This window comes from Bacillus sp. (in: firmicutes), from assembly GCA_012842745.1.
Classification (GTDB): domain Bacteria; phylum Bacillota; class Bacilli; order Bacillales; family Bacillaceae_J; genus Schinkia.
Genome location: DUSF01000049.1, coordinates 110,638 through 168,308, shown reverse-complemented (window position 1 = coordinate 168,308; position 57,671 = coordinate 110,638). Strand labels below are relative to the sequence as shown.

General features: G+C 36.2%; 50 protein-coding genes and 1 pseudogene (2 of these 51 only partly in view). 49 read left to right on the top strand and 2 right to left on the bottom strand.

What is annotated here, in order from left to right; all coding sequences use genetic code 11:
- From GX497_13535 to GX497_13515, 5 genes are all read left to right on the top strand, one after another.
- On the top strand, window positions 1–1,229 hold the 3' portion of the coding sequence (locus GX497_13535) for a polysaccharide biosynthesis protein (GenBank protein ID HHY74216.1). The gene continues 346 nt to the left of window position 1, outside the view; only the last 1,229 of its 1,575 coding nucleotides appear in the window; its start codon lies beyond the left edge, outside the window; its stop codon occupies window positions 1,227–1,229.
- A gap of 188 nt (window positions 1,230–1,417) precedes the next feature.
- Entirely contained in the window at window positions 1,418–2,482 is a 1,065-nt protein-coding gene (locus GX497_13530; GenBank protein ID HHY74215.1) for an undecaprenyl/decaprenyl-phosphate alpha-N-acetylglucosaminyl 1-phosphate transferase, read from the top strand.
- A 125-nt stretch (window positions 2,483–2,607) separates the two neighbouring features.
- Window positions 2,608–4,572 carry a hypothetical protein gene (locus GX497_13525; GenBank protein HHY74214.1) on the top strand — a complete coding sequence of 655 codons (1,965 nt, stop codon included), beginning with the start codon at window positions 2,608–2,610 and terminating at the stop codon, window positions 4,570–4,572.
- Between the two features lie 74 nt (window positions 4,573–4,646).
- The gene (gene csaB / locus GX497_13520) at window positions 4,647–5,738 is read left to right on the top strand and encodes a polysaccharide pyruvyl transferase CsaB (protein HHY74213.1); all 1,092 of its coding nucleotides are present in this window, start codon (window positions 4,647–4,649) and stop codon (window positions 5,736–5,738) included.
- 168 nt (window positions 5,739–5,906) lie between these two features.
- Entirely contained in the window at window positions 5,907–7,970 is a 2,064-nt protein-coding gene (locus GX497_13515) for an SH3 domain-containing protein (protein ID HHY74212.1), read from the top strand.
- A 71-nt stretch (window positions 7,971–8,041) separates the two neighbouring features.
- Here the strand turns inward: GX497_13515 and GX497_13510 are convergent, their stop codons facing one another.
- Both GX497_13510 and GX497_13505 read right to left on the bottom strand, forming a co-directional pair.
- Window positions 8,042–9,055 (bottom strand): LytR family transcriptional regulator, encoded by a 1,014-nt coding sequence (locus GX497_13510; protein HHY74211.1) that lies wholly within the window; start codon window positions 9,053–9,055, stop codon window positions 8,042–8,044.
- A gap of 88 nt (window positions 9,056–9,143) precedes the next feature.
- Window positions 9,144–9,779 carry a YigZ family protein gene (locus GX497_13505; GenBank protein ID HHY74210.1) on the bottom strand — a complete coding sequence of 212 codons (636 nt, stop codon included), beginning with the start codon at window positions 9,777–9,779 and terminating at the stop codon, window positions 9,144–9,146.
- A gap of 190 nt (window positions 9,780–9,969) precedes the next feature.
- On the opposite strand from GX497_13505, the gene GX497_13500 reads away from it, so the two are divergent.
- The 44 genes and pseudogenes from GX497_13500 to GX497_13285 form a co-directional block, all read left to right on the top strand.
- Entirely contained in the window at window positions 9,970–11,121 is a 1,152-nt protein-coding gene (locus GX497_13500; GenBank protein ID HHY74209.1) for a histidine kinase, read from the top strand.
- A 173-nt stretch (window positions 11,122–11,294) separates the two neighbouring features.
- The gene (locus tag GX497_13495; protein ID HHY74208.1) at window positions 11,295–11,987 is read left to right on the top strand and encodes a response regulator transcription factor; all 693 of its coding nucleotides are present in this window, start codon (window positions 11,295–11,297) and stop codon (window positions 11,985–11,987) included.
- A 363-nt stretch (window positions 11,988–12,350) separates the two neighbouring features.
- Window positions 12,351–13,334, top strand: a complete 984-nt coding sequence (locus GX497_13490; protein ID HHY74207.1) for an NERD domain-containing protein — start codon at window positions 12,351–12,353, stop codon at window positions 13,332–13,334.
- Window positions 13,335–13,454: 120 nt separating this feature from the next.
- On the top strand, window positions 13,455–19,316 hold the full coding sequence (locus GX497_13485) for a hypothetical protein (protein ID HHY74206.1): 5,862 nt from the start codon (window positions 13,455–13,457) through the stop codon (window positions 19,314–19,316).
- Window positions 19,313–19,624, top strand: a complete 312-nt coding sequence (locus GX497_13480) for an EscU/YscU/HrcU family type III secretion system export apparatus switch protein (GenBank protein HHY74205.1) — start codon at window positions 19,313–19,315, stop codon at window positions 19,622–19,624. Before GX497_13485 ends, GX497_13480 begins: the two co-directional genes overlap by 4 nt.
- A gap of 58 nt (window positions 19,625–19,682) precedes the next feature.
- Entirely contained in the window at window positions 19,683–20,111 is a 429-nt protein-coding gene (gene fliS / locus GX497_13475; protein HHY74204.1) for a flagellar export chaperone FliS, read from the top strand.
- A 35-nt stretch (window positions 20,112–20,146) separates the two neighbouring features.
- On the top strand, window positions 20,147–21,664 hold the full coding sequence (locus tag GX497_13470) for a flagellin (GenBank protein HHY74203.1): 1,518 nt from the start codon (window positions 20,147–20,149) through the stop codon (window positions 21,662–21,664).
- A 161-nt stretch (window positions 21,665–21,825) separates the two neighbouring features.
- A complete protein-coding gene (locus tag GX497_13465; GenBank protein HHY74202.1) occupies window positions 21,826–22,185 on the top strand; it encodes a hypothetical protein in 360 nt (119 codons plus the stop codon).
- Between the two features lie 184 nt (window positions 22,186–22,369).
- Complete coding sequence (locus GX497_13460; GenBank protein HHY74201.1) at window positions 22,370–22,807, top strand: YaaR family protein; 438 nt, start codon at window positions 22,370–22,372, stop codon at window positions 22,805–22,807.
- A gap of 32 nt (window positions 22,808–22,839) precedes the next feature.
- Window positions 22,840–23,694: a DegV family protein gene (locus tag GX497_13455; GenBank protein ID HHY74200.1), complete on the top strand. Its 855-nt coding sequence runs from the start codon at window positions 22,840–22,842 to the stop codon at window positions 23,692–23,694.
- 87 nt (window positions 23,695–23,781) lie between these two features.
- Entirely contained in the window at window positions 23,782–25,284 is a 1,503-nt protein-coding gene (locus tag GX497_13450) for a DEAD/DEAH box helicase (protein HHY74199.1), read from the top strand.
- A 61-nt stretch (window positions 25,285–25,345) separates the two neighbouring features.
- On the top strand, window positions 25,346–25,672 hold the full coding sequence (locus tag GX497_13445; GenBank protein ID HHY74198.1) for a nucleotidyltransferase domain-containing protein: 327 nt from the start codon (window positions 25,346–25,348) through the stop codon (window positions 25,670–25,672).
- Entirely contained in the window at window positions 25,632–26,039 is a 408-nt protein-coding gene (locus tag GX497_13440) for a nucleotidyltransferase (protein ID HHY74197.1), read from the top strand. Before GX497_13445 ends, GX497_13440 begins: the two co-directional genes overlap by 41 nt.
- 2 nt (window positions 26,040–26,041) lie before the next feature.
- On the top strand, window positions 26,042–26,773 hold the full coding sequence (locus GX497_13435; protein HHY74196.1) for a ComF family protein: 732 nt from the start codon (window positions 26,042–26,044) through the stop codon (window positions 26,771–26,773).
- A 154-nt stretch (window positions 26,774–26,927) separates the two neighbouring features.
- Entirely contained in the window at window positions 26,928–27,338 is a 411-nt protein-coding gene (locus tag GX497_13430; GenBank protein HHY74195.1) for a hypothetical protein, read from the top strand.
- Between the two features lie 117 nt (window positions 27,339–27,455).
- Window positions 27,456–27,713, top strand: coding sequence for a flagellar biosynthesis anti-sigma factor FlgM (gene flgM, locus GX497_13425; protein HHY74194.1), 258 nt, complete (start codon window positions 27,456–27,458; stop codon window positions 27,711–27,713).
- Between the two features lie 14 nt (window positions 27,714–27,727).
- Entirely contained in the window at window positions 27,728–28,231 is a 504-nt protein-coding gene (locus GX497_13420) for a flagellar protein FlgN (protein ID HHY74193.1), read from the top strand.
- Window positions 28,232–28,247: 16 nt separating this feature from the next.
- Window positions 28,248–28,934: pseudogene (gene flgK / locus GX497_13415) on the top strand (flagellar hook-associated protein FlgK).
- Window positions 28,935–29,702: 768 nt separating this feature from the next.
- Window positions 29,703–30,347 carry a hypothetical protein gene (locus GX497_13410; protein HHY74192.1) on the top strand — a complete coding sequence of 215 codons (645 nt, stop codon included), beginning with the start codon at window positions 29,703–29,705 and terminating at the stop codon, window positions 30,345–30,347.
- Window positions 30,348–30,362: 15 nt separating this feature from the next.
- Entirely contained in the window at window positions 30,363–31,610 is a 1,248-nt protein-coding gene (gene flgL, locus GX497_13405) for a flagellar hook-associated protein FlgL (GenBank protein ID HHY74191.1), read from the top strand.
- Window positions 31,611–31,720: 110 nt separating this feature from the next.
- The gene (locus tag GX497_13400; GenBank protein HHY74190.1) at window positions 31,721–32,302 is read left to right on the top strand and encodes a hypothetical protein; all 582 of its coding nucleotides are present in this window, start codon (window positions 31,721–31,723) and stop codon (window positions 32,300–32,302) included.
- Between the two features lie 264 nt (window positions 32,303–32,566).
- Window positions 32,567–33,019: a flagellar assembly protein FliW gene (gene fliW / locus GX497_13395; GenBank protein HHY74189.1), complete on the top strand. Its 453-nt coding sequence runs from the start codon at window positions 32,567–32,569 to the stop codon at window positions 33,017–33,019.
- A complete protein-coding gene (gene csrA, locus GX497_13390; protein ID HHY74188.1) occupies window positions 33,020–33,247 on the top strand; it encodes a carbon storage regulator CsrA in 228 nt (75 codons plus the stop codon).
- A gap of 123 nt (window positions 33,248–33,370) precedes the next feature.
- Window positions 33,371–33,715, top strand: coding sequence for an AbrB/MazE/SpoVT family DNA-binding domain-containing protein (locus GX497_13385; protein ID HHY74187.1), 345 nt, complete (start codon window positions 33,371–33,373; stop codon window positions 33,713–33,715).
- The gene (locus GX497_13380; GenBank protein HHY74186.1) at window positions 33,715–33,984 is read left to right on the top strand and encodes a cytotoxin; all 270 of its coding nucleotides are present in this window, start codon (window positions 33,715–33,717) and stop codon (window positions 33,982–33,984) included. Before GX497_13385 ends, GX497_13380 begins: the two co-directional genes overlap by 1 nt.
- A 172-nt stretch (window positions 33,985–34,156) precedes the next feature.
- Window positions 34,157–35,278, top strand: a complete 1,122-nt coding sequence (locus GX497_13375; protein HHY74185.1) for a flagellin — start codon at window positions 34,157–34,159, stop codon at window positions 35,276–35,278.
- Between the two features lie 126 nt (window positions 35,279–35,404).
- Window positions 35,405–37,591: a glycosyltransferase gene (locus GX497_13370; protein HHY74184.1), complete on the top strand. Its 2,187-nt coding sequence runs from the start codon at window positions 35,405–35,407 to the stop codon at window positions 37,589–37,591.
- A gap of 194 nt (window positions 37,592–37,785) precedes the next feature.
- Window positions 37,786–38,394 carry a hypothetical protein gene (locus tag GX497_13365; GenBank protein ID HHY74183.1) on the top strand — a complete coding sequence of 203 codons (609 nt, stop codon included), beginning with the start codon at window positions 37,786–37,788 and terminating at the stop codon, window positions 38,392–38,394.
- Window positions 38,395–38,442: 48 nt separating this feature from the next.
- On the top strand, window positions 38,443–39,444 hold the full coding sequence (locus GX497_13360; GenBank protein HHY74182.1) for a polysaccharide biosynthesis protein: 1,002 nt from the start codon (window positions 38,443–38,445) through the stop codon (window positions 39,442–39,444).
- Between the two features lie 14 nt (window positions 39,445–39,458).
- A complete protein-coding gene (gene galE / locus GX497_13355) occupies window positions 39,459–40,442 on the top strand; it encodes a UDP-glucose 4-epimerase GalE (GenBank protein ID HHY74181.1) in 984 nt (327 codons plus the stop codon).
- A 3-nt stretch (window positions 40,443–40,445) separates the two neighbouring features.
- Window positions 40,446–41,402 (top strand): SDR family oxidoreductase, encoded by a 957-nt coding sequence (locus GX497_13350; protein HHY74180.1) that lies wholly within the window; start codon window positions 40,446–40,448, stop codon window positions 41,400–41,402.
- Window positions 41,389–42,285, top strand: coding sequence for a UTP--glucose-1-phosphate uridylyltransferase GalU (gene galU / locus GX497_13345; GenBank protein ID HHY74179.1), 897 nt, complete (start codon window positions 41,389–41,391; stop codon window positions 42,283–42,285). The genes GX497_13350 and galU overlap by 14 nt, the downstream gene beginning before the upstream one ends.
- 3 nt (window positions 42,286–42,288) lie before the next feature.
- On the top strand, window positions 42,289–43,587 hold the full coding sequence (locus tag GX497_13340; protein ID HHY74178.1) for a UDP-glucose/GDP-mannose dehydrogenase family protein: 1,299 nt from the start codon (window positions 42,289–42,291) through the stop codon (window positions 43,585–43,587).
- A 36-nt stretch (window positions 43,588–43,623) separates the two neighbouring features.
- A complete protein-coding gene (locus GX497_13335) occupies window positions 43,624–46,458 on the top strand; it encodes a motility associated factor glycosyltransferase family protein (GenBank protein ID HHY74177.1) in 2,835 nt (944 codons plus the stop codon).
- A gap of 13 nt (window positions 46,459–46,471) precedes the next feature.
- On the top strand, window positions 46,472–46,921 hold the full coding sequence (locus GX497_13330) for an adenylyltransferase/cytidyltransferase family protein (GenBank protein ID HHY74176.1): 450 nt from the start codon (window positions 46,472–46,474) through the stop codon (window positions 46,919–46,921).
- Entirely contained in the window at window positions 46,903–48,399 is a 1,497-nt protein-coding gene (locus tag GX497_13325) for a hypothetical protein (GenBank protein HHY74175.1), read from the top strand. Before GX497_13330 ends, GX497_13325 begins: the two co-directional genes overlap by 19 nt.
- Window positions 48,400–48,412: 13 nt before the next feature.
- On the top strand, window positions 48,413–49,348 hold the full coding sequence (locus GX497_13320) for a class I SAM-dependent methyltransferase (protein ID HHY74174.1): 936 nt from the start codon (window positions 48,413–48,415) through the stop codon (window positions 49,346–49,348).
- A 77-nt stretch (window positions 49,349–49,425) separates the two neighbouring features.
- Window positions 49,426–49,890 (top strand): hypothetical protein, encoded by a 465-nt coding sequence (locus tag GX497_13315; GenBank protein HHY74173.1) that lies wholly within the window; start codon window positions 49,426–49,428, stop codon window positions 49,888–49,890.
- Between the two features lies 1 nt (window position 49,891).
- Complete coding sequence (locus GX497_13310; GenBank protein ID HHY74172.1) at window positions 49,892–51,034, top strand: DegT/DnrJ/EryC1/StrS family aminotransferase; 1,143 nt, start codon at window positions 49,892–49,894, stop codon at window positions 51,032–51,034.
- A complete protein-coding gene (locus tag GX497_13305; GenBank protein ID HHY74171.1) occupies window positions 51,021–51,782 on the top strand; it encodes a class I SAM-dependent methyltransferase in 762 nt (253 codons plus the stop codon). The genes GX497_13310 and GX497_13305 overlap by 14 nt, the downstream gene beginning before the upstream one ends.
- A 14-nt stretch (window positions 51,783–51,796) precedes the next feature.
- Complete coding sequence (locus GX497_13300; protein ID HHY74170.1) at window positions 51,797–53,257, top strand: glycosyltransferase family 4 protein; 1,461 nt, start codon at window positions 51,797–51,799, stop codon at window positions 53,255–53,257.
- 174 nt (window positions 53,258–53,431) lie between these two features.
- The gene (locus tag GX497_13295; GenBank protein HHY74169.1) at window positions 53,432–54,670 is read left to right on the top strand and encodes an FkbM family methyltransferase; all 1,239 of its coding nucleotides are present in this window, start codon (window positions 53,432–53,434) and stop codon (window positions 54,668–54,670) included.
- Window positions 54,671–54,689: 19 nt separating this feature from the next.
- On the top strand, window positions 54,690–56,669 hold the full coding sequence (locus GX497_13290) for a glycosyltransferase (GenBank protein HHY74168.1): 1,980 nt from the start codon (window positions 54,690–54,692) through the stop codon (window positions 56,667–56,669).
- A 302-nt stretch (window positions 56,670–56,971) separates the two neighbouring features.
- On the top strand, window positions 56,972–57,671 hold the 5' portion of the coding sequence (locus GX497_13285) for an ATP-binding domain-containing protein (protein HHY74167.1). It continues 1,412 nt past the right edge of the window; the window shows 700 of its 2,112 coding nt (coding positions 1–700); it begins with the start codon at window positions 56,972–56,974; its stop codon lies beyond the right edge, outside the window.

The following is a 57,671-nucleotide window of genomic DNA, read 5'->3' as shown; positions in this document are numbered from 1 at the left end:
GGGAATTCACGCGTCCTTCCGTTTTGATTGTTTCATTTACACTCTTGGTAGCACCTTATATGGCTGTTTACCGCGGCTTTTTCCAGGGCTTTGAAGATATGAAGCCAACAGCGGTTTCTCAGGTTATTGAACAATTTGTAAGAGTGGCTCTTATCCTTGGTGTTGCTTATTTCTTAGTAAAACAAGGAAAATCGAATGAAACGATTGCCGGTGGTGTTATGGTCGGGTCGTCAATCGGGGCGCTGTTTTCGCTCTTATATTTACGCGTCTTGTTCATGAGGTTCAAAGCCCGTCCCGCTGGAATGAAATCTTTTTCAGTGAATATATTTAGGCAGTGGGCAAGGAGAATTTTGGCGCTTTCAATCCCGATTGCGATTGGGTCATTAACAATGGCGCTTTTAAACCTTGTCGATTCAGTGACAATTCCGCATGGTCTTGCGTGGGTGGGGGCTGATACTGCCGATGTTCAACAACAATTAGGAATATACCGCCGTGGTTTATCGCTAGTAGGGATTGCCTCGGTTTTTTCGAGTGCGGTTATTTTACCTTTAATACCTATGATTACGAAAACGATGGCGCAAAATGACATAGAGCTTGCTAATTCATATATTGTAAGGTCGTTAAAATACGCCCATTTAGTTTCATGGCCAGCGGCGCTTGGTCTACTCGCTTTAACGATGCCAATTAATAGGGCGCTGTTCATGGATTTTCAAGGCAGCGATGTTGTCGCAATCATCAACCTGAGTTCAGTTTTTTCATCGCTTACCATTTTAACAACAGGAATTTTGCAAGGTTTAAATCGCTCTAAGCTGGCTGCTTGGATTATTGTTGGCGGTGCGGTCTTAAAAGGTATATTCAACTTCCTATTTGTGTCGCAATCAGGAATTATGGGAGCAGCTTATGCAACTTTGCTAATTTATGTTCTACTAACTCTCTTGAATATTTGGTTTATTTTTCAAACGACAAATTACAACATTTGGCGAAAAGAAACGCTTGTATTTGTTGGAGCAAGTATTATAATGGGTCTGGTAGTTTTTGCGCCGATGTTTTATTTTACAGTTCAGGACTGGTCAAGGCTTGAAGCATTGCTTTATTTAATCGTTATCATTCCAATTGGCGCGGTCGTTTATGCAGTGCTTGTAATCGTTGGAAAAGGCTTTAGTAGAGAGGAATTGCAGTCACTTCCAATAATTGGCCGCTATCTTCACAAATTACAACGGCAAAAATGAGATAATCTATAATAACGAAAAACGTAAAATTGTAATATTTGTTACAAAAAAACTTACCCACCCTATTGACTTGTGGTATAATTTGTTTTGTATGCTAGAAGAAGAACTATAAATAGGGAATAAAGAATGATTTTGTAAAAATAGAGAGAATGTAGTAGAGATAAAATAATCTGGGGAGTGCAAATATGATGTTATTGATTACGGCAATGATATGCTTTCTAGCTTCAATTGCTTTAACACCTCTAGTGAAAAAATTAGCAATATATATCGGTGCTGTTGATAAGCCGAATCACCGCAAGGTTCATCAAAAAATTATGCCGCGCTTAGGCGGTTTGGCGATTTACATTAGTATGTTAATAGGGTTTGCAATTGCAAAGCCCGTCGATGATGATATCGCAATGTGGCCCATCATTCTTGGTGCAACAATCATTGTGATTACTGGGATTTTTGATGACCGCTTTGAAATTTCACCAAAAGTAAAATTGTTTGGACAAATTTTGGCGGCTGGAGTAGTGATTTATGCCGGAGTTCAGGTTTCAAGTATTAATTTACCATTCGATGTATCGATTAATTTAGGCTATTTCAGCATTCCGTTTACATTGCTTTGGATTGTGGGAATTACAAATGCGATTAATTTAATTGATGGATTGGATGGACTTGCTGCAGGTGTTTCTTCGATTGTCTTAATTACAATTTCAGCAATGGCGATGTTCATGGGGGATGCATTTGCTGCTACTCTAGGCTTAATTTTATTGGGAAGCACGTTAGGATTTTTGATATATAATTTTCACCCTGCGAAGATTTTTATGGGTGATACAGGTGCACTTTTACTAGGATTCATGATTTCTGTCATTTCGATTCTCGGCTTTAAGAGCATTGCGGTATACTCATTAATTTTGCCAATCATCATTCTTGGTGTACCAATTTCTGACACATTGTTTGCGATTATTCGCCGTATTGTTAATAAAAAACCGCTATCTGCACCTGATAAGTCACATTTGCATCATTGTTTATTGAGATTAGGGTTTTCGCACCGAAAAACGGTATTAATAATCTATGCCATGAGTGCTTTTTTCGGAATCGCTGCAGTGATGCTTTCCCATTCAACGTTATGGGTAGCGACATTGATTATTGCGGTCGTATTGTTAACGGTTCAGCTTGTGGCTGAGCGGGTCGGGCTTGTTTCGGAGAATTACAAGCCGATGCTTAACTTTTTTAGAAAGATTGTAGCAAATGGAAAAAGGTCTGCATAACTGCACTAGAATAGAAAGGGGGAGAGCTGCTTAGCTTTCCCTTTTCGTTGTACTAATATGAAAGTGGGACGAGGGGACTGCTAGACCGATTTTAATTAAAATTAGACCGAAGGGATGTAGAACTTTTGAAAAAAGTATTAATGGCTATCGTCGTACTTTCGATATTGTTAACAGCACCACTCATTTATAATCGTGCCAAAGTTGAATGGAAAAATGATACATATGAAATGATAGTTCCAGTTGAGGAAATCCGTGAGCTTGCTGATCGTGGTCTTGATACAAAGGAAATTCTTACCTCTTTGTATGAAAATGGGGTGCGCGGGATTTCGATTCAACCTACAGGCATTCAAGACCTTGAGAAAAAAGGACAAGTTATGACGCTAACAAGAAATGACTTGTTAGCAATGGTCCAAAATAAAGATGAGGCTACACGTGAAGAGCTCTTGTACGCAAGAGATAACGGTCTCTATATTTTACTTCGTAATGATTTAGAAAATCGTTGGGAAGATGCGATTGTAAAATCATTTGGTAATCGGATTGAAAAAGTGACTGATTTACCAGTGCTTAAAGGGGAATCTGTCTATTTTATAAAAGGACTAAGTAAAGAGGAACTTGCACGCGGCATGGGCTCTGTACCGAATCCGATATTAACAAGACCGATAGGATTTGATGAAGACCTCGTTGCTGAATATGTATCCTATGGCTTTGATCCTGTTTTTCGAATTGGCAATAATATAAATGAAGATAATGAATTTGTTTTAGACCAAATGAAGGAGCTCCAAGACAAATTCGGCGGACATAAAATTATTTTTACGGGCAACGAAATGCTTGGTTTCTCACCACACCCAGATTTAGATTTAGAAGATGATAAAAACTATGCATTAAGGCTGAAAAATGAAGGTTTTGTCCTGATGACCATTGAGTTTGCTAAGCAGAAGGGCGAGGAAACGTACGCAAGGGAGTTCGTAAATAAAATTGTCCGCTTGCATAGCATCGACTTTTTTGATGGAAGAGCAGATTATACAGATCGCGCCACTCGTGCAGTTAAAGAACGGAATATTCGCGGTCTATATATTCATATTGCGGATATTAAAAAATTAGAAGAAGAAACGATTACAGCCCAGCAATCGTTTGATGTAGCTATTCAAGGCATTGAAGCGATACAGAAGCAAATGGCAGACAAGTATAAGATAGGTGTTGCTCAATCGTTCGATATTTTAAGTCCAGCTAAATGGATGACGATTGCAGCGTTTATTGGTGTGGCTGCTTTTATTGGACTTGCGGCTTTGATGGTTTCAGAGAAAATTGCATTACTAACGGTTGCGGGAATGTTAGTCGTTGCTGCAGGTTATATTGTTACTGGTGCCACATTATTTTTACAGGCTGCAGCACTAGCTATTTCAATTGTGGCGGCAACATGGGCGGCCATTTGCGGAGAATTTATTAATAGTAAAAAAGAAATTGTGCTCAAGTTTTTAAAAGGAGCATTCATAGCGATGATAGGTGCCTGGTTTGTAATGGCATTATTGTATGGCAACTTATTCCTTGTAAAAGTAGATGAATTTAAAGGTGTTAAGCTGTTATTTATGTTGCCGATTGCATTGACGTTCCTGCATGTTATTCGTAATCATGTAAAAGAACTGGCAATGACGGTCGTTCGTAACTACTATTTCGTTATCGTTGCTGTAATCGGTGTTGGATTAGCCATTTTAGTTATGCGCTCTGGAAACGATGCTGGAGAAATAGTATCTGGCACTGAGTTGATGTTACGCCAAAAACTAGAGGACATATTATTCGTTCGTCCGCGCACGAAAGAATTTTTAATTGGTTATCCAATCCTTGTTTTAGCAATGTATATCATTTATAAAGGCAAGGGCTGGGAACAGCGAATTGGCAGATATTTATTAGCCGGCGGTGCGATTGGTTTTTTATCAACGGTTAATACGTTTACACATTTGCATATTCCGATTTACATTTCATTATTGCGAACTGTTTATGGTTTCGTATTCGGTGCGTTGCTTGGTCTACTATTCATTTTCGTATATAGGCTTGGAAAAAAATATTGGTCGAAGATTCAAGAAAGATTGTAACGGAATTAGCACCAAAATATGTGAAATAAACTGAAATGTCGAGGAAAAATTGTAAAGTCAAGCGAGGTTATAATATGAGAGTGGTATTGTCAGGCTATTATGGATTTCATAATGTCGGTGATGAGGCGATTTTGCAGGCCATCATCGAGGCACTTCGGACGGAAAAACGTGATATAGAGATAACGGTTTTATCGAATAATCCCGAATATACGAAAAAAACGTATGGGGTCGACGCGGTCAACCGCTGGAAGCTTGGTCAAGTAATTAAAGCTATTGCCGCTGCCGATGGCGTAATAAGCGGCGGTGGTAGCCTGCTCCAAGACAAAACAGGGTTGAAAAGCGTTCCGTATTATACAGGCATTATGATGATTGCCCGTTACTTGCGAAAACCATTTTTTGTATATGCCCAAGGCATTGGGCCACTTGAAAAATCAATCTCGCGAAAACTGGTGAAATTTGCTGTTACAAAAGCCAACTTCCTGTCTGTAAGAGATCAGGAATCATTTGATTTGCTAAGGACAGTTGGTGTTGGCGGCCAAATTGAGCTAGTTCCCGATCCAGTTATGGGGATGGAATATAAGAAAGGCTTGAATCACGCTTGGTTGGAAAAAGAAGGTCTTGTAGGTGAAAGTGAAGAATCGTTTATCACTGTTGCTATTCGTGATTGGCCTTCACCAAGCTTTCCTGATTTTAAAAAAAAAATAGTGGAAGTGCTAGATCGTTGCAGTACGGTTGGCTATAAGGTTGTGTTTTTGCCAATGCATGGTGAGCATGATGATGCTTTTTCAAGGGAAATCATGGCTGCGATGAAAAATAACGCTTTTATTTTTCCGTATAATGCTTCCATTGAAGAAAAAATTTCATTAATTGGCGATTCATCACTTCTTATAGGGATGAGACTTCATGCATTAATATTTGCAGCGATTGCCCACACACCAATGGTTGGTATTTCATACGATCCAAAAATTGATTCCTTCATCAAACAAGTCGGACAACCTTTAATTGGACATGTTGATGAAGAGTGGTCTGTAGATGACCTATATAAATTAATCGGGATGCAATTAACAGAACAAAAGAAACAAGTAGAATTATTGAAGAAAAAAGCGATTCCTCTACAGCAAGAAGCCAACGAAACCGTGAAAAAGGTTATTGGGTTGTTGAGCTAAATCGACAATATTTCCCGGAAAATAATACAAAAATTTCACGTCGATGACAAAATCGGGTCATTTGTCTCAAATTGTTGTAATTTGGTTAAATTACCTTGATATTCTGCGACTAAACTATTACAGTTAAAATAGTAAAAAGCTAGAATAGAAGGGGGGAAAGGTAGACTAATGGTAAAAAGGTCACCCATAACTTTTGGTATTTGCTCTTTTCTCGTTTTATTGACTTTTTGGTTGCTGCCACTTAAGTTAGTAAGCGCAAATGAAATAGGGCAAGTAATCGTCGAAGGGAATTTAAACGTAAGAATAGCCCCTTCAACACAAGGGGACATTGTAGGGAAATTACAAAATGGTGAGGAAGTTCAAATTATTAAGCGAACAGGCGAGTGGCTAGAAATTTCATCGAAGGCTGGCAATGGATTTGTTCATAATTCCTACATCCAAGTACATACACCGAGTGATGGATCAGACAAAGTAAACATTTCACAAACGTCTAACGCAACAACTAATGCAGCTACTATGATAGAAACAAGCCCAAGTGCTGCAAGTTCATCCTCGCAGGAAATTTCAGTCTATGTAAATGGTGAATTATTAAAACTGCCAATTGCGCCACCGATTATTGACGGCAGAGTTTTAGTGCCGTTTCGAGGGATTGGCGAGAATCTTGGCATCAACGTAAAGTGGTTGGCAGACACGAAGCAAGTGGAGGCAGTTGACCAAAATAAAAGAGTTGTATTCACGATTAACGAAAGTAAAGTTTTTGTTAACAATGATATACTATCCATTACCCCTGCACCAATTATTGTGAAAAATAATACAGTAATACCGCTTCGCTTTTTTGCGGAAAGCTATGGTGCAAATGTTCAATGGAATGAAAAGGAACGAAAAGTAATCATTGAACAAAAAAGTGTAAATAGTGACAGGGAAGAGCCTTTATCGCCAATTAATAAGGGCGAAGTGCCCCCAAGGAATAATGTAACAACAACTGTACAAGCAATTATCGAAGTTGATGGAGGTACGACTGTATATAAAAGGCCATCAACAAAAAGTGACACGCTGGGTGAACTTGCCCAAGGGGATTCAGTCAAAGTATATGATAAACCGCGTGGAAATGATTTTGACACAGAAGAGTGGCTGGAGATTGAATACAATAACGATAGCGGTTATATAGCTGCTGACTCAATACGTCCAATCAAAGAAACGATGAACGGAATCGTTACAGCGACTACCTTAAACATTCGTGAAAGCGCTGATGTCAATTCTCCAATGGTAGGGATGCTTACTCAAGGTCAAGAGGTTATCATTTATGAAATGAACGGACAATGGGCCTTGATTAAACATAATGGAATTTGGGGCTATGTAAACACAAGCTATGTAACAATGAAACTCAATAACGAGCAGCCATTTACAGCTCTTGGGGAGCCTAGACTAGATTTTATTGATAACAATCACACTTGGTTATCTTGGTCAAAAATTGGTTCTGTAACAACATCCCATAAATTGCTACCAAATGGTGTGGAAATTTCATCAAATGCTGCTCAAGTAAATGAATGGAATGACTCCCATCCAGCAATTAATAGAATAGAGTATAATGGTTCAACTATTCGTCTTTATTTTAATCCAGGCTATCATTTTGTCGTTCGCCACACTACAAGCAACGTTAGAATCATTTTATTAAATAGTGGCTTGGCTGGAAAGAGAATTGTTGTTGATGCCGGGCATGGTGCCCATGACCCAGGTGCAAAAGGGCCTTCTGGTACGAAGGAAAAGGATGTAAACCTGGCGGTAGCTCTAAAACTAGCTGATTTATTGCGCTATGCGGGTGCTGAAGTTATTTTAACGCGATCAAATGATACGTTTTTGGAACTGGCAGAACGAGTAAAAGTAGCCCATGCCAATGATGCAGATGCTTTTGTGAGCGTCCATTCTGATTCTTTTAAAGAAACATCATCAGGCACCACTACTTTTTATCATTCAGGTAAAAATCCAAGCTGGCAGCAAAGCAAACAGTTATCAGATATTGCGATAAAAAAATTAACATCACAGCTTGGCACAATCAGCCGCGGCTCCAACGACAAAAGCTTGCACGTCATTCGTGAAACTGAAATACCAGCGATTTTAGTCGAAATGGCATTTTTGTCGAATCCAAAAGAAGAAGCTTTGTTAAAATCTGATGAATTTCAGCAAAAAGCGGCACAAGCGATTTATGATTCATTTGTACAATTTTACAACTAAAAACAAGGGGCAGTTCAATGTCGAATGTTCGACTATTGACTGTCCCTTTAGTATAACGTTATACATTTCATTTATAAATTAGTCTTACCTTCCTCATTTTCATCTGCCTTTTCTGTTCCATCCCATTCCAAGTGCTGCTTTAATTTTGTTTTTACTTCCTGCAAATTCGTTTCATCAAGCAAATAATAATAAAGTCCTTCTATTCGTGACGGCTTTCCCTTTAATGTCAACATCTCAACATCAATATGTTTACCAGCATAAGCATAATCATGAAAGGCAAGCATTTCGTCAAATGACATATTCGTTGTTAAATTATCCCCAATACTTTCAATAACATCTCCATATTTTGTCACAGACCTGATTGATAATCCTCGATTTATAATTGCGTTTAATATTTCTTGTTGTCTTTGTCCACGCTCAACATCACCGTCATATTTTCGCGTCCTTGCATAGGCAAGGGCCTGCTCTCCGTTCAAAGTTTGTAAGCCTTTTTTTATTTTAATTTTGTTTTTTTCACGGTGGCTGTTTTGTTCGATAATATCAAAGGGCACATCAATTTGGATTCCATCCAAGGCATCAATAATATCAATAAATGCATCGAAATTAAGTAGGACATAATAATCAACAGGTATTTCAAATAATTTCTCAACTGTATTGACAGTCATGTCAAGGCCGCCGAATGCATGGGCATGGGTAATTTTATCCATTCGGCCTCTACCAACTAGCTCTACCCGTGAATCTCTTGGGATGCTTACCATTTTCACTGATTTACCTTTTTTATTAAAAGTGGCGAGAATCATTGCATCCGTTCTAGTTGCTTTACTAAAAACATGGTCACTACTATCATCAATTCCTAAAAATAAAATAGAAATATTATCAACCCGCGGGTCCACCTTTTGCAAACGTAATTCTGATTTTTCTTCAAATTTACGGCTGTCTAATTTATGTTGTGAGCCTTCAACGACAGTCTTAGCAGTACTTGCTAAATAGGAGACATAAGCAGCCATACCAATAAATACTGCTAGCAGTGGAATCAGGATGATTAGCAACACTTTAGTAAATTTCCGTTTTTTCAAACCGGCCATATAATAAACTCCCTTATTTTAACTGAATCCTTTAAGGTGTAGATATACATTAGTGTACCCGTGTTTCTATTATTAAATAACAAAATAATTATACGTCAGATTCTAAATACTCTGCCTCGCCTTCGAAAATCTCCGTCTGTCCATTGGTCAGTTCCGTCATCCAAGCAACAAAGCTTTCTTTCATCTCCTCAGCAACAAAGGTTTCAACGTCAACATTCTCTAAATAATGGATTTCTTTTAAAATATAGTTTGGATGAGCACGCAGTTCATTTTCAATTTTCCCAAGCCATGTATAATCAATTTTTGTATGAATAATCCGCATCAGCCGTCTTTCGACAACACCGATTGTATTAAGTCCTTCAGACACAGCTTTTCCGTAAGCGCGAATAAGTCCGCCAGCGCCAAGCTTAATTCCTCCAAAATAACGGGTCACAACAACAACAGTATCTTTTAAATCACGCTTTTTTAATACCTCAAGCATCGGTACACCGGCTGTACCACTAGGCTCTCCATCATCGTTTGCCTTTTGAATTTGATTATGTTCACCGATCAAATAAGCTGAACAATTATGGGTGGCATTCCAATGCTTTTTTTTTATTTCTTGGATGAACACCTGTGCTTCTTCTTCAGTGGTGGCTCGTTTAAATTGAGCGACAAATTTCGACTTTTCAATGACAATTTCATGTTCCCCAGCCGATTTTACGGTATAATAGTGGAAAAGCATGTCGTTTGCCTCCTTTCCATTGGATTAACAGCGACGAAAAGACACTAAATCATCTTAATTATAAATGGACATGCTTTTTGCTTCAAATTTTGTTATTTTTTATTTTTACCCACAAAAAATTAAATGGTCATACGAATAGTTTATAGTGAGAGAGTTTTCATTTTGGATAGCTTTTTTCGGAGGAGTAAAAATGTTAGTAAAACTTGATGAAAAAGCATTAGATCGTATTTTAGAAACAATGATTCATACAGTTTCTAATAGTAAAAAGGAAGTTATTGAAATAAGCGAACAATCGCGCCAGGAATTTGAGATTTTAACAAAAGAACTATTGAAAACGAAGCTGGAAGTAACCGATACAATTAATAAAGGTGACCGCTTACATGCACAAGTAAAAATGGCGAGACAACGCCTAGCTGAAGTTAGTAGTAATTTCCAAAAATATTCAGAAAAAGAAGTTCGTACCGCTTATGAAAAAGCGCATAGCATACAGATGAATCTTGCTTTTAATCGTCAAAACGAAAAGATGCTTATTGACCGCCGTAATGAGCTTGAGCTTCGTTTAAAAAAAATAGAGCAAACTGTTCAACGTGCTGAAAATCTAGTTAGTCAAATTTCAGTTATCTTGAATTATTTAAGCAGCGACATTCAGCAAATGAATGAATTATTAATTGACGCGAAGGAAAAACAAAAATTTGGGCTACGGATTATTGAAGCTCAGGAAGAAGAGCGAAAACGGCTGTCGCGTGAAATTCATGATGGGCCGGCACAAATGCTTGCCAATGTGATGATGCGTTCAGAACTTATCGAACGAATTTCACGTGAACGTGGTATGGAAGAAGGTCTTAAAGAAATTAAAGATTTAAGAATGATGGTACGCTCGGCATTATATGAAGTTCGTAAAATCATCTACGATTTAAGGCCGATGGCACTAGATGACTTAGGGCTAATCCCAACGTTAAAAAAATATTTGTCAACAACTGCAGAGTATAATAATAAATTGATAAAATTTGTCTCAATCGGTGAAGAAAAGCGCTTAACTCCACGTTTAGAGGTTGCTTTATTCAGGCTTGTCCAAGAAGCTGTTCAAAATGCGCTAAAGCATTCTGAAGCAACTGACATTCAAGTCAAAATTGAAATGAGAAGAACAGCTACTAAATTAATTATTAGAGACAATGGAATCGGTTTCGACCTTGCTGCTAAAAAGGATTTTTCATTTGGTATAGTGGGGATGAAAGAGCGTGTCGAGTTGCTAAAAGGTGAGATTGTTTTTGAGTCAGCGGTTGGTAAAGGGACGATGATTATAATTGATGTTCCTCTACTGAACGAAGAGGAAGCGGGATAAATTGCATTTTTGATGTATACGTGCAACTTTATAATTTATATTATAGAATGAATTGACAGCACGTATACCGGTATATGAATTATTGGTGATGTTATGGATTAGCGCAGCTTAACAATAAAAATATACGAATATACTAGAATCTACGGCTTTGAAAATTTGGGGAGGAATATTACGTGAATGGCAATACTTCGATTGTAATTATTGATGATCACCAGTTGTTTCGTGAAGGTGTAAAACGGATTTTGGACTTCGAAGAAGATTTTGAAGTGGTGGCAGAAGGTGATGACGGTGAAGAGGCAGTTACGCTTGTTGAAGAGCACCACCCAGATGTTGTAGTCATGGATATTAATATGCCGCATATAAACGGTGTTGAAGCAACAGCAAGATTAGTAAAGAAATTTCCAGATGTAAAAGTATTAATCCTATCAATTCATGACGACGAAAGTTATGTAATGCATGCTCTTAAAACAGGTGCACAAGGTTATTTGTTGAAAGAAATGGATGCAGACGCTCTCGTCGAGGCTGTAAAAGTAGTCGCAGATGGCGGCTCCTACTTGCATCCAAAAGTGACCCACAATTTAGTGAATGAGTATCGCCGTTTAGTAGAGGGAGGTGAAGGACAAACGATCGGTAGAGACAAGGTTGCCGAATGCCGTAAACCGTTACATATTTTAACACGCCGTGAATGTGAAGTTTTGCAAATGCTTGCCGATGGCAGGAGCAACCGCAGTATCGGGGAAGCTTTATATATCAGCGAAAAAACAGTCAAAAATCATGTGAGCAATATTTTACAAAAAATGGACGTAAACGACCGCACCCAAGCTGTAGTTGTAGCAATAAAAAAAGGTTGGGTGCAGGTGGGGTAGGAGTAAGCTTGCGCTGCTTTTCCACGTTAGTTAAGCTCTTTTCCGATGTGAGGAGAAGAGCTTTTATAATTAGAGCGGAGGTTTTCGTGGATATAACGTCGGTTTCGTGGATATATCTCAAATTCCGTGGATATAACCTGATTTCCGCGGATATAATCCGTTTTTTTGTGGATACAACCTAATTTTTGTGGATAAGACATAAATTCTATGTGCTGCACATTCGATTTACCCATATCCTGGAGCAAGATACAGTTGTGAAATCTTTGATGAACACTAATATTTACGTAAAAGTTCACAAAAGAGGCAGGAAAACGGGATTGCAAAGTAGTAAACTAGTATAAAATCAAAAAGGAGGCCATGAGTTTGATAAAAAAAGAAATTAAAATGACCCACAGAATTAAAAATCTTCAAGTTATTCATTGCAGGTTACCAGCTAGCCACATAAAACGGCAAATGATTCAAGAGGATCTAGCCAAACGGTTAGCAGGCTTCAAAGGTGAACAATCACTGGACTATTTTTTTAAGTTTTTACCAAATCAAGATTACTATATTCTTCATAATCTTAGGCTCGCAAATGTAGAAGGAAGCTACTTTCAGATTGATGTTTTACTCATTGCAACCTCGTTTTATCTAATTATTGAAGTAAAAAATATTTCAGGTACCCTTACACTAGATCCCGCTTTTGACCAAGTTATTTGGACAAACTCTACAACAGGAATAGAAAAAGCAATTCAAGATCCCGTCCTCCAAGTTAAGCACCAACAATTTCAATTCACAGAGTGGTTAAAACAGAAAAAACTGCCGATTATGCCAGTTGAATCAATTGTCGTTCTAACGAATCAAAGTACAATTTTAAAGATAATTAGTAGCAAAAAAGATTACTTGCATAGCATTGTTCGAAGTACTAAACTTCTCGAAAAAGTTTTCTATTTTAAGGAAAAGTATAGTAAAGAATTAATAACGATAAAGGAAATGAACAAAATTTCCAATCAATTAATAAAACAGCATACCCCTGAGAAGCCTAATTTATTTCCTCTATATAATATTGATTATTCAGATATTGTGGCAGGTGTCTATTGTGAAAATTGCCTTGCGCTTCCTATGAAATATCATCGTGGTAAATGGAATTGCCACAACTGTTCTTTTACCTCCAAATCATCTCACCTTAAAACGATAGAAGACTATGTTCTTTTATACGGGTCATTAACTAGCAATTGTCAAATCAAGGACTTTTTACAGTTACCCTCAGATGCAATAACCTACCATCTTCTTCATTCGATGAATCTCAAATATACTGGTGATAAAAAGGGACGAAAATATTATCTGCCATCAATAGATTTAGACTGAACCTACTGATAATTCCACGCAATTCTACGGAAACTGCTATTTGGTAATAAATCTCCATTAATAACAGCCGATTTCATCCGATATATAAACTACAAGCATATCGTACGGGAGTGGAGAAATATGCAGATTTATAATCAGTTTTCTACAAATCAGTTATCAACAACAGAACGCCCGCTTGAGTTAAAACAAGGGGAATCCTATAACGCACAAATCAAAGAACGAGTATCAGATACCGAAGCGATTATTCAAATTCGCGGCAAAGAGATAAAAGCAACATTTGAAGGGCAGGTGCCAAAAGAGGATAGAGTGACCGTGCAAGTAAACGGTCAAAAGGACCAGTCTGTCCTTGTAAAAACGATTGCAACTGATGCCCAGAAGCCAACTACGGCACAAGCGCAGGCACCACAGCCACAGGCACTTGCCAATGATGCCAAAGCGCTTCAAAGCGTTGGAATTACTGCAAAGGATATACCTGAACTAAAACAAAGCGTACAAATTTTATTGGATAAAGGTACACCTGTAACGAAAGAAATTGTCCAAGAGCTACGTAATTTTTTTGAAAAAGCAGAGGGAAGCCCTGCCGCCAAAATGGATACGGTAAAAGCTTTAGTGAATAAAGGATTAGAGGTAACCCAATCACATTTGCGTCCGATTCATGAAGCGCTTCATGGCAAGCCATTGAACGAGGTTTTAACAGGCTTAGCGAAAGAAATTGACCCTGAATTTGACATTGTAAAAAATGAGCAAAAAGAGGTAGAGACGCGCCCAGCTCAACGTAATTTGGCAAATGAGCAGACAACGAGCAAACAAGAAGTTGCCGACAGTATGCCGCGGACGTCAAGGACGGATGGGAAATCTGTAACATCAACAACTACTGAAACAATTAAAGCTGAAAAGCAAAGTACAGAAACGGCACCAGCTACGAAGCAGCTCACTGAGCTTTTGCAAAAAAATCGGGAATTTGTTGAAAAAGCCTCGGATTTAAAAGAAGCTGTCGAAAAGGTTCGCGCTGAAATCGTTAAAAATCCTTCAATCGACCGAGAATTAGCTCAAAAAGTCGAAAAAGCAGCTTCCGAAGCAGAGAAGCTACAAGCGATTGGAAAAGATCGGCTTATTCAAGCTTTAAAAAATGCGGAAGAGCAATTGGTAAAAAAAGAACAGCAAAGCCAAGAAAATACGAAGGTAACCGCAAATCAAAATAGAGGTGTAGATGGAGCTTCTTTACGTGAAGCAACACCAAGAGAAATTGTCCAAATTATAAAAGAGGAAGTAAGTAAAACACCGAATTTACAACGTGCGCTAGAAATGGTTAAAAGCCAAATCATTGATAATCCAAAAATTCCGGCTGAGGTCATTGAAAAAGTGAAACAAGCAGTAGAAGAAGCAGGTCGCTTGCAACAGCAAGGACGCATTACAGTGGGAAAAGAAACGTTAGTAAATGCTTTAAATACTGTTGAAAGTGAACTAGCTACTATTGAAACAAAAGGGAAAGATCAACAGCAGCAACAAGCGAGTCGCATAACCGACCAACCAGCAAGTGAAACAGTAAAACAAATAAAAGAGGAAGTTCAACGTGAAGCCAATTTGGAGCGTGCAATCGAAAAAGTTCGCGTCCAAGTTGTCAATAATCCAAAAGTAGACCGTGCGGTAGCAGAGGAGATTGAAAAAGCAGTTAATGTTGTACGCCAGCTCCACCGAATTGGCCAAGACAGTATGGGCCGTGATTATTTAGCACGGGCATTAGACCAAGCAGAACAGGACCTAAAGCAAGTCGAGGCTCGTCAACAACAACAACCAAAGGTTGAGCAAAGTCAACAGTCAAAAGCTGAACAAGGACAACAACAGCTAAAAGTAGAGCAACAAACACAATCACAGCCGGAACGCCGACCAGTAGAACAACAACCAGGTAAAGTGGAGCAACAAAATCAGCAGCAACAAGCGAGTCGCATAACCGACCAACCAGCAAGTGAAACAGTAAAACAAATAAAAGAAGAAGTTCAACGTGAAGCCAATTTGGATCGTGCAATTGAAAAAGTTCGTGAACAAGTGGTCAACAACCCGAAAGTAAATCAAGAGGTAGCGGAGAAAATTGATAAAGCATTAACGGAAGCCCGTCAGTTGCAACAAGTTGGCCGAGAAACAATGGGCCGCGAGCGTTTAACGCAAGCATTGAAGCAAGCAGAGCAAGAATTAAAGCAAATTGAGGTACGCCAACAACAAGCATCACAGCCAAAAGCCGAGCAAAATCAACAGCAGCAGGATACACAAGTAAAAGACCTAAAATTAAATCAGCAACCGCAATCGCAACAACAGCAAGGTCGCCAAACAACGGGGCAGCCGGCGAGCGAAACGGCGAAACAAGTAAAAGAAGAAATCCAACGAGAAGTGAATTTACAAAAAGTGATTGACAAAGTCCGTGAACAAGTGGTCAACAACCCGAAAGTAAATCAAGAGGTAGCGGAGAAAATCGATAAAGCATTAACGGAAGCCCGTCAGTTGCAACAAGTTGGCCGAGAAACAATGGGCCGCGAGCGTTTAACGCAAGCATTGGAGCAAGCAGAGCAAGAATTAAAGCAAATTGAGGTACGCCAACAACAAGCATCGCAGCCAAAAGCAGAGCAAAATCAACAGCAGCAGGATACACAAGTAAAAGACCTAAAATTAAATCAGCAACCGCAATCGCAACAACAGCAAGGTCGCCAAGCAACGGAGCAGCCAGCGAGCGAAACGGTGAAACAAGTAAAAGAAGAAATCCAACGAGAAGCGAATTTACAAAAAGTGATTGACAAAGTCCGTGACCAAGTGGTTAACAATCCGAAAGTAAATCAAGAGATAGCGGAGAAAATCGATAAAGCATTAACGGAAGCCCGTCAGTTGCAACAAGTTGGCCGAGAACCAATGGGTCGTGAGCGTTTAACGCAAGCATTGGAGCAAGCAGAGCAAGAATTAAAGCAAGTCGAGGCACGGCAACAGCAAATAACAAAAAATGAGCAAGGTCAAGCAACACAACAACAGCCAAAAGCTGAACAAGGCCAACAGCTGCAACAACCACAAGTGGAGCAACAACCGCAACCACAACCGGACCGCCGACCAACAGAACAACAAAGTAAAGCGGAACAACCAAATCAAACGCAACAAGCTGTTCGCACAACTGACCAATCAGCGAGCGAAACGGTGAAACAAGTAAAAGAAGAAATTCAACGAGAAGCTGATTTACAAAAAGTGATTGACAAAGTCCGTGACCAAGTGGTCAACAACCCGAAAGTAAATCAAGAGGTAGCGGAGAAAATCGATAAAGCATTAACGGAAGCCCGTCAGTTGCAACAAGATGGCCGAGAACCAATGGGTCGTGAGCGTTTAACGCAAGCATTGGAGCAAGCAGAACAAGAACTAAAGCAAGTCGAGGCACGGCAACAGCAAATAACAAAAAACGAGCAAGGTCAAGCAACACAACAACAGCCAAAAGCTGAACAAGGTCAACAGCTACAACAACCAAAAGTGGAGCAACAAATGCAACCACAACAAGACCGCCGACCAACAGAACAACAAAGTAAAGCGGAACAACTAAATCAAACGCAACAAGCTGTTCGCACAACTGACCAATCAGCGAGCGAAACGGTGAAACAGGTAAAAGAAGAAATCCAACGAGAAGCTGATTTACAAAAAGTGATTGACAAAGTCCGTGAACAAGTAGTCAACAATCCAAAAGTAAATCGAGAGGTAGCGGAGAGAGTAGAAAAAGCGGTAACCGAGGCACGCCAATTACAGCAAATCGGTAGAGAAGGCATGAGTCGAGACCATTTAATTCGGGCAATAGATCAAGCCGAAAGAGATTTAAGGCAGATTGAAGCACAGCAGCAAATACCAAAAGCCGAGCATGGCCAACAAGTACAACAGTCAAAAGTTGAACAAGGTCAGCAGATGCAACTACCAGCAAGTGAGGCTACTAATCAACCAGCAAGCGAAGTTATTAAACAAATAAAAGAAGCAGTCCAACGAGAAGCAAACATCCAACGCGCTGTTGAGGTAGTTCGTAATCTAATAGCAAATAACAAAAATATCGATATGGAAGCGATTCGCCCCATTGAACAAATCGCAAACCAAGCTAGTCAACTAGACCAGGCTGGTCGCGAGCGAATTGCCAAAATTTTAGAGCAGGTTGAAGATGTAATAAAACAGACTGAGGTACGTGCGCCAAATCTTGCCCAAAATCAAAGTCAAACTCAGAACCAGATGGAAAACAAAGGCGTAAGCGAACAAAACCAAATCGAAACTGAGGCCCAAAATTCGAAGCAAGTCGAATCGTTATCTAAAACTCAGTCTGACCAACAAAGTCAGACAAAAGCAACACAATCAGCACAAACAAATAACGACCAGCTTAGCAAAATCCTTGCGGATATGATAGAACAAGAGTCACCAACAGCAACAAACAAGACAGGCCCAAGTGAACTCATCAAAGAAGCACTAAAACAAATTCAAAAAGAGCCAAGCCTTGAAAGAGCACTAAACCAAATCAGACAGGAAATATTAAGCAATCCTAACCTAGATTTAAAAATGGTTGAAAAAGTCGAAAACGCAATCGACCGTTCGTCACAACTGTTAGAAAAAGGCCGTGAACTAGGTGCACGCCAGCAAATCACAAACGCACTAACTGAAGTCGAACAAGAACTAGCGAGAACCGAATCTGAGCCTTTACAAGCAGCAGACCAACAAAGGGCAAATCAAGATGCATTAATCAAACAATTTGAGCAAAATGTGCAATTTCAAACATTACCGCTAGAGTCGAAAAACCTTCTAGTGACAAAAGTTACCCAAAAGCTTGCCCAAGCTACCCATGACTTCCGTGAGCTAAAACGGGAGATTACTAGAAACTTAGATACAATTGAACGACTAGCAAATATGTATAAGAAAAATGCCTATCCACAGGCAAAGCAAATACTAGAAACAACGATTAATAAGCTTGATAATGCTATTTTAAAAAGCGATATGATGCTGTTTACGGATATGAAAACTGAAAAGCAACTAATGCAAGCTAGCTCTCAGCTAGCAGATGCTAAAAAGCTGTTAGCAAAAGGGAATCATGCTGAAGCAGCAAAAATTGTTCATGACATCAAAGCACTAATGGACAAAATTAATTTCAAGCCATCCGATCAAAAAGTAATGCATTATGTTTCAAAGGAAAGCATGAATGTAGAACCAAAATCAGCGCAGCGACAGATGTTAAACCAATTTGACGAAACAGCACGTTCATATGTAAGACAAGAACCATCTGCCCGTCAAATGTATGAAACAGTGCGCTCACTTGGCTTGAATCATGATAGTGATCTCGCGAAATCTTTAGTGTTTCAAAAAGGCGGAAATTCGCAATTCAATCATGGTCATGGGGCCCAAGAGCAACAACAAAACCACGAACAACAGCAAAACTTAAAAGCAGTTTTAATGAAGCTTGCTCAAACTGGTGGGGATGAAGCATCAACAAAAATCGCCCAACAGGCAGAACAAGCCCTTAACAACTTGACTGGGCAACAGCTTTTAAGCAAATCAGATTCAGGCAACACATTACAGAGCATGTTTTTCAACTTGCCACTATTATTAGGAGAAAAACCACAAAATCTACAAGTGTTCGTCAATTCCAAAAAGGAAGGACAACAAGTGGATTGGGAAAACTGCAACCTATATTTTTTAATTGAAACAAAAAAACTTGGCGATGTTGGCATCATGCTTTCATCAACAGAGCGTAGTCTATCAATTACAATAAAAAATGACAAAACAGGCTTTAAACAAAAAATGGAGCCAATTGCGGCCTTTACAAAGGAAAAATTGCAAGAAATCGGCTACAACGTGGGCAACATTAATTTTACGAGAATGACACCGATTAATAGCCAACAAGCAAGCGGTCAGCAAGAAAAAACAAACAAAGAAGAACAACAAATGCAAATGAGACCAGTCTTTACGGAGAAAGGAATGGACTTTAAAATATGATTGTTTCAAGATACTACAATCAAAAAAGACGTAAAGAGATTAACGGCCCATCAGCAGCCGTCATTAAATATGATGAGGGTTCAGGCAAAGCGCCAGTCGTTGTTGCCCATGGTAAAGGAGATGTGGCCCGGCAAATTATCGAAGTCGCCAAAAAAAATAACATCCATATGCAAGAGGATTCAAAGTTAGTAGAAAATTTACTAGACATGGATTTGGGGGATAACATCCCCCCACAACTCTATCAAGTAATGGCGGAAATATTGTTGCTTATCGAAGAAATGGAAAAAAACTATTCAACAAACTATTAAACTCTACAATTTTCATGCCGATAAAAAGAGCAGATAACAAAACGGAGGTGCACAATACGTGACCGGCATACTAACAGAAGATGCACTATTTAAAAAATCACCTCAAGAAATTACAGCACTTCTATATGAAGCATGTCTCACAAATTTAGAAGAAGCGATTGATGATATAAACAACAAAGACTTTGTCGTCGCCAACAAGAAGCTTCAAAAAGCAAATGATATATTACACCGCTTGGGTGCAGGTCTAAATTACGAAGCGGGGATTATCGCCGACCAGCTAGATGCCTTATATAATTACATGGCAGACAAAGTAATTGAGGCAAACTATAAAAAAGATACAAAGCTTATTGAAGAAGTCATAAAAGCATTAGAACCAATTGTAATAACATGGAACGAGGCAATGAAGAACAAGCCATCTTCATCTTCAACAGTAGTGAGACAAAAAGCAATGGCATATGAAAAAAGTATCTTAATGGAAGATAACTAATTCCCTAAAAAAAGATAATAAAGGAGAAAAATAGCATGCAAATTAACCATAATATTCAAGCATTAAATGCTTACCGTAACCTTTACAAAAACCAATTCCAAACTTCGAAAAACTTAGAAAAACTATCATCAGGCTTACGCATCAACCGTGCCGCAGATGATGCAGCAGGTCTAGCAATCTCTGAAAAAATGCGCTCGCAAATCCGCGGTCTAAAACAAGCAGAACGCAACTCACTAGACGGCGTATCACTAATGCAAACAGCAGAGGGTGCAATGACAGAAGTACACGCGATGCTTCAACGTATGCGTGAACTAGCAGTTCAAGCAGCCAACGATACAAATACAACATTTGACCGCGAAGCTGTACAAAAGGAAATTGATCAATTACTACTAGAAATTGATAGTATCGCATCAAAAACGGAGTTTAATACTCGTAAACTATTAGATGGGTCAAGTGCGGTGGATACGCAATACTTCAAAGGCAACGGGGGAAGTGGAAATCAAATAGGAATTGTTGGAGTTCCAATTGTATCTGACCCTAGCATGGTAACAGGTAAATATGCAATTAAAGTTAATGGAGCTACATCATCTGGTTCATATGTTAAATCATTAAATCAGCCAGGTGCTGGGGTAAGTTCTGCGAATGTAATTGCTAGTTCGGGCTCTCAGTTAGCTGGGGATAAAGCCATTGGTAGGGATCTTAAGTTAGGAGAATATACAATCGTTGTTACGAAATATGATGAAACCTTATCAGGATCCACGGTAGTTAGTAAAAATGCAACAATCGAAGTATTCGATCCAGACGGATTCTCGATTGGTAGTTTAGCAGGTCTAATTGGTGATAGTGCTAGTAGTAATACTGGTGGCCCAATTCAAAAAGTAGGTACAGTAGATGGCAAACAATTAATGATTGATTTCTCACAAATAACAGCTGCTGGAAAGGCAAAAGTGCAATTAGAAACGAAGATAAAAGTTTCTGTTGAAAAGTATCCATTAGGTGCCGATGGACAAATCGCGAGTGGTGGAAATGCAAAAGGAATCCCAATAACATTTGAGAAGGAATTAACAACTTCAAACGGTGTAATCAAACATGGAGGACTTGAATTAACATTTGGCACAAATATTAAGGATGGAAAATCTGATTTTGATTTAACAAACAAGGCATTAGCATTCCAAATCGGTGCCAATACTAACCAAAATGTAATGATTGACGTACCTGAATTAAGCACTGTAAAGCTTGGTATTGATAAGATAAGTGTTCTATCGCATTTTGATGCAAACCAAGCAATTTTTAAATTTGACCAAGCAATTAATCAAATTTCAGCAACACGTTCAAAGCTCGGAGCAACACAAAACCGCCTAGAGCATACAATTAACAACTTACAAGTAACACATGAAAACCTATCAGCTTCAGAATCACGCATCCGTGACGCTGATATGGCATTAGAAATGACAGAATTCACAAAGAACAACATTCTCAACCAATCAGCACAAGCAATGCTTGCACAAGCAAACCAATTGCCGCAAGGCGTGCTTCAATTGCTACAAGGTTAATAATAGAATCAACTGGGACAAGGGGACACCTTGTCCCAGTTTTTTTGAACAGCGAGGAAACTAGAATATAATAATTTTCATTCAATCAAAAATAATAGCCCAAAAAATGAGGTATAAATGCTATAATAAATCCAAATGAAAAAAAGGAGATGTGATTATATATGGATGACAAGGTTTTTAATTTATTAGAAAAAATGTATGTTGAAATGCAAGAAATGAAATCTAACATGGCAACAAAACAAGATTTGTTTAAGGTTGAACAAAAAGTAGACAGACTTGAGGAAAAAGTAGATAGACTTGAACAAAAAGTAGACAGACTTGAGCAAAGAGTAGATGGCCTTGAGCAAAGGTTAATATTACTTGAAAATAAAGTAGAAACAAACCATAAGGTGTTATTTGATGGATACAAACAAACGTATGAAAAGTTAGTCTCTCTTGAAGAAAAGGTAGATAGAATTGAGAAAAAGGTTGAAACACATGATGTTGAAATCAGAGTTATAAAGGGAGCTGCAAACAGCTAATCCAATTCAATCTCTTTATCTGAAGAAGGAGATTAATCTCCCGCAAATTTTTACTCATCATTTAAATCATCCTAATAGCCATCATTTTATCACTTCTATAAATATAAGCGAGTAATATGCTATAATAAAATCACTGTATTTAAATTCCATAACAAATAGTAATCCGTAAAGGCGGGAAAATAAAATGGATGTACAAAAGGTAGGGAAAACCAGCCTAAATAACATACAATCAAAAAAAAGCGGGCCAACTGAAAGTATTTCATTCCAAGAAGTAATGGGGAAAAACCGTCAGGAAATGGTCTATGAAAAATTAACAAAGCTTGTTCAAGACATCGAAGACCAAGGAAAAGTTTTGGCGGAATCAAGAACGATTGATGAGCTAAGAAAATATAAAAAAATGGTCAAGGAGTTTTTAGACGAAGCCGTCCAAAATGGTCTCCAGCTTGAGGAACGCCGTGGCTTCAACCGCCGGGGCCGTACAAAAATCTATAAAATCGTGAAAGAAGTCGATAAAAAATTAATTGATTTGACAAACGCTGTTTTAGACAAGGAAAAAAAGAGCCTTGATATTTTAAATATGGTTGGGGAAATCAAAGGACTATTAATTAATATTTACACATAAACTAGTACTTTCGACAAAGGAAGGTATTCAATATGAAAACTGCAATTGTGACAGATAGTACGGCCTACATCCCTGAAAAGCTGCGGGAACAATTACAGATTGAAATGTGTCCTTTAAACGTTATTTTCGGAACAGCGGAGTCGTACAAAGAAGAACTAGAAATGACTGCAAATCATTTTTATGAAAAGGTAAAGCATGCGCCAGAGCTACCGAAAACCTCTCAACCAGCCATTGGTTTATTTGAAGAAACGTTTAAAAAATTAAAAGTTCAAGGCTATGAAGCAGTTATTTCCATTCATTTATCAAGCGGAATTAGCGGAACATATCAAGCCGCTTTAACAGCTGGTGAAATGGTAGATGGGATTGAAATCCATTCTTTTGATTCAGAAATTAGCTGTATGCCACAAGGATTTTACGCAATAGAAGCAGCTGAAATGGCACTACAAGGTAAAAACCCTGAAGAAATAATAGAGCGCCTTAACGAGATGAAAAAATCAATGCGCGCTTATTTCATGGTGGATGATTTAATACATTTACAGCGTGGAGGCCGGCTAAATGGAGCACAAGCATTGATAGGTAGCCTGCTTCAAGTCAAGCCGTTATTGCATTTTGAAAATAAACAAATCGTTCCCTTCGAAAAAATACGCACACATAAAAAAGCAATCAAACGAATAGTAGAATTGTTTGACGAAGATGCAAAAACTGGAGTACCAATTCAAGCCTCGTTAATCCACGCCAATCGTCTTGAAATAGCAGAGGAACTAAAAAAACAAATTCAAGCAAAATACCATAACGTAGAAATTGATATAAGTTACTTTGGTGCGGTAATCGGTACACATTTAGGTGAAGGTGCACTTGGATTAGGCTGGTATAAAAATAGGCGCTAACAGTGATCATGCTGTTGGTGCTGAATAGCAGAGAGGTGCCGAAAAATGAGATTCACAAGCCAAACGTACAACAAAGGAACAGTATTAATGCCAGAAAAATTAGTTAGTAATCTAGTACAAAACAATCCCGCAAGCCATTCACATCCCAACCTTCAACCAATATACAAAATTTTAGATTTATTGCCGCAAAAATTAAATAATGAATTCCATTTCTCTCACGACCTTCAACAACATCTACAAGGCAAAAAACTTCTCCTAGACGAAATTCCATTTCCGTTAACAGAAATTCATGAACATTATCTCAACGGCTATATTCAATACAACTATGGCATTATAAAAAAACAAAATAACGTGTTGGAATGTCAACGTTGTGGCAATCAAAGCCAATTTTTATTCGCAGAATTCAACTGTGCCCGTTGTCAAGAAAAATCGTGCACATACTGCCGGAATTGTATTATGATGGGACGAGTTAGCCAGTGCACACCGCTCATAACTTGGACAGGTCCATCCAAGCTTTCGACTCCAAACCAAGCTATTTTAAACTGGTCAGGCCAACTTTCTCCCGGACAGCAAAAAGCCTCAAATAAAGTAGTCGAAGCAATCGGAAACAATAAAGATTTATTAGTCTGGGCAGTTTGCGGATCTGGCAAAACAGAAGTGCTTTTTCAAGGTATTCAAACAGCTCTCCAACAACGAAAACAAGTTTGTGTAACAACACCACGAACCGACGTCGTTCTCGAACTGACGCCACGACTGAAACAAGTCTTTCCGAACACAACTATAATCTCTTTATATGGCGGCAGTGAAGACCGCCGTAAGTCAGCCCAACTTACTATTTCCACCACCCATCAACTGCTTAGATACTACAAAAATTTCGATGTCATTATTATCGATGAAGTTGATGCTTTTCCCTATTCAGCCGATAAATCACTTCAATATGCAGTCCAACAGGCAAAAAAAGAAATGGCAGCCATGATCTATTTAACCGCTACACCGGACGAAGAGTTTAAACAAAAATCAAAAAGAGGCCTAATCAATACAGTAACGATTCCGGCAAGATATCATCGCCATCCACTTCCTGTTCCAGTGTTCAAATGGTGTGGTGATTGGAAAAAGCGGCTGAAGAAAAACAAAGCCATCCCCACGAATATTCAAGCATGGGTCACAACACATCTACAAACAAAAAAACAAGCCTTCCTATTCGTTCCACATATTGAGACATTATACGAAGTTGTGTCCATACTAAAAAAGCTTCACCCCAGTATTGAAGGTGTCCACTCCGAAGACCCAAAACGAAAGGAAAAAGTCCAAGCCTTCCGTGATGGAACAATACCGCTCCTTGTGACAACGACTATCCTTGAACGCGGCGTAACAATCCCTAATACTGATGTTGCTGTCCTTGGCGCAGAGGATTCAATTTTTACAGAAAGTGCCCTTGTACAAATTGCGGGACGGGTCGGACGCAGCCCGAAATATCCAACAGGTGATGTTATTTTTTATCATCATGGAAAAACAAAAGCAATCGTCGCCGCCCGTGCGCAAATTTTAAAAATGAATAAAGAGGGAAAGACGGTCGGTCTACTAGATTAAATTTTGAAGTTATTTCTGATTCCTTGTACAATAAGAGCAAACAGTACTTGGGGTGACAGGTTTGCAACTCGATGAAAAAATAAAAAATCAAATCATAAAAATCGCGCAAAACTATGAAGGCGTAGAAAAAGTCATTTTATTTGGCTCCCGGGCAAGAGGTGACGCATTAGAACGATCGGATATTGATCTTGCTATCGAAGCTGAAAAAATTGTAGAAAGCGACTGGCTAGACCTTTATTTTCAACTACAAGAAGAATTAGATACTCTATTATCCATTGATGTTGTTTGGCTTACTGAAGCCTCAGATGAACTAAAAACTAATATAAAAAGAGAAGGATGTGTGCTTTATGACAATGCCAAAACTGAAACAAAGCATGAGCAATCTTAAAAATGCACTAGACCGCTTAGAAGATGCGGTGCAAAGAGAGACGACTGATAAATTATTAATTGATGGAACGATACAGCGCTTTGAATTTACGATAGAACTTTTTTGGAAGACATTAAAAAGATTTTTAGAGGAAGATGGAGTTGAAGCAACTACACCTAGGTCTACCCTAAAAGAAGCCTATAAGGCGAACTGGATACATAACGAAGAAATATGGCTAAAAATGTTGAAAGATCGAAATTCAACATCACATGTATATGATGAGAAGCTGGCTGAACGTATTTATAAAAATATCAAACAATATTATCCAATTATGAAGGAGACATATTTGTTTCTCCAACAAAAAATAAACGATGAGGAGGGGAACTAATGATGCGCTGTCTTATTTGCCATCAACCAATTAATGAAACAATTACCTGGAGTACGCTATTTACCTTATCAAGCTGGCAAAACGAGCCGCAAATCTGTCACCCTTGCAACCAAAAACTAGAACTTATCACAGGTGAACAATGCCGCAGCTGCAGTCGTCCGTTTTCTAAGCTGGACAATAAGTTCAGAAAACAAGACATCTGCAATGACTGTTTTCTTTGGGAACGACAATCAGGATGGCAAGACCTCTTGACGAAAAATATTTCGATTTTCTACTACAACGATTTTCTAAGGGAACTATTGGCACAATTTAAATTTCGCGGTGACCATGAAATCGTGAAAATTTTCACTTCCTACATGCAAAATAAGTTTAAACAAACGTTTGATCAAAAAAATCCTCCCATTATCCTCCCGGTTCCACTAAGCGCCGAACGCCTTTATGAAAGGGGGTTTAATCAGGCTTATTCATTGGCAAGCCTATTAAACGTACCAATCGAAGATATCCTCGCGCGTACACACTCCGAAAAACAAAGTAAAAAGAAAAAAGCGGAAAGAATCGTAACGGACTCCCCTTTTCTCCTAAAACAAGATATCCAACTAGACCGCTATTACAACAAATCCCTTCTCATCATCGACGACATTTATACAACAGGCACAACATTACGACAAATTGCGAAAACACTAGGCTCATTATCACCGAAATCAATCAACTCTTTGACGCTGGCAAGGAGCTAATCATTTAATCCCGATTTTAGCTCCTCATCAACAATCCTAAACACATTTCGACATATGTACGATATAATAATTGTAAATAATATCTATGGTCATTTGTTTACAATCATGAAATAGTTGTTTTCAGATAAGATTATTTTTAGGAGGGAAATTTAAAATGCCGGAACTTAGTAATTGTCCAAAATGTGGTCGTTTATATGTCCGTAATCTCCATGGGATTTGTGATGCTTGTCGGAAAGAAGAAGATAAATTATTTGAGAAAGTATATCAATTTATTAGAAAGCGTGAAAATCGTACAGCCTCTATTCCAGAAATCGTTGAAGCAACAGGTGTTCCTGAGGATACAATCATGCGCTTTGTTAAAGAAGGTCGTATACGAACAACTCAATTCCCTAACCTTGGATACCGTTGTGAAAGCTGTGGAGCAATGATTCAAAAAGGGAGGCTATGTATAAACTGTACAAGTACTCTTGAATCGGACCTTAAACAATATATGCATGAGGAAGAACGGCGCCGTCAACTTGAAGAGAAGGAGAAGAAAGTGCGGACGTATTATTCAGAAGATTAAATAACAATCTAAATTAATCCTCACAAGTAAACTTTTCGGAAAAAGTGCCGATAATAAACATAAGATTTAGATGGACTACGTAAACAAGCTTTTTCCAAGTAAGTGAGGTGAATAATTTTGAAAATTAATAATTTTGGTCATGTAAATTTTAATCCATACAAAAAGCAAATCGAGAAGCTGGATCAATTACAAAAAACTACGGGCTCGGATAAAATTCAAATTTCTACTGAAGCGATGGAGATGCAAAAAGGCAGCCGCATCGAGGCAGAAAGACAAGCTAAAGTTGAAGAATTAAAAAATAAAATTGAATCTGGCGAATACAAAGTCGATTCACGCGAAGTAGCTAGGAAAATGTACGAATTCTGGAACGATTAGAAGGGGGTTTATCAGTGTCTGCACAACCATTAATTGAAACACTCGAAAAAATTTTGCTATTGCATCAAAGTCTAACTCAACTAGCACAGCAAAAGACGGAAAAAATCAAAACTGGGGATACTGATGCCCTCAACGAACTTCTAAAGGAAGAAAAAAAACATATCCAAGTTATTCAAAAGTTTGAAGCCGAACGGATACAGGCTTCAAAGATTTTTTTGTCCAAATGTAATGAAGATTTCGCAAATAGTGTGCAAAATCCTACAATTTCGGATTGCTTACAATATGCTGATTCTTCAGAACAACAAAAATTAACAAAAATAAAAGCTGAATTACAAACGCAAATTAACGCTCTATCCGACCGAAACAAACTGAATCAACAACTGCTTCAGCAGTCTTTACAGTTTGTTAATTTGTCTCTAGATCTTTTAACGCCTGATATAGATGCATATAATTACGGGCGACCGGGACAAGCCGAGCAATATGAAGAAGGACGCTCAATTTTCAATTCAAAAGCTTAGTGAGGTGAGTTCATAAATGGCAATATCAACTTTTCATGGGCTAGAAGTAGCCAAGCGGGGCATGATGACCCATCAGGCAGCCCTTTATACGACAGGTCATAATATCGCAAATGCCAATACACCAGGTTACACAAGGCAACGCGTTAATTTTATCCAAACAGAACCATATCCACCAGCATCATTAAATCGTCCGATGATACCTGGCCAGTTAGGAACAGGGGTTAAAGCGGGTGACATTCAACGAATCAGAGATTCATTCGTAGATATGCAATTTCGCGGTGAAAATAGCAAGCTAGGCTACTGGGAAGCAAAAGCCGACATGCTAAGACAAATGGAAAACATTATGAACGAGCCAACAGATACAGGGCTTGCGAATATAATGGATGAATTTTGGAATTCGCTTCAAGATTTAGCCGTTCAACCGCAAAACAACGGGGCTCGCCGTGTTGTTAGCCAGCGTGGGATTGAGTTAGCGAATACTTTTAATTACACGTATAACTCAATCAAAGCAGTGCAAAAAGATTATCGAAATGAAATTGATCTATCACAAGATAGAATTAATTCCATCCTTCGCCAAATTAACCAAGTAAATAAAGAAATTGGTTCCATTGAACCGCATGGCTACTTGCCAAATGATTTATATGATCAGCGTGATCGTTTAGTAGATGAACTATCAAGCTATATAAACATAAAGGTTGAAAGGAAGCCAAGTGGAGGATTGGCTTCGGGGAATGCGGAAGGGTTGTATAATATTTATCTTGCGAACCCGCAAGGGGGGATATTAACTTCGAATGGTGAGAAAATTAAGCTTATTGAAGCTATGGATGATTCTGGAGCTTATAAACATACTGCAACTGGAATTCATATTGAATATGCAGCAAGGGATGAAGAAGATAGCCCTGTTACTGCTATAAAATTTTTCGAGCTTAATCCAAATGGGAAAGGTTTTGTAGATCCCACAGATTCTTCAAAAACTATAGATAAACTTGATGATGCTGATGCTGCAACAGGAAAATATGAGTTTGCTAGTTTTTCGGCCTTTAATACACATGGGAGATTAAAAGGTTTTATTGAAGGATACGGCTATAAAGATGAAAATGGTGTAACTAAAGGTTCTTATAATCAAATGTTAGACGACCTAGATATGATGGCATATACATTTGCTACACATTTCAATTTAGTTCATAGAAGTGGATACAGTTTAACAGATATAAGAGGAGAAAAAATCCCTCGTGATTTTTTTGAGTTAAAGGATGACGCTGGGAATGATATTAAAGATCCAAAGGGTGCGGCAAAATACTTGAAAGTATCCAAAGATATTATCGAAAATGTTGATAATATCGCAGCAGCTGCAGAAGGAAATGTTTATGCGGGTTCATTTAAACGTGACTCTAATGTTCAAAACACAACAGTAGGAAATCCTGTGTTTAGAGGGATTTATGATTCGAAAAATGGTACCGCAGCTGAGGTTATGCCGAATAATCCTGCTGATCCAACGAAACAGTTTAAAATTGAATTGACATATAAAGAACCAACTACACCGAATACGAAAGGGACATGGACATATACAGTTACAGCCACTACTCAAGGTGGGCAGCCGGTTAATAATATACCAAATGATACAGGCCCTGTACCTCCTAACGGAAAGATTACTCTATATGGAATTGAAATTGATACGAATCTTGTAAAGTCAAAGGATGATACCAGTAACCCCGTTACTGCCCAAACTTGGGAATATACTTTCTCAACCGATGGTATTCAATCAAAAGACGATGCCTTTTTGGGAAATGGCTCCAATGCCTTAGTTTTATCTAGAGTAAAAGATGCTCTACTAAATTATGGTGGTAGCATGACGAATGTTCATTCTTTTTACCAAGGGATGATTGGCAGCCTGGGAGATATGACTTCAGAAGCAAACCGTATGACGTCAACTAGTACGATTCTAAAAGACTCTGTTGAACAACGCAGGATGTCAATTAGTAGCGTATCATTAGATGAAGAAATAACGAATATGATTCAATTTCAGTACGCTTATAACGCTTCTGCTCGAATGATTACGTTAGTTGATGAAATACTAGATAAAATCATAAATGGCATGGGATTAGTAGGAAGATAGGTAGGTGAATAAATTATGCGTGTAACACAAAATATGTTAACAAACAGTAATCTAGGTTATATTAGCAAAAATTATAATCGCTTAGGTAAAATAATGGACCAAATCAACACGGGTAAAAAAATCACCCGCCCTTCTGATGATCCGGTTATTGCGATGAAAGGGATGCGTTATCGTAGCCAATTAGTTGAGGTAAAACAATTTTATCGAAACTTGACAGAAGGTTTCACTTGGTTAGAAACATCGGATTCAGCACTTGAAGAAACAGGGCAAATCCTACACCGAATTCGTGAGTTAACAGTTCAGGCATCAAACGACAGCTACGATAAAGACGCGAGAGCAAACATTGCAAAAGAAATTACCCAATTGCAACAGCATCTAGTTGCGATGGCTAACACAAAAGTCGGTGACAACTATATCTTTAACGGAACAAATACGGATAATCAGCCAGTAAGTGAAACAGGTATTAATGTAGATATGAGTACTTCGATTGCTGATTTAGGAGGTTTACCCGATGGTAAAAGTGATAGTATTGATGCAGGATACGTCATTAGTTACCAAGGTCAAACGTATAAGTTTGAGGAGAAAAGTGGTAGTATTGTAACGTTCGTTATTGAGCCAAAAATAAATTATAATGTTGTAGATGATGCCAATAAAGAAAAGACGAAAACCGAGACAGGATTTTCGGCGACTATAAAAATAGATCTTACTAACTCCCACAGCATCGAACAAACTTCGTTACAAGAGAATAAACAGCTAGACGGTGGAATGATTGAAGTAACAAAAACAGTATCTCCTACGGATATAGTTATTTCAAAATCAACAGCAGTGTCAACAAATGACCAAGATGTCGAAATTGAGGTAATGAAAGGTGTTACCATCCCGATTAACGTCAGGAAAGATAGTGCAAATACATTTGCTTATTCCATTGAGTTATTCAGTGGCATTGAATCTATTAAAAAAATGCTTGTAGATCCTGAAACGACTGGACAAGATATTACAAAAGCATTGGATACACTTGATAAAATGCAAAACAATGTCATTTCTACAAGAGCGGAATTAGGTGCTCGTTTAAACCGTGTTGAAATGGTAGAAGACCGCCTTCTCAAACAAAGAATAGTGGCAGAACAAACGGTTGCGGATAATGAAGATATCGACTTTGAGGAAGCAATCATTAATTTAGTAACCCAAGAAAGCATCCATCGTGCATCACTGGCAGCTGGAGCAAGAATCATCCAACCAACATTAATGGACTTTTTACGATAAGCTATCTAAAGAAGATAGCTTTTTCTTTTTCTTAAACAACAAACAAGGTTTCACATTATTTCGTATTACGTTACAATAGGAATAAATAGGTAATGACAGGGGTGAGTTTCATGCAACTTCTCCATTTAAGCATATCAAGTCAATTCGCAAAATTGGGTATGAGTTCGCAAAAGTCGTGGCTAGAAATTAAACAACCATCTGCAGATATGCAGTTAAGACAGCCGCAGCCGGATTTAACAGTGACGAAAACAAAGGGAAAACTCGAAATCAACCAAACCGAAGCATTTGCTGATGCAAACCTAAAGTCACCGTTAAGAAGAACAAGAGAAGCGGCCCAAGAAGCAAAACAAAAACTATTACGAGACCTCGCCAGCCAAGCGGCCGAAGGGGATCGCCTTATGAAAATTGAATCAGGAAACAAAAATGTTATTCCCCAAATTGCCAAAGAACAAAGTGAACCTAAGCAACACCAATTTAATATCGGCTTTGTTCCAGAGTCAGCCTTTAAGGTGAAATTTCATTACACGCCTTCTGAAATTGACATTAAAGTTGACCAAAACAAAACGCTTGTTCAAGTGAAGCCGAACAAACCAATCATCAAGTACCATAAAGGGGATATGCAAATCTATGTAAGGCAAAAACCATCGATTGAATTTAAAGTCACAGGCACAAAATATGACTTAAATATATAGTGAAACAGGGACAAGGTTAATATTACTGAAAAAGTAGCTTTCATAATGCACAATATTTCAAATATATGGCAATCGGACAATAAATGGCCTTGGGCGGACAATAAGTTGCCTAATCTCGCCAATAAATGACTCTTATTGGACAATAAAAGTGATTCTAGGACAATAAGTTCGAAATGGCTCGATTTTTTCAGTGGTCTCGGACAGGCTTGGTATCCCTGCCCCTTCAGAAAATCAAATAATAATAAAGAAATGGTGAATAAGCAAATGAAAATTCAAACAAAATATCATGGTGAAGTTGAAATAAACGATAAAGATATTATCCATTTTGAAGAAGGCATCCCAAGCTTCGAGGAGGAAAAACATTTTACTATTTTACCATTAGGTGAAGACAGCCCGCTACTCATTCTACAATCAACTAAAACGCCAAGCCTAGGCTTCGTTATCACAAGCCCGTTTGACTTTTTTACCGATTATACAGTGAAACTAACAGATTCCGTCATTGAGAAGTTGAAAATCGATGGCGAGGATCATTTGGCGATATTCAGCATAATAACAGTCCAAGATCCATTCCACAACACAACCGCCAATCTAAGGGGCCCAGTCGTAATCAACACAAAAAACCAATTAGGCAAACAAATTGTCCTAAATGATGAGAAATACACAACAAAACATTTACTCGTAAAAACCCCAGCCTCAGTAAGCGAGGAGGGAAAATAAATGCTTGTCCTAACAAGAAAAATAAATCAGTCAATTCAAATCGGTGAGAACGTTGAACTAACAATCTTAGCCATTGACGGTGATCAAATCAAAATCGGCATCAATGCCCCGAAACATATAGAAATACATCGAAAAGAAGTGTATCTTGCCATTCAAGAGGAAAACACCCTCGCGTCAGCTGTGTCTATTGAGCTACTAAAAGGTTTATCAAAACAAGTGCAAAAATAACTAAAGAAAATGAGATAAAATAACCATTCCCAAAGGCAGTAATAACGGAATGGTTATTTTTTATGTTATAATAAAAGTATGAATTTCAGAAATTCGGAAACAATGGAGAGGATGGAGCATAAAATGGGTACAAAATTAACTGAAAGAAGTGATACCTTGAAGGAGCGGCTTACTATTCGCAAACGTGGACAAGTAACCTTGCCCAAATCTGTAATGGAGCGGTTCAATCTAGAGGAAGGAGATACATTAGAGTTATCCATTGATGAAAACGGTGAAATTGTTATTGTTCCGATGGTTCAAGTTCCAGTCAGCCAACGGTGGTTTTGGTCAGAAGAATGGCAAAAAGAAGAACAAGAAGCGGATAAAAATATTAAATTAGGCCATGTAACATCATTTGATAATGTTGACGATGCACTTGATTGGCTAGATAGCAATGAATCGGATGATTGGGCAAAAGAGGAAAAATAATGGAACTTGAATTTACAAAAGTTTTTGTAAAAAAATACAAGAAATTGGACCTGCAATCTCAAAAGACAATCAAAAATGCTCTTACAATAATAGCCCAAGATTTCTCACATCCGTCATTACGTATAAAGAAAATGAAAGGTTATCGTAATCCAAATGTCTGGGAGGCAAGTGCCAATATGGATTTGCGAATTACTTTTGAAATAGAAAAACCTGATAAACTTATTTTGCGAAACTGCGGACATTATGATGAAACTTTAAGCAATCCGTAGAAATTAAAGAATCAAAAATTCTTCGAAAATCTATTAAACAATCAAAACAAAATACCGATATAAAACATGTAAAGTCAGAAAGCAGCTAGAGACGGCCGCTTTAGTTGCGATCTGTCTTAAAAACCAACCACATGGACGTGGGAACTTTCAAAATCAAGGAGGAAAACAAATCATGATTATCAATCACAACTTACCAGCGATGAACTCATATCGCCAAATGGGAACTAACCAACTTAATTCAACAAAATCAATGGAGAAGCTTTCTTCAGGTCTTCGCATCAACCGTGCAGGCGATGACGCTGCTGGTCTAGCAATCTCTGAAAAAATGCGTGGACAAGTACGCGGCTTAAACCAAGCACAACGTAACGCACAAGATGCAATCTCATTAATCCAAACTGCTGAAGGCGGATTATCTGAGACTCATTCCATCTTACAACGTATGCGTGAACTTGCTACACAATCAGCGAACGACACAAATACTGACCAAGATCGTCAAGAGCTTCAAAAAGAGTTAAACCAATTAACTTCTGAAATTAACCGTATTGCTAATAATACAGAATTCAACCAAAAGAAATTGTTAAATGGTTCTCAAAAATTAGCTGGTGCCGATGCAAATAATATTAAACTTGCTGGTGCAGGTAATGTTACAAGTGGAAACGGTCTACACATGCAAGTTGGTGCAAACTCGATGCAAAATATGACTGTTGACATTTTTGATATGCGTGCTGAAGCGCTTGGTGTTGCTGGTACAACAAATCAAACTGCACAAATTAATAATACTAGTACTTATAAGAATGTTGCGAGTGTAAGTACAACTGAAACATACTATTCAGCAAGTGGTGTAAAACAGACTAATGGAACTAGTGTTCGAACAGACAACGGTACTGTTATAAATGCAGAGCTTGTTAAGAAGTCAGAAGATGCAATGTTCGCTAGTGGTGCTCAAAATCAGTTAGCTGATATCGGTAATGACACTGCAGGTCAAACATACGCTTTAGATATTCGTAATCATAAAAAGGCAACAGCTGCTATTTCCGTTATCGATGCAGCAATTAACCAAGTATCTGCTGAACGTTCAAAGCTTGGGGCATTCCAAAACCGCCTAGAGCACACAATCAGCAACTTAGGTAACTCTGCTGAAAACTTACAGGCTGCAGAATCTCGTGTTCGTGACGTAGACATGGCGAACGAAATGATGTCATTCACTAAGAACAACATCCTTTCTCAAGCATCACAAGCAATGCTTGCACAAGCGAACCAACGTCCACAATCAGTATTACAATTACTTCAATAATATATGTAAGGGAAGAGGCTCTAGTTATCTAGGGTCTTTTCTTTTTATGCATCGTGAAAGATTGACCATGAAAGTTTGAACATCATATAATTAAAAATGAACGAAGCATAGGGGAAGAGGGATTTTATGCGAAGAAATGTATTATTATGTTTTTTGGATGGGATAGAAAAAGATGGGCCATTAACTGAATGTATCATTCAGTTTGAAAAGGAAAAGTATGAAATACATAAATTTAAAGATATTACTATAAATAATATACAACCTCATCATATTTTAAGTATGATTGAAAATATCTGGGGGAAAGAGACGGAAAATATGCATTTTAATGTCTTATCAAATAATAAAGTTTTCCTTTTGCTAACATATCGTTTATTCCATCAATTTTTTGAGCGTTTTATCTATCTAAAAGGAAATGAGACGAATTATATAGAGAATTTGGAACAGTTTTATATACATTTGTATGAATCGGATTATAATGAAGCGGAGAATTTAACGAAAAATATAGATGTGGTTGGTTGTCATAAAGATATTTTTCCTGTTGAATTTTTTAATACGAAGTGCGAACCGATTGGTAGCTTTCAAGACGTGTTAAATAGACACCATAAACCTAATGACAACAAACAAAGGGTCTATCAATTTAATGGTACATACTATTTGTTTAATCCAGTAGAAGGCTATTCTGTGGTTGTGGACCTTGACAAGTCAAATAAAGAACCCTTGAGTTTTGAGAATATCGTATTTCTCTGTGAGAATTTAAATTTGGAAGATACAATCCAATATTTATTAGAGATGGATAATGGAAAAAGTATATTTTTCGAAGATAGCCGGTTTGTTCGCCATTTTGAAAGTTTAAAATCACAGATTTTAGACTTACCAATAAAATCGCAGCAGTTTTATCAAAAAGCGCTTGAAATACTATTGAATCATTTTAAACCACATACTAAGATTTTTATTCTCTCTTATTTGCTTCATGTTTTTCCGAATTCTTCCTATTTAAACAAGCTTTATTATATAACAAGAACTACAAAGGCATTTACTAAATTTGAAAAATACTTTTTGTATTGGCAAAATGTACGGGCTAATTTTGTAAATAGTAATATAGGTAATGCAGATACAGGCTATTTGTCAAGAAAGTTGTATAGGGAAATCTATTATGGGTTTTTGTCAGAGATGAATGTTGAGGGAAAGTTTATTCCTAGAAATGAGCGAGATAATGAATTAGTTATAATCATAACAGCGCAGTTTTTAGGGCTGAATCATGCACCAACCAAAACAGCACTTGACCGTGCTTATAGTTTGATTAAACATTTAAATAAAAATGTATTAATCATTAATACGAAAGAGCTTATGACTAAGAGTGGAGCAACTCCTTTTTATAATACAATAATCGGAAATGTTGTACAGGAGTTGGAGAAGGTTAATAGCATTAGTTATAAGGATGTGAATATTCCTTATTATCAACCAAATGGTATGATGCCTAATAGTAATGAAATCAACAATATTTTACAAACAATTGAAAATAGAAAGCCGCTATGTATAGTAAATATTGGTGGTTCAAGTATCGTATCGGATGTATGCAGCAAAATTGTCCCTGTCATTTCAATAGCAACTGTTTATAGTGGGTTACCAACAAGTGAAGGGCAATTTCATGTTATTGGTCGAAAATTAAATGAGCATGATATAGAGTTTCTCGAAAAGTTCGGCTTTAGTGAAAAAAATGTAATAGAAAGTACATTTACATTTGATTTTAAACCGCAAGAACATACATTTACAAGAGCACAGTTAAACTTGCCGGAGAAAAGGTTTTTGATTACAGTGATTGGTGCAAGATTAGATTCAGAAATAACAACTGAATTTATAGAAATGCTGCTAAAAACAACGAAAGAAGGGGCGCATATTGTTTTTATAGGTGGGTTCAAAAAATATGATAGTTATATTTCACTTTACCCAGAACTAAAAAACACCTCTACTAACTTAGGGTTTCAAGAAGATGTATTAGCACTAGTAGAGTTATGTGACCTTTATGTAAATCCACAAAGGGCAGGCGGAGGAAGTTCAGCCGCTGAGGCGATGTATAAAGGGCTGCCAGTTGTTACTATTCATTCTGGTGACGTTTCTGTTGCAGCGGGTAGTGAATTTTGTGTGAAAAATTACTTAGAAATGGAACGAAAAATACACCAATATATTCGAGACCAAGCTTATTATCAAGAAATGGCGAAAAAGGCTAGAAGCAGAGCTGAAGTCTTGTTAAGTACAGATATAGAAATAGAAAATATTTTTAAAAAGGCTGAAAGTAATCCTTTATTTGGCTAAATGAATGAAACGACCTCATCTAGTGTAAGGTGATTTTTTAAAAGTCACAGTATACAATAGAATGAGGTTTTTCTAGTTTTAATAGTAGAGCCTGTCTGTATATTTTCCTGATGTCGAAATGAAGGCATTATATGCTTAAAAAATGTCGCATTAAGCCGATATATAGTAAGAGTAGAACGAACGGAGGACATTCTATGCAGCTTATACTTTTAGAGAAAACATATGATTATCCAAATAAGGTGGAATCAATTGATGAATTGATTCAGCAAATAATTGATACGCTTAATGAAAGCAATCTATACTTTAATTACTTAATTGTTGATGGTGTAGAGGTTTATGATGAATGTGAGGAATATTTATTAGATAGAATTAATGATATAAAAAAAATTGAAGTTGAAGCAAAAACGGTGGAAACATTTACTAGTGATCTTCTGTTAATGGGCGAAAATTATTTAAAAGGCGCAATTCCAGAGGTTTCAAAACTTGCGGATGAATTTTACAAAGGTGCAACCCAGAACACGTGGGAGAAATTCCAACAATTATTAGAAGGGCTGCAATGGCTTTATCAATTTATTGAAACGGTTAATAAAAACTCGGAACGACCTTATAATTGGGATCAATTTCTTGAAATTTCGGGAAACCTTCAAAATGAATTGCAGAATTTGAATGAGGCTTTAGTAAATAATGATGCCATTCTTATAGGAGACCTTATATCTTATGAAATTCAACCGTTATTGGAACGGTTTAAAGATGAGTTAACGAACACGATTGATCATCAAGGGCAAAGAACGGATTTAAATTAAATAAGAAATAACAACATATTGTTGAAAGAGTGAGCGTCTTTGCAAAGTATTTATACAAATAAAAAAATATTAATTATCGGTGGTACGGGAACAATTGGAAGACATTTGTTGTTAGAATTGCTTAGACACTCTCCACAAGTAGTAAGAATTTTCAGTAGGGATGAGTACAAGCAATTTAATCTTCAACAGGAAATGTCAGAATATCACAATATCCGCTATTTAATTGGTGATGTCCGTGATGAGAAGCGTTTGCTTCGAGCAATGGAAGATATTGATTACGTCTTTCATCTTGCCGCAATGAAGCATGTTCCTGCCTGTGAATATAACCCATTTGAGGCAGTAAAAACAAATGTAATTGGTACACAAAATGTTATACAATCGGCGATAACAGCTGGTGTAAAAAGAGTATTGTTTACTAGTACAGATAAAGCGATTGCGCCTGCGAATACATATGGGGCAACAAAGTTAACAGCTGAACGGCTAGTATCCGCTGCCCAATACCAAAAAGGACCGAAACAAACGATATTTTGCTCGGTCCGTTTTGGTAATGTGATGGGGTCAAGAGGCTCAGTCATTCCATTGTTTAAAAAACAAATTTTGGAACAACGAAAAGTCACAGTCACAAATAAAGAGATGCTTCGTTATATGATGACGCCATACCAAGCTATTTCATTGATGTTAAAGGCAAACGAAATGGCTACAGGTGGCGAAGTATTTGTATTGAAAATGCCAATCATTAAATTAAGTGACCTCGTAGAGGTTATGATTGAAGAAGTAAGCAAAAAATATAAGATTACAGATTCGATTGGAATAGAAGAAATTGGGCTTCGACCAGGTGAAAAAATGTACGAGGAGCTAATGACTGAGGATGAAGCGCGTGTAGCACGAGAAACGAAGGATATGTATATTGTTAGTGCTCCATACAGTAGTCATCGAAGCTATCCAGATGTTTGTAATGACAATGTCAAAAAGCCTCAACTTTCTCAAGATGAAATAATAGAGAAAGAACTATTAAGAAAGTGGATAGTAGCAGAAAATTTATTGGATTGAACAGGAGAAGAATTATGATTTTAGTTGTCGGTGGAGCAGGCTATATAGGTTCGCATATCGTCAAACAGTTGGTCAAAAACGGTCAACATGTTGTAGTATACGATAATTTAAGTACAGGACATAGAGAATTTGTAAAGGGGAATGTTCCATTTATATTAGGAGATTTAAGCAATCAAGAGCAACTAAGATTGTTATTTTCGAACTATCCAATCCAAGCTGTTATGCATTTTGCAGCTAATGCCTATGTTGGTGAATCAGTAACAAATCCACAAAAATATTATCTTAATAATGTGAGCAATACATTGAATTTACTTGAAGTCATGCGAGAATTTAATGTCGAAACATTTGTTTTTTCATCTACTTGTGCAACATATGGCGTACCGATGCAAATTCCAATAAAAGAAGATCATCCGCAATTGCCAATTAATCCGTATGGTCGTTCAAAATGGATGGTTGAACAAATTCTTGAGGATTATTCAAATGCTTATGGATTAAAATATGCAGCACTTCGTTATTTTAACGCAGCGGGTGCTGATCAAGAGTGCGAAATTGGTGAATGGCATGACCCTGAAACGCATTTAATACCACTCATTTTAGATGCAGCATTAGGAAAACGTAATTACATCCAAATATTTGGTACGGATTATAATACAGAAGATGGGACATGTGTGAGAGATTACATTCATGTTGAAGACTTGGCAACAGCGCATATTTTAGCCTTGCATTACTTAAAAGAGCAGCAACAAAGTAATGTCTTTAATTTAGGGAATGGCAAAGGGTATTCAGTGCGGGAAATTATTCGTGCAGTTGAAAAGGTAACTGGAAAAGGAGTACCTACAGTCGAAACGACAAGACGTGAAGGAGACCCTGCTATTTTAGTTGGGAGTGCTGAAAAAGCTAATGCTGTATTACAGTGGGAAACGAAGTATAAAAGCATTGAATCAATTATCGAAACAGCATGGAAATGGCATGTAAAGCTATGGGGTAATGGTGATTAAATGATGAAAAAAATTTTAGTGACTGGTGGGGCAGGTTTTATCGGTTCTCACCTTTGCGAACGTTTGTTGAATAAGGGAAATGAAGTTATTTGTTTAGATAATCTTTATACAGGAAGCTTGAAAAATATTGAAAGCTTGCTGCAATATGACCATTTTTCGTTTATTGAACAGGATGTAATGAATCCGTTAAAAATAGAAGTAGATGAAATTTATAATTTAGCTTGTCCAGCTAGTCCAGTGCATTATCAATCAAATCCGATTCAAACATTAAAAACGAGTGTCATCGGTGCAATCAATGTATTGGAGTTGGCGAAAGAAAATAATGCGAAAATATTGCAAGCATCGACATCAGAAGTATATGGCGATCCGCTTGTTCATCCCCAACCAGAATCATATTGGGGTCATGTAAATCCGATTGGAATTCGTAGTTGTTATGATGAAGGAAAACGCTGTGCAGAAACATTATTTTTTGATTATGCAAGACAATTTCAAGTACAGATTAAAGTGATTCGCATATTTAATACATATGGTCCCAATATGAATCCTGAGGATGGTCGTGTTGTTAGTAATTTTATTGTCCAAGCTTTAAAAGGTGAAGACATTACGATATATGGTGATGGTTCACAAACAAGATCATTTTGTTATGTTGATGATTTAGTAGACGGAATCATTAAAATGATGAAATCAGAAGATTCATTCCAAGGTCCTGTGAATTTGGGGAATCCTGGGGAATTTAATATGCTAGAGTTGGCTGAAACAATTTTAAAATTGACGGATTCTAAATCGAAAATTGTTTTTAAGCCATTGCCAGAAGATGATCCGAAGCAACGTAAACCAGATATTTCATTAGCAAAAGAAAAACTAAATTGGGAACCAAAAATCCAATTAGTAGACGGTTTGTTACATACGATTCAATATTTTTCGCAATTGGAAGGGGTTAAGCAAAATGTTAAAGGTTAGAAAGGCTGTTATACCTGCAGCTGGTTTAGGAACAAGATTTTTGCCAGCAACAAAAGCACAGCCAAAAGAGATGCTTCCAATTGTCGATACACCAACAATCCAATATATCGTAGAAGAAGCGGTAGCTTCAGGGATTGAAGATATCATTATCATTAGTGGTCGGAACAAAAGGGCAATAGAGGATCATTTTGATAAATCATACGAGCTTGAGGAAACTCTTGTAAGGAAAGAAAAATATGATTTATTAGAACAAATTCAAGGAATTTCTAATTTGGCAAATATCCATTATATCCGCCAAAAGGAGGCAAAAGGGTTAGGAGATGCGATTTATTGTGCAAGTCGATTTATCGGGAATGAGCCTTTTGCGGTTTTGTTAGGAGATATTATTATTAAAAGTGAAACCCCTTCGCTACAGCAATTGCTTCAAGTTTATAATCGTTATCATACAAGTGTTATTGGGGTAAAAGGAGTTCCAAACGAAGAAGTATCGAAATATGGAATTATTGATCCGAATGGAACGGCTCTTGAAGAGAATGTTTTTGCGATTAAAGAATTAGTAGAAAAACCGTCAAGTGGTGAAGCTCCATCAAATTATGCGATAATTGGCAGATACATTTTAACACCTAACATTTTTAAAGCAATTGAAGAAACTCCTTATGGAGCAGGTAACGAAATTCAACTAACGGATGCGATTCAACGATTAGGTGAACAAAAAGCTATTTTTGCATGCGCAGTTGAAGGCAGTATGTATGATATTGGAGATAAATTTGGTTTTGTGAAAGCAACGATTGATTTTGCGTTAGAGAGAAGCGATTTAAAGTCCGATGTAGAAACTTATATCGGTGAAATTTATCAAAAGTTACATTCAAAGGTAGGCATGTAAGAGATGAATATAGCAGTCATTGGAACAGGATATGTAGGTCTTGTAACGGGTGTATGTTTAGCTGATATTGGCCATACGGTGACATGTATAGATATAGATGTGCAAAAGGTCAATAAAATGCAGCAAGGAATATCGCCGATTTACGAACCTGGTTTGGAAGAATTGATGAAAAAAAATATCGAGGCTAAACGGTTGTTTTTCACTACGAAACATAAGGATGGAATAACAAGTGCCGAAGCTATTTATATAGCTGTCGGAACTCCACAGGCAGAAGATGGTTCAGCGAATTTGGAGTATGTCATCCAAGCCTCTATTGATATTGCCGAACATGTTACAAACGATGCTGTCGTCATTACAAAAAGTACAGTACCTGTTGGCACAAATCGATTGATTCAACAAACCATAGCTCAAAATGTAAAGCATGATATTAAATTAAAAGTTGTCTCAAATCCTGAGTTTCTAAGAGAAGGACATGCTATTTATGATACATTTCATGGTGATAGGATAGTCATTGGCTCGGATGACCCCAAAACTGCTTCGTTTGTAGAAAAAATCTATAAGCCTTTTGGTATTCCACTGTTAAAGACAGCAATAGAAAGTGCTGAATTAATTAAATATGCATCTAATGCGTTTTTAGCAACAAAAATTAGCTTTATAAACGAAATTGCCAATCTTTGTGAAAAAGTTGGTGCAAATGTGCAAGATGTTGCCGAAGGAATGGGAATGGACCATCGTATTGGAGCAGCATTTTTAAATGCAGGGATTGGCTATGGTGGCTCTTGTTTTCCGAAAGATACGCTTGCATTACTAAATATCGCTGGCAAGAATGGGTATGACTTTAAAATTTTAAAAGAAGTTATAGAAGTTAATAAACTACAACAGCATTTATTTATTCAAAAAGTAGTTGCAAGATTTGACACCCTACAAGGTAAAATAGTTGCAGTTTTAGGATTAACTTTTAAACCAAATACTGACGATATGAGAGAAGCACCTTCGTTAACGATTATAAATGAATTATTATCATTAGGTGCAAATGTAAAAGCCTATGATCCTGTTGCAGTTATAAATGCGAAAGGCCAGCTACCAGATAGTGTGATTTTTTCAAATTCCATTAAAGAAGCTCTGATAGGAGTTGATACTTGCTTAATTCTTACGGAATGGCAGGAATTCCAGGAAATTGATTTACAACAAGTGAAACAATGGATGAGAACGCCAATTATTTTTGATGGTCGAAATTGCTTGCAAGTTGAAGAAATTGAGAGAAGCGGCATTGAATATTATCAGGTAGGGAATGTGAAATAATTTATACGAAAAAGAGTAGATTGGAGGGAAGAAGCAATGTTTATTGATAATATAAATTATTTACGACAAAATCATCGTCATATTCGTGATCTACTCCAACAATATGAAAGCAGAGCATTTGAAAATAATATAGATATTATTGAAACGAAATCGGGCTTGCCGACTATTCAAGTTATGAGGGATAATCAACCGCAATTTATTCACAGTAAATACGATCCGAAAAAAGAAGCAGAAAAATTCATTGACCAATTTGACCAAGAAATAAATGAGTATGAACATGTTCTATTTTATGGTGTTGGATTGGGATACCATATTGAAGCATTTATGAGCCGCTTTCCGCAGTTTACATTTTCAATCTATGAGCCTAATCTTGAAATTTTTTATGAATATACAAAACACCGTTCAATAAATGAGTTGCCTGTCCATCGTTTAAAAGAAATCTATATTGAAACATCAAGAGAAGCAGGGCAACAATTTTTAACAAGGTTAACGAACAGTATGCAAGAAAGAATTTTATTAGTAGTTTTGCCAAGTTACGAAAGAATTTATCACGATAAATTCAAAGCTTTTATTGAAGACTTTAAAGAATCAATGGAAACGAAGCGGTTTAGCTTTTATACAGATACGAAATTTAGTGCCCGCTGGACATTAAATAGTTTAATTAACTTCCCAAAAACAATTTCAACACCAAATATATTAGATGGATTTGAGTCGTGTTTTAAGGATAAGCCATTAATTATTGTATCAGCAGGCCCATCGTTGGAAGAAGAATATGAAAATTTGAGATATATTAAAGAGAATAAATTAGCTTATATATTTGCAGTTGGGTCAGCAAATCGGGCCTTAGTTGCCCAAAATATTATGCCTGATGCTGTTTGCACATATGATCCTCAAGAACATAATTACAATGTATTTGCAAGTATTATTGAAAACGGAATAGATACAATTCCGATGATATTTGGAACAAGTGTTGGTTTTGAAACATTGAACTGGTATCAAGGTCCGAAGCTTCATATGGTGACAAGTCAAGATACAGTGGGGCAATATTATTTACAAAATAAAGACCGTACAAGTATCAATGTAATTGATGATTCCCCTACAATTGCGGCGATTACTTTTCAATTGGCTGCAAAATTAGGCTGCAATCCAGTACTATTTGCCGGGCAAAATCTAGCATTTAAAAATGAACAATTTTATTCTAAAGATGTTGAGTATAATAAGAGAAATCGCCCGATTGAAGTAGAAGAAAAAGACCGCCAGCATGTCCTGTTAGTTGACGATGTATATGGCAATAAAGTTGAAACGACACCATCATTTAATAATATGAGGGATAATATTGAATGGTATGTAGCGCAGTTTCCAGAAATAGAAGCCATTAATACGACAAAAGGCGGCGCAGCCATTGCTGGCACGACATTTCAACCATTGGAAGAACTAATTAAAGAACGGTTTAATTCGCCAGTCGTGGTCGAAGATTGGTATAAATCATGCGAAAATAATTACGATTTAGCGTATACAACGGAACGATTGACGAAAATGGAGCGTTCTATTACAGAATTTCGCAAGTTGTATAAAGAGATTATGTCAATCTTTGCAGATATGGAAAAGCACACACAATCCAGAAATGAAAATAAACTCTCTAAAAGCATCGTAAAATTTGATAAGCTGATGAAAAAAATAGTCGTCAATGATTGCTATGTATGCTATATCCAGCCAGTTAATCGGACGCAGTATCAAGCGCTGAGCATACGGGCGGCTAATATTCGGAAACAGACAAATGAAATGGATAAGGCTAAGTTGATTATGGAATCATTTTATCCGTATTTAGAGCGGTGTAAGCTGACGTTGGAACAGATTGCTGGGAGTTTGTATAAAGTACATGGGGAAGCACGGCACTTTATTGAACGTGATCAATATAAATTTTACCCTAGTGATTGTGGTGCCTTTCAATATATAGGTGAGTGGGAAAAACAAAAATATACACTTGGAAAAACAATTGACTATCCAATTAAACAACATTTAGCAAATAAAAAAGATGCGCTTGTACGATTTAGATTTACAGGAACTGAATTGAAAATTTTAGGTTCAAAAAATAAAGAAGGATCCAGTAAGATTCGGATAACCATTGACGGTAAATCTGAGAATATTTCAGTAAAAACGTCTAGCATTGATTCTAGTGATGTTCCAAATATTAATCAATTATTATATACAAAAGGAAATTTAGATAACACTGAGCATTTAGTGGAAATGAAACTATTAGATGATAATTTGTTTTTGTTTACTGGTGTTGGAATATCACAGGCAGGACGCTTGTATCATGTTGATGAAGTGACAAATATTGAACAATTAGAAATTGGTAAGAGGATTCGTTGTCATTATAAAGCGAGTTATAATAAAGTTGGTGAGTTTGGTGGTTTAGGTGAGGAAAGGAAAGGGTTTATACCACCAGAATCCAGTGCATTTCCAGATGGGGATTTTTATTTTATTATGGTGGATGAAGATGATGGAGGGAAGAAGCTAATTGCAGATCGGAATGTGCAGCATAGTATTTCGTGGAAAAATATAGATAGCGCAATAGATGGATTATTTAAAAAAATATCTGTTAAAAATATTATTAGATTACCAACTGGTGGTTCAAACTTAATGGATATTGAAAATGATTGGATAAGATATATAGTTAATAGCAATTTAGAGTGGTTTTCCAATGTTGGAATAAGTTCGTGGACGGCTACCGAAATAGAAGGAAATCCTAATCGCAGAGTGAGAAGAGGAAAAAATGATAAAATTCAATATATTTACAACGAGTTTACAGAAATCAACTTTTTTCATTCGAGTATAGGCTTTAGACCAATTTTATTAATGGATAGTTAGGAGTTAATAACTAGTGAAAAAAGTAATATATACTGCTGGAGTTTTTGATTTGTTTCATTTAGGGCATCTAAATTTAATAAAAACTGCAAAAGATTTGGGTAACCATCTAATAGTAGGAGTTAGCACTGATGAGCTTGTGTATCAATATAAAGGTTATTTTCCTGTTGTCCCTTTTTATGAGCGAAAGGAAATAGTGAATTCAATTAAGTGGGTAGATGAAGTTGTACCTCAAACAGATCGAAATAAGTTTTTGGCATGGGAATTATTAGGATTTGATATTTGGGTTGTTGGTGACGATTGGTTTGGCGATCCATATTATATGGATTTAAAATGCCAATTTGAAAGTGTTGGTGTAGAAACAGTTTTTTTACCATATACTAAAAATGTTTCTTCTTCTTTGAGAATTAAGGAGATATGTGAAAAACAACCACGGAGTGAACAAAAATGTCAGATAAAATATTAATTTCAGTACCAAGTGTCGGGTATTTTCAATTTGTAAGAAATATATTTTTTTATTTAATTGATTGTTATGACGTTAATAAATTGTATTTAGGGGTTCCGAATGAAGATGTGATTATTGAACTAAGAAAATATAACAATAGACTGAAAGATTGGGAACAATTTATTTTTTTGAAAGAATTGGAAGATGCTAATATAAAAAAGGACGTTATTCTATATATAACACCTGAACAGTATAACCTTGGAATTGATGGTATTTATAGTATATGTTGTTTCCATGGACCGTCTGCTAAAGGAGTTACTTTTAATCAAAAAATACTTGAAACATTTGATGCTTTTTTTATGATAGGTCCTCTCCATAAAGATACACTATTCGAATACTTAGAGGAAAATGGTGTAAATTTACCGAATCATTTAGATTTATATGATATAGGTTATCCAAAATCCGATGATGTTATTAATGGCCTTTTTAATAAAATAGAAACAATAGAAAGATTAAGTTTAGATATTGAAAAGCCTACTTTACTATATGCCCCTGCTTTTAATGAACATTCATCTTTAAGGGATCAGGGTGAAGAGATAATAAAAGCGTTATGTAATAGTGGGAAGTATAATGTAATAGCTAAATTGCCAATTGATTGTCATCAACCAATTGATAATTTTTATGCTACAGGAGGAGTTGACTGGTTTGCTTACTTATCAAAATTATCAAACCAATACTCAAATTTTAGAGTTGTACATGATTATGATATTGATGAATATTTGTGGTGCTCTGATATTTTGATAACCTGTGTATCTAGTGTTGGTTTTGAATTTTTAGCACTTAACAAACCTGTAATTTTTATAGATGCTCCAAAGTTTTTTGATGTTTATTTAAAAAGAATTTTTCCGTATCAGGATACTTCTTCGTGGAAAAATCAATTAACTAAAAATGGTGGAAGGCAATTCGGAACTATTGTAAGTGATGTTTCTAAATTAGAATCAACCGTAACAGAAATATTAATAAATAAAGACCAGTACCCCAAAAATAGAGAGGATTTGGATAAACTTCTCTTTAATAAAGGAGAGTCTACTATAATTGCTGTTGAAACTATAAAGAAAATCGCATTATCGAATAAGCTTTGTTCTAGGAAACCCTCAAATGCTCACTTTTTTGGGGAAGTTTTTTTAAAAAGATATAATGAAATATTTAATAAATCAAATGTAGTAATATTTGGGGCTTCAACATTTGGTGAAATTACCTTAAATTTTTTAAAAGAAAAATCTTTTAATCACCTTAATTTTATGAATTGTTTCGTTGATAATGATTCTAAAAAGTGGGGTAATACAATAGAAAATTATCTAATTAATTCACCAAGTATACTGGAGGATAATTCAATTGATATGATTATAATTGCATCAATACACTATAAGGAAATATTAAAACAACTCAATGAATTAAATATAGGAGAAAATATCGAAGTATTAGTATCTAGTTTGTAAAGGACGAGATAAATTGGAAAAAGCTATACTATTTGGGGCATCTACTTTAGGAGAATTTGCTTTTAATAATTTATCACAAAAATATTCAATTGAATACTTTTGTGATAATGATAAGCATAAAATTGGCAAAACAATTCAGGGTATTACAATTATAAATCCAGATACTTTAATAAATTATACCAATCACTTGGTAATTATAACAAGTTCTTATGTAACGGAGATTGTAATGCAACTTGAAAAAATGGGTATAAATAATTTTATGATATTTAATATTAGGTATGAGTTGGGAACTAATATAACAACACAAAATTCTTATATACCCCTATATAGTCTCACGGAAAAGGTTGAAAAGGGTAAAAAAATAATTGATATATTAGAAGAAGAGAAAGGGGTGGTAGGTAGAAGTTTAAATATTTTTAATTCTATAAAAAAACATATAAATATGGAAGCCCTTAGGGATATATGTGAAATAGGACCTGGAAATGGGTGGTTTTTAGATAGATTTAGTGAATATTTTGATTTTAGGAATGTTAATTATTATATATACGAGCCTTCTATTGACTGGGAAATTTGGCTTAAAAAAAACTATAATGTAATTTCAAGAAAGGTTTCGGGCAATAAGCTTGGAGACGAGAAGGGCTGTTCGTGTGATTTTGTACATGCACACGCAGTTTTGGTTTATCTAAACCATATAGATATATTTAGCTATCTAAAAGAAATGATAAGAGTAACAAAAAATGGTGGGTATATTTGTTTTAATATTCTACCATTGGAAGAGCACTACATAAAAGACATTGAATTATGGCAAGAAAAAGGAATGAACTTTCCTATTTTTTATTCGAACAAATTAGTAACTGAATTATTTTTAGGGAAATGTAAATTACTAACAACATTTACAACTGCCTACGGACCAACGTTTTCTAGATATTATTTGTTTGAAAAATTATAAAAGCTTTTAAGGAAACGGTGTTAATGTAAGAGTTAAAAATATTAAGGAAGTATGTTATTTTTGTTTAACAAAAAAAGATGAATTTATTTTATGGTTGGGGTGAATCCTTATTGATTGAAAAGATTGATAGTGAGAATTTGTTATTAGCTATAGTTATTAGAAATAGTTTTAGTAAATCTGGTGTTACTTTTGTAACCCCACCCGAATTATCCCAACAACTAGCCTATATGAATCATCCAAAAGGAAAAATAATCGAACCTCATGTTCACAATCCTGTAAAACGTGAGGTAATTTATACACAAGAAGTATTATTTATAAAAAAGGGTGTCCTTCGCGTTGATTTTTACAGTGATGAAAAATCCTATTTAGAAAGTCGGGTTTTAAATGCTGGAGATACAATCCTACTTATTCAAGGTGGACATGGATTTGAAGTTATTGAAGAGGTTGAAATGATTGAAGTTAAACAAGGACCTTATGCTGGGGATGTTGATAAAACGAGATTTCAAGGTGTATCTAATGACCAAATAAAGGTGTGTGAGTAATTTGGATGATTTTATTCCAGTAAATGAGCCACTATTAGTAGGTAACGAAGAAAAGTATGTACTAGAATGTCTTGAAACTGGCTGGATTTCATCTGAGGGGCCATTTGTTCAAAGATTTGAGGAACAGATGGCTAAAACTGTTGGTCGTAAGCATGGGATTGCAGTTGCAAATGGAACAGTTGCACTTGAATTAGCAGTTAAAGCATTAGATATTAGTCTTAACGATGAAGTCATTGTACCTACTTTTACGATTATATCATGTGCAGCTGCAGTAGTAAGGGTGGGGGCTAAACCAGTATTTGTTGATTGTGATTCAGATACTTGGAATATAGATGTTAATAAAATTGAGGAAAAAGTAAATGAGCGAACGAAGGCAATTATGATTGTTCATATCTACGGATTGCCTGTTGACATCGATCCAATTATTGAAATAGCCAATAGGTACAATTTAAAGATTATTGAAGATGCAGCAGAAATGCATGGGCAAACTTATAAAGGGAGACCATGTGGTAGCTTCGGTGATATTAGCATATTTAGTTTTTATCCAAATAAACATATTACCACTGGTGAAGGTGGCATGGTTTTAACTGATAACGAAGCAATAGCTGAACGCTGCCGTTCTTTAAAGAATCTTTGTTTTAATTCAAAGCGTCGCTTTGTTCATGATGAGTTAGGATTTAATTACCGAATGACGAATATGCAAGCTGCGCTAGGTGTTGCACAATTAGAACAGTTAGATTATTTTATCGGAAAAAAGCGAGAAATGGGAAGATTATATACTGAATTGCTTTTAGATGTTCCAGGTTTGCAATTACCAGTTACTGAAACATCTTATGCCAAAAATATATATTGGGTATATGGTTTAGTGTTGAAAGAAAACGTTCCTTTCGACAATGAGGACATCATGAAGAGATTAGCTAATAAGAAAATAGGAACACGTCCTTTCTTCTGGCCAATGCATGAGCAGCCTATCTTCAAGAAAATGGGCCTCATAAACGAGGAATCTTTACCAAATGCTGAAAAGATTGCTCGCAGGGGATTTTATATTCCAAGCGGTCTAGGACTAACTGGGGACCAGATATACCAAGTTGCAAAAGTAGTTCGCGATGCAATGACAGAGGGGTGGGCTAATGGTTACCTTTGATAAGTATGCTGAGTACTATGATTTATTGTATAAGGATAAAAATTATCAACAAGAAGTTGAATACATACATAGATTAATACAAGAATATCAACCTAGTGCAAAATCTATTCTGGAACTTGGTTGTGGGACAGGCAAGCATGCAATACTGTTGCATAAACAAGGCTATACTGTGCATGGAATTGATTTAAGTGGAAATATGGTGAAGAAAGCTAAAGAACTACTACAAAAAGAAACAATAGATGGTGTTCAATTTACACATGGCGACATACGTACAATTAGGTTAAATGAAACCTTTGATGTCGTCGTTTCTTTATTCCATGTGATGAGTTATCAAACAACGAATGAGGATATATTGAAGGCATTTTCAACAGCAAGTACTCATCTTAAGCCAACTGGCCTATTTATTTTTGATTGTTGGCATGGACCAGCGGTATTATCAGAACAACCAGAAACAAGGGTAAAACGTTTAGAAAATGATGAAATAGAAGTTGTTAGAATAGCAGAACCTACCCTTAATCTAAATGAAAATACAGTAGATGTAAATTATGATATATATATTACCGATAAAGGGAGTCAAAAAATTACGAGATTTAGCGAAGTACACAAAATGAGATATTTATTCACTAATGAATTGGAATTTGTTGCAAAAAATTTTGGTTTAAAAAGATTAAAGTCATTTGAATTTTTAATAGGAAAAGAATTAGATTTGAATTCTTGGAACGCATGTTATGTATTTCTTAAAGAATAGGAATGTTAAGAATTATGAGTGAAAGAATCGGAATTTTTATTGTCAAATGGCATGTGGATGCTCAATCTGTTAATACAGCGTTACTACTGGCTGAAAACGGCTATAAAGTAGATGTTTTTTTACACCAATCAATAACGGATTTTTATTCTTTTCCAGAGCATGATAACATTAAGGTGTATCACCAAGTGGTTGAAGAGGAATTAAGAATAATTTTACCTTTCTTAAATTATAAATCCTTAGACGGCACATACAGATTTCAAAGGATTGTAAAAGATAAAAAGAAGATAGTTGTGTTTGGTACTGGAAATTTAAGTGAAAAATTAGAAAAGCATCTAAATATTAGTCCACATTATTATATCGATAATAATACTTTAAAGCATGGTACTAAATTTTTTGGTAAAGATATTTTTCCGATTCATAAAGTTTATCAAGAGAATAAAGAAGATACCATTATTATCATAGCAAGTTCATTTTATAATGAAATGAAAGTACAATTAGTGAATAAGGGGTTTAGGGAGGAAGAACACTTTTTTGATGGAAGAGATTTATTAGATAATTATCTCCTAAATAAATCCTATACATATTTTCAAGAAACTATTGAAGCAAATAACTACAAATGCTTTATAGGTTTTGAAAAATTCGGTTTGATAATAGCAGGAATGCTAGGCGATACATACAATATTCCGTATATTTACTTTAGTCTTGAACTATTGACTGAGGACAATCCTTGGTTTTTGGAATATAATTTGAAAAACTTACGTGAGTATGAAAGAAAGTATCACAGCCAATCAATTGGCACAATTATCCAAGACTTAGATCGAGCTCAAGTGCTTTTTAAAGATAATCAAGTTAGTATGAAGAATGTTATCGAAGTTCCTGTGTCAGCACTAGGAGAGCCATTAAGAACAAAAGGTCACTTTTTTAAAGAATACGATTCCAAGTTTAAAGTCCTATATTATGGACAAATTGACTCTACACGCTTTTGTAATGAAATGATTGCTGAAGCACAGCATTTTCCAGAAAATATTCAATTAATATTTCATGGATGGGCAATGAACAAAGGATATATGGAGGAAGCTAGACATTTAGATAGGAATGGAAAAGTTTACTTTTCTACGAAATTGGTTGATTTTACTGAAATTGAGTCAATTGTATCTTCCGTTGATATCGGACTGGCTTTTTATCGTTCTAGTAATCTAAATGAGAAATTAACAGGGAGGTCCTCTGAAAAAATTGCACTTTATTTAAGATCTGGGATACCTGTTATTACTTTTAATTATTTGACTTTTATGAAGACTATTCATGAATATAGGTGTGGGATATGTATTTCTGATTTCAGCCAATTAAAAGGAGCAATAATTGAAATTAAAACGAACTATTCAGAGTATCAAAAAAATGCTTTCAGATGTTATAAAGAAGTTTTTGAATTTAGTGGGCAGTTCCAAAAGGCGGCAAATTTAATAGACAATTTATAAGGTAAATAAAAAGGATAATTGTCTTATCTGCATTTAGTTAGGGAAATCAAAAATTGATGGCATATTTTTATTTTTTGAGTACCTTTGATGGTAAAGATTTTGAAGTAATTTGATATCGAATTTCAGTTTAAGAAACAATTGAATTGCAAAACAATAGAGGAGTGTTATAAACAAATGGAATTTAGATTGGGCTACATTCCAAAACATTCATTAATAGATATGCAAAAGTTTATCAATGACAATGATAGTTTTTTCCTATTTGGAGCGGATAATACAGCTGTAACCTTTCGTAGATGGTTGGAAAAACAAAACAAGGTTGTTCAAGGATTTATAGACAACGATAATAAAAAAATAGGCACCATTTTAGATGGTCTAAATGTAACAAGTTTAAACGAATTAAATGTTAAAGATTCAAAGATTATAATAACATCAATACATAGTCACGAGATATCTAAGCAGCTAGAAAATATCGGTCTTGAAATTTTTTGTAGTTATATACCATTCGATAATTATGGGTGGATAAATATTGAGAAATTTGTGGATTGTATAGGAAACTTATTTTATGAAAAATTCCAGAAACACATTAATGAATATGAAGAAGTTTTAGCAATATTATCTGATGAGGAATCGAAGGATATATATAGTAGAGTAATTAACTACAGACTTACGGCATTGGATCCTATAATTAGAGGTGAAAAAGGTTTTCCGTTACCATTGAATGAATATAGGGAAAGAGCTAAGAAATATAACAATGAAGTAACTAGGTTAAGTAGTTTGCTAATTTCAAAATTTGATTATGATATCACTGATTTACTTTCCAAAACTCTTGCTATGCAGCCATACGTTTATAAAGATAAAATAACTAACAATAACTTAAATGTAGTGATTGATGCAGGAGGCTTTGTTGGTGATACAGCGATGGCATTTGCATATTCATCTCCTAATGGAAAGGTGTATACATTTGAACCTTCATCTGCCAACTATAGAAAAATTAAAGATTTAGAAAAGCGCTTTCAGAATATTATATCTATTCAAGCAGGATTATGGGATGAGGATCAATTTGTTAAGCTGTCTGAAATAGAGGATCAACCAAATGCCTCTTTTATAAATGAAAATGGTGAAGACGTTAAAGTATATAAGTTAGATTCGTATGTTGAGCAAAATGGTATAGATAAAGTTGATTTAATAAAGATGGACATTGAAGGTGCAGAATATAACGCATTAATAGGGGCTGTTCAAACAATTAAGCGTGATTACCCAGACTTAGCTATTTGTATTTATCATTCACCAGAGGATTTATGGAGAATTCCTTTATGGATAAAGAGAAACTTTCCTGAGTATAATATTTATATTGACCATAAGGATGGAATGAATGTCTGGGGTACTGTCTGTTTCGCAACGGTTAGACAATGATTTGATAGGGTGAATAGCTGTGAAAAAAATTGTTCATATCAATACAAACGACCTTCGTGGTGGTGCTGCTAAAGTAATGATGAGACTTGTCGAAAGTCAAAATTCATTAGGCTTTAATAGCAGAGTAATGGCTGGCAGCAAGGAGTCTAGTCATCAAGAAGTTTATCCTTTTGAAATAAAGAAATGTTTAGAAACTAAATGTGTTAATGGTGGTTGCATTGATTATGATGTTTTCGGAGCATTCAGTTTAATGGAAAATCCACTTGTTCAACAAGCGGATGTCATTCACCTTCACAACATGCACGGAAACTATTTTCACCCGTATGCCCTCTCTATGCTTTCACATTTAAAGCCAATTGTGTGGACGTTACATGATATGCAATCAATAACTGGACATTGTTCATATTCATTTGATTGCCAAAAATGGTTAACAGGGTGTGGTGATTGCCCATATCCTTATGAATATCCAGCTATTCAGTTTGACCGAACCCATTTGAATTTGGTTGAAAAAAAAGATATCTATACTCACTCTAAACTATTTATAGTGCCAGTAGCTAAGTGGATTGGAAATATAGCCCAACAAGGTATTCTTCAGGGTCACCCCATGGAAGTTATATTAAATGGTGTCGATGTTGAAACATATAGGCCGATGAACAAGACTGCTGTAAGAGAAAAGTATGGTATTCCCCAAAACCGAATCATTATAGGAGCAGTTGCAAATGGTGGTACTTTTGGACAAGAACGTAAAGGTGGAAAATATGTTCAAGCGGTTGTCGATCAATTAGTGAATGAAGGTCACGATGTACTTCTTGTTAATGTCGGTGGTGCAAAGCAAGGTTATGAACATGAGTATTTGTATCATGTTGGCTATATTTCAACAGAAGAAGAAATGGCAGAAGTTTATAATACATTCGACTTATATTTATTTCCATCTATTGCCGATACATGCCCTCTCGTTATTTCTGAAGCTATGGCTTGTGGTGTTCCTGTGGTCACTTTTGCAACAGGTGGTATCCTTGAGCTTGTTCAGCATGGTGAAACAGGTTTTGTTGCCCCGCAGAAAGATGTTGGTCAGTTATATGCTTATACAGAACAGCTAGTAATAAATGCTGAATTACGAAAGGAGTCCAGTAAAGCAGCACGTTCTTATTGTGTCACCCATTTCGATCATAAGTTGGTGACAAAACGGTATTTGGATGTGTATGAAAAAGCTATTCAGCACTTTAATGATAGAAAAGATGAGATTTTGTATTTTGATTTAGATCGTGTGCCAGATGTGGTAAAGAAACAGCCTGAATTTCAACTTGCTGAACAAATAAAAGGAAAGGAAATTCCAAAGACATCCTTTGATAAGCCAGTTGTTGCTATTGTTATTGACGGTACGGAAGATGTTTCAGAGGCAGATGTCGTATTTGTAAAACGCGATAAATTTAATATTGTTGCTGGTTATTTCGACACCATGCTATATAAAGGCACGATGACAGATGTATTATCCAGTAAAATAGTTTTAAAAAGAAAGAGTGGAAAACCATTTTTCAAGTTAGTTTCTGCTGTAAATTCGGAAAACTCCACTATCGATACTTCATTAGGAGGCATTTTTTTCTCTGCTTCTTTTTTTAAAAAAAATAAGCAGGAAATATTGAATGGTAAAACTGTTCACTTTTCCTCAAAAGAGGAGTACTCAACAGAATCTGTATGTGTATCCGTTGATGACTATTTGAAGTTAAAACTTCAAAATCAAGTTTATATATATGGAGCAGGAACGCATACAGTGGAGCTCTTGAATGAAAGTGAGTATTTAAGAGAACGGACTGTAGGTATTATTGACCGCAATCTAGCTTTAATCGGTTCAAAGCTAATGAACCACTTCGATATAATAGCATTATCAGATGTTGATTCAAGGACACCAATATTGATTTCTTCTGCTAGTTTTGAAGAGGAAATATACAATCAGTTACATCAAACAGTCTCAAATAGATTGATTAAAATTTACAATTAAAAGTATTTAAATTGCGCAGTCCCTAGGGGGCTGCACAATTAAAAATAAAAATCTGCTAATCACCAATTACCTATTTACAGAAGTCTATTTTTAGTGATGAAACCATATAAACTATAGCTTTTTCCTTTATTTTGGTTTATAATGACTGAAAAAATAAAAATGAATTTATACATTGATTTTTAATCCACTTCTTTTCCCTCAACTTGCTCACTATTTTATTTAAAAAAAAAACATCCATTCCTATCTTTATATTTAGTATGTTTTATGTTCGTTTCCAATTATCTGAATGACGGGGTGTTATTATGATTACTGTTGTAAGGGGTTCTTCTGAAAAGTATGTCACTGCGGATCAATTAGCCAATTATTTTGAGCATAGAAGGGATCTAAACGGTATTTTATATATCGGGTATCCGATTATCACGACTACGAGTGGATCCCAAGAAATTGATGCGCTCCTAGTTTCAAAAGAGTATGGCATTATTATTTTTGATATGGTAGTTGGAACGGAATTTTCAAATCGCGAAGAAATTCAAGATGAGTTATTTACAAAGATGAAAGCCAGATTGTTGAACAATAAGAAGCTTTTAAGGAAACGGGAACTACAGGTGGAAATTAATGTCCTTACTTATGCGACAGCATGGAGGAATGTTGAGGATGAGATTGACTTTGATTTAGTTACAACTAATAAGGAATTGACAACATATCTAGAAGAGATAAATTGGGAAAATAAAGATTATTATGAAAAAGTTTTAGAAGATGTTCAAGCAATTACATCTATTCGTGAGCGGAGAAAAAGATTAAATGTAAAGGGGACATCAACTAAAGGTGCCAAATTAATAAAATTAGAAGAATCTATAGCTAATTTAGACAGTACTCAAAGTCAAGCCGTAATTGAAACAGTGGACGGTCCCCAAAGGATTAGAGGGTTAGCTGGATCTGGAAAAACCATCGTTTTAGCTTTAAAAGTTGCATACCTCCATGCGAATAACCCAGATTGGACAA

Excerpts from the sequence above, each read along its gene's own strand:
- flgL (HHY74191.1), top strand. The coding sequence starts at position 30,363 with ATGCGTGTAACACAAAATATGTTAACAAACAGTAATCTAGGTTATATT.
- GX497_13305 (HHY74171.1), top strand. The coding sequence starts at position 51,021 with ATGGTTACCTTTGATAAGTATGCTGAGTACTATGATTTATTGTATAAG.
- GX497_13295 (HHY74169.1), top strand. The coding sequence starts at position 53,432 with ATGGAATTTAGATTGGGCTACATTCCAAAACATTCATTAATAGATATG.
- GX497_13435 (HHY74196.1), top strand. The coding sequence starts at position 26,042 with ATGCGCTGTCTTATTTGCCATCAACCAATTAATGAAACAATTACCTGG.
- GX497_13350 (HHY74180.1), top strand. The coding sequence starts at position 40,446 with ATGAAAAAAATTTTAGTGACTGGTGGGGCAGGTTTTATCGGTTCTCAC.
- GX497_13500 (HHY74209.1), top strand. The coding sequence starts at position 9,970 with ATGTTAGTAAAACTTGATGAAAAAGCATTAGATCGTATTTTAGAAACA.
- GX497_13375 (HHY74185.1), top strand. The coding sequence starts at position 34,157 with ATGATTATCAATCACAACTTACCAGCGATGAACTCATATCGCCAAATG.
- GX497_13335 (HHY74177.1), top strand. The coding sequence starts at position 43,624 with ATGTTTATTGATAATATAAATTATTTACGACAAAATCATCGTCATATT.
- galU (HHY74179.1), top strand. The coding sequence starts at position 41,389 with ATGTTAAAGGTTAGAAAGGCTGTTATACCTGCAGCTGGTTTAGGAACA.
- GX497_13300 (HHY74170.1), top strand. The coding sequence starts at position 51,797 with ATGAGTGAAAGAATCGGAATTTTTATTGTCAAATGGCATGTGGATGCT.
- GX497_13455 (HHY74200.1), top strand. The coding sequence starts at position 22,840 with ATGAAAACTGCAATTGTGACAGATAGTACGGCCTACATCCCTGAAAAG.
- GX497_13325 (HHY74175.1), top strand. The coding sequence starts at position 46,903 with ATGTCAGATAAAATATTAATTTCAGTACCAAGTGTCGGGTATTTTCAA.
- GX497_13510 (HHY74211.1), bottom strand. The coding sequence starts at position 9,055 with ATGGCCGGTTTGAAAAAACGGAAATTTACTAAAGTGTTGCTAATCATC.
- GX497_13450 (HHY74199.1), top strand. The coding sequence starts at position 23,782 with ATGCCAGAAAAATTAGTTAGTAATCTAGTACAAAACAATCCCGCAAGC.
- galE (HHY74181.1), top strand. The coding sequence starts at position 39,459 with ATGATTTTAGTTGTCGGTGGAGCAGGCTATATAGGTTCGCATATCGTC.
- GX497_13340 (HHY74178.1), top strand. The coding sequence starts at position 42,289 with ATGAATATAGCAGTCATTGGAACAGGATATGTAGGTCTTGTAACGGGT.
- GX497_13515 (HHY74212.1), top strand. The coding sequence starts at position 5,907 with ATGGTAAAAAGGTCACCCATAACTTTTGGTATTTGCTCTTTTCTCGTT.
- GX497_13385 (HHY74187.1), top strand. The coding sequence starts at position 33,371 with ATGGGTACAAAATTAACTGAAAGAAGTGATACCTTGAAGGAGCGGCTT.
- csrA (HHY74188.1), top strand. The coding sequence starts at position 33,020 with ATGCTTGTCCTAACAAGAAAAATAAATCAGTCAATTCAAATCGGTGAG.
- csaB (HHY74213.1), top strand. The coding sequence starts at position 4,647 with ATGAGAGTGGTATTGTCAGGCTATTATGGATTTCATAATGTCGGTGAT.
- GX497_13480 (HHY74205.1), top strand. The coding sequence starts at position 19,313 with ATGATTGTTTCAAGATACTACAATCAAAAAAGACGTAAAGAGATTAAC.
- GX497_13315 (HHY74173.1), top strand. The coding sequence starts at position 49,426 with ATGAATTTATTTTATGGTTGGGGTGAATCCTTATTGATTGAAAAGATT.
- GX497_13460 (HHY74201.1), top strand. The coding sequence starts at position 22,370 with ATGGATGTACAAAAGGTAGGGAAAACCAGCCTAAATAACATACAATCA.
- GX497_13530 (HHY74215.1), top strand. The coding sequence starts at position 1,418 with ATGTTATTGATTACGGCAATGATATGCTTTCTAGCTTCAATTGCTTTA.
- GX497_13430 (HHY74195.1), top strand. The coding sequence starts at position 26,928 with ATGCCGGAACTTAGTAATTGTCCAAAATGTGGTCGTTTATATGTCCGT.
- GX497_13410 (HHY74192.1), top strand. The coding sequence starts at position 29,703 with ATGCCGAATAATCCTGCTGATCCAACGAAACAGTTTAAAATTGAATTG.
- GX497_13470 (HHY74203.1), top strand. The coding sequence starts at position 20,147 with ATGCAAATTAACCATAATATTCAAGCATTAAATGCTTACCGTAACCTT.
- GX497_13380 (HHY74186.1), top strand. The coding sequence starts at position 33,715 with ATGGAACTTGAATTTACAAAAGTTTTTGTAAAAAAATACAAGAAATTG.
- GX497_13440 (HHY74197.1), top strand. The coding sequence starts at position 25,632 with ATGACAATGCCAAAACTGAAACAAAGCATGAGCAATCTTAAAAATGCA.
- GX497_13465 (HHY74202.1), top strand. The coding sequence starts at position 21,826 with ATGGATGACAAGGTTTTTAATTTATTAGAAAAAATGTATGTTGAAATG.
- fliW (HHY74189.1), top strand. The coding sequence starts at position 32,567 with ATGAAAATTCAAACAAAATATCATGGTGAAGTTGAAATAAACGATAAA.
- GX497_13365 (HHY74183.1), top strand. The coding sequence starts at position 37,786 with ATGCAGCTTATACTTTTAGAGAAAACATATGATTATCCAAATAAGGTG.
- GX497_13370 (HHY74184.1), top strand. The coding sequence starts at position 35,405 with ATGCGAAGAAATGTATTATTATGTTTTTTGGATGGGATAGAAAAAGAT.
- GX497_13505 (HHY74210.1), bottom strand. The coding sequence starts at position 9,779 with ATGCTTTTCCACTATTATACCGTAAAATCGGCTGGGGAACATGAAATT.
- GX497_13485 (HHY74206.1), top strand. The coding sequence starts at position 13,455 with ATGCAGATTTATAATCAGTTTTCTACAAATCAGTTATCAACAACAGAA.
- GX497_13400 (HHY74190.1), top strand. The coding sequence starts at position 31,721 with ATGCAACTTCTCCATTTAAGCATATCAAGTCAATTCGCAAAATTGGGT.